At 72.0% G+C, this 57,671-nt stretch carries 50 protein-coding genes, 2 tRNA genes and 1 pseudogene (1 of these 53 running past the window's edge); 35 read left to right on the forward strand and 18 right to left on the reverse strand.

What is annotated here, in order from left to right; translation table 11 throughout:
• Positions 1–46: 46 nt before the first annotated feature.
• Positions 47–559 carry a CoA pyrophosphatase gene (locus tag BGP03_RS21815; RefSeq protein WP_296377788.1) on the reverse strand — a complete coding sequence of 171 codons (513 nt, stop codon included), beginning with the start codon at positions 557–559 and terminating at the stop codon, positions 47–49.
• A 493-nt stretch (positions 560–1,052) separates the two neighbouring features.
• Between BGP03_RS21815 and BGP03_RS21820 the strand changes: the two genes are divergently transcribed.
• Complete coding sequence (locus BGP03_RS21820; RefSeq protein WP_296377759.1) at positions 1,053–1,433, forward strand: DUF3052 domain-containing protein; 381 nt, start codon at positions 1,053–1,055, stop codon at positions 1,431–1,433.
• Here the strand turns inward: BGP03_RS21820 and BGP03_RS21825 are convergent.
• From BGP03_RS21825 to BGP03_RS21835, 3 genes are all read right to left on the reverse strand, one after another.
• Positions 1,411–2,868, reverse strand: coding sequence for a glycosyltransferase 87 family protein (locus BGP03_RS21825; protein WP_298796103.1), 1,458 nt, complete (start codon positions 2,866–2,868; stop codon positions 1,411–1,413). The genes BGP03_RS21820 and BGP03_RS21825 overlap by 23 nt on opposite strands.
• Before the next feature lie 62 nt (positions 2,869–2,930).
• A complete protein-coding gene (locus BGP03_RS21830; protein WP_298796104.1) occupies positions 2,931–5,222 on the reverse strand; it encodes a transglycosylase domain-containing protein in 2,292 nt (763 codons plus the stop codon).
• Positions 5,223–5,501: 279 nt separating this feature from the next.
• The gene (locus BGP03_RS21835; protein WP_298796105.1) at positions 5,502–5,921 is read right to left on the reverse strand and encodes a DUF5318 domain-containing protein; all 420 of its coding nucleotides are present in this window, start codon (positions 5,919–5,921) and stop codon (positions 5,502–5,504) included.
• Positions 5,922–6,062: 141 nt separating this feature from the next.
• Between BGP03_RS21835 and BGP03_RS21840 the strand changes: the two genes are divergently transcribed.
• The 4 genes and pseudogenes from BGP03_RS21840 (at position 6,063) to BGP03_RS21855 (ending at position 9,581) form a co-directional block, all read left to right on the forward strand.
• Positions 6,063–6,635 carry a PadR family transcriptional regulator gene (locus BGP03_RS21840; protein WP_296377763.1) on the forward strand — a complete coding sequence of 191 codons (573 nt, stop codon included), beginning with the start codon at positions 6,063–6,065 and terminating at the stop codon, positions 6,633–6,635.
• Positions 6,628–7,701 carry an inositol-3-phosphate synthase gene (locus BGP03_RS21845; protein WP_296377764.1) on the forward strand — a complete coding sequence of 358 codons (1,074 nt, stop codon included), beginning with the start codon at positions 6,628–6,630 and terminating at the stop codon, positions 7,699–7,701. The genes BGP03_RS21840 and BGP03_RS21845 overlap by 8 nt, the downstream gene beginning before the upstream one ends.
• A 727-nt stretch (positions 7,702–8,428) precedes the next feature.
• Positions 8,429–8,761: pseudogene (locus BGP03_RS21850) on the forward strand (C40 family peptidase); the annotation flags it as partial.
• A gap of 124 nt (positions 8,762–8,885) precedes the next feature.
• Complete coding sequence (locus tag BGP03_RS21855) at positions 8,886–9,581, forward strand: SDR family oxidoreductase (protein WP_296377765.1); 696 nt, start codon at positions 8,886–8,888, stop codon at positions 9,579–9,581.
• Here BGP03_RS21855 and BGP03_RS21860 read toward each other — a convergent pair.
• A complete protein-coding gene (locus BGP03_RS21860; RefSeq protein WP_296377766.1) occupies positions 9,482–10,810 on the reverse strand; it encodes an acyl-CoA dehydrogenase family protein in 1,329 nt (442 codons plus the stop codon). The two genes, BGP03_RS21855 and BGP03_RS21860, sit on opposite strands and share 100 nt — an antisense overlap.
• A 93-nt stretch (positions 10,811–10,903) precedes the next feature.
• Between BGP03_RS21860 and BGP03_RS21865 the strand changes: the two genes are divergently transcribed.
• The 4 genes from BGP03_RS21865 to BGP03_RS21880 all read left to right on the forward strand — a co-directional run bounded on the left by BGP03_RS21865 (position 10,904) and on the right by BGP03_RS21880 (position 14,145).
• A complete protein-coding gene (locus BGP03_RS21865) occupies positions 10,904–11,485 on the forward strand; it encodes a TetR/AcrR family transcriptional regulator (RefSeq protein ID WP_296377767.1) in 582 nt (193 codons plus the stop codon).
• Positions 11,482–12,801, forward strand: coding sequence for a phosphotransferase family protein (locus tag BGP03_RS21870; protein WP_298796106.1), 1,320 nt, complete (start codon positions 11,482–11,484; stop codon positions 12,799–12,801). The genes BGP03_RS21865 and BGP03_RS21870 overlap by 4 nt, the downstream gene beginning before the upstream one ends.
• A gap of 160 nt (positions 12,802–12,961) precedes the next feature.
• On the forward strand, positions 12,962–13,729 hold the full coding sequence (locus BGP03_RS21875; protein WP_296377769.1) for a UPF0158 family protein: 768 nt from the start codon (positions 12,962–12,964) through the stop codon (positions 13,727–13,729).
• Complete coding sequence (locus BGP03_RS21880; RefSeq protein ID WP_296377770.1) at positions 13,726–14,145, forward strand: hypothetical protein; 420 nt, start codon at positions 13,726–13,728, stop codon at positions 14,143–14,145. Before BGP03_RS21875 ends, BGP03_RS21880 begins: the two co-directional genes overlap by 4 nt.
• Positions 14,146–14,160: 15 nt before the next feature.
• Here BGP03_RS21880 and leuS read toward each other — a convergent pair whose 3' ends face one another.
• Positions 14,161–17,010, reverse strand: coding sequence for a leucine--tRNA ligase (leuS, locus tag BGP03_RS21885; protein ID WP_296377771.1), 2,850 nt, complete (start codon positions 17,008–17,010; stop codon positions 14,161–14,163).
• 179 nt (positions 17,011–17,189) lie between these two features.
• On the opposite strand from leuS, the gene BGP03_RS21890 reads away from it, so the two are divergent.
• On the forward strand, positions 17,190–17,657 hold the full coding sequence (locus tag BGP03_RS21890; protein ID WP_296377772.1) for an SdpI family protein: 468 nt from the start codon (positions 17,190–17,192) through the stop codon (positions 17,655–17,657).
• 169 nt (positions 17,658–17,826) lie between these two features.
• Here the strand turns inward: BGP03_RS21890 and BGP03_RS21895 are convergent, their stop codons facing one another.
• Complete coding sequence (locus BGP03_RS21895; protein WP_298796107.1) at positions 17,827–18,324, reverse strand: DUF427 domain-containing protein; 498 nt, start codon at positions 18,322–18,324, stop codon at positions 17,827–17,829.
• A gap of 65 nt (positions 18,325–18,389) precedes the next feature.
• On the reverse strand, positions 18,390–18,986 hold the full coding sequence (locus BGP03_RS21900) for a YqgE/AlgH family protein (RefSeq protein WP_296377789.1): 597 nt from the start codon (positions 18,984–18,986) through the stop codon (positions 18,390–18,392).
• A 58-nt stretch (positions 18,987–19,044) separates the two neighbouring features.
• On the opposite strand from BGP03_RS21900, the gene BGP03_RS21905 reads away from it, so the two are divergent.
• Positions 19,045–20,346, forward strand: coding sequence for an MFS transporter (locus tag BGP03_RS21905; protein WP_296377774.1), 1,302 nt, complete (start codon positions 19,045–19,047; stop codon positions 20,344–20,346).
• Positions 20,347–20,404: 58 nt separating this feature from the next.
• Here the strand turns inward: BGP03_RS21905 and BGP03_RS21910 are convergent, their stop codons facing one another.
• On the reverse strand, positions 20,405–21,856 hold the full coding sequence (locus BGP03_RS21910) for a CCA tRNA nucleotidyltransferase (RefSeq protein ID WP_298796108.1): 1,452 nt from the start codon (positions 21,854–21,856) through the stop codon (positions 20,405–20,407).
• A 107-nt stretch (positions 21,857–21,963) separates the two neighbouring features.
• Here BGP03_RS21910 and BGP03_RS21915 point away from each other — a divergent pair, with 107 nt between their 5' ends.
• The 9 genes from BGP03_RS21915 (at position 21,964) to BGP03_RS21955 (ending at position 32,853) form a co-directional block, all read left to right on the forward strand.
• A complete protein-coding gene (locus BGP03_RS21915; protein ID WP_296377776.1) occupies positions 21,964–22,458 on the forward strand; it encodes an NUDIX hydrolase in 495 nt (164 codons plus the stop codon).
• Positions 22,455–25,016 carry a DUF6049 family protein gene (locus BGP03_RS21920; RefSeq protein ID WP_298796109.1) on the forward strand — a complete coding sequence of 854 codons (2,562 nt, stop codon included), beginning with the start codon at positions 22,455–22,457 and terminating at the stop codon, positions 25,014–25,016. Before BGP03_RS21915 ends, BGP03_RS21920 begins: the two co-directional genes overlap by 4 nt.
• Positions 25,013–26,692, forward strand: coding sequence for a murein biosynthesis integral membrane protein MurJ (gene murJ, locus BGP03_RS21925; protein WP_296377778.1), 1,680 nt, complete (start codon positions 25,013–25,015; stop codon positions 26,690–26,692). Before BGP03_RS21920 ends, murJ begins: the two co-directional genes overlap by 4 nt.
• Before the next feature lie 60 nt (positions 26,693–26,752).
• Positions 26,753–28,456 (forward strand): protein kinase family protein, encoded by a 1,704-nt coding sequence (locus BGP03_RS21930; RefSeq protein WP_298796110.1) that lies wholly within the window; start codon positions 26,753–26,755, stop codon positions 28,454–28,456.
• Between the two features lie 60 nt (positions 28,457–28,516).
• On the forward strand, positions 28,517–29,062 hold the full coding sequence (gene sigM / locus BGP03_RS21935) for an RNA polymerase sigma factor SigM (RefSeq protein ID WP_296377780.1): 546 nt from the start codon (positions 28,517–28,519) through the stop codon (positions 29,060–29,062).
• Positions 29,059–30,015, forward strand: coding sequence for a hypothetical protein (locus BGP03_RS21940; protein ID WP_298796111.1), 957 nt, complete (start codon positions 29,059–29,061; stop codon positions 30,013–30,015). The genes sigM and BGP03_RS21940 overlap by 4 nt, the downstream gene beginning before the upstream one ends.
• Positions 30,016–30,114: 99 nt before the next feature.
• On the forward strand, positions 30,115–31,116 hold the full coding sequence (gene trxB, locus BGP03_RS21945) for a thioredoxin-disulfide reductase (RefSeq protein WP_296377782.1): 1,002 nt from the start codon (positions 30,115–30,117) through the stop codon (positions 31,114–31,116).
• Positions 31,117–31,151: 35 nt separating this feature from the next.
• Positions 31,152–31,481, forward strand: a complete 330-nt coding sequence (gene trxA, locus BGP03_RS21950) for a thioredoxin (RefSeq protein ID WP_296377783.1) — start codon at positions 31,152–31,154, stop codon at positions 31,479–31,481.
• A gap of 214 nt (positions 31,482–31,695) precedes the next feature.
• On the forward strand, positions 31,696–32,853 hold the full coding sequence (locus BGP03_RS21955) for an N-acetylmuramoyl-L-alanine amidase (protein WP_296377784.1): 1,158 nt from the start codon (positions 31,696–31,698) through the stop codon (positions 32,851–32,853).
• Positions 32,854–32,886: 33 nt separating this feature from the next.
• Here BGP03_RS21955 and BGP03_RS21960 read toward each other — a convergent pair whose 3' ends face one another.
• A complete protein-coding gene (locus tag BGP03_RS21960) occupies positions 32,887–33,564 on the reverse strand; it encodes a GNAT family N-acetyltransferase (RefSeq protein ID WP_296377785.1) in 678 nt (225 codons plus the stop codon).
• A 224-nt stretch (positions 33,565–33,788) separates the two neighbouring features.
• On the opposite strand from BGP03_RS21960, the gene BGP03_RS21965 reads away from it, so the two are divergent.
• Together BGP03_RS21965 and BGP03_RS21970 are read left to right on the forward strand one after the other, a co-directional pair.
• The gene (locus BGP03_RS21965) at positions 33,789–35,120 is read left to right on the forward strand and encodes a PLP-dependent aminotransferase family protein (protein ID WP_296377786.1); all 1,332 of its coding nucleotides are present in this window, start codon (positions 33,789–33,791) and stop codon (positions 35,118–35,120) included.
• Positions 35,121–35,144: 24 nt separating this feature from the next.
• A complete protein-coding gene (locus tag BGP03_RS21970; protein WP_298796112.1) occupies positions 35,145–36,092 on the forward strand; it encodes a D-alanine--D-alanine ligase in 948 nt (315 codons plus the stop codon).
• A 1,221-nt stretch (positions 36,093–37,313) separates the two neighbouring features.
• Here the strand turns inward: BGP03_RS21970 and BGP03_RS21975 are convergent.
• The 8 genes from BGP03_RS21975 to rpmH form a co-directional block, all read right to left on the reverse strand.
• Entirely contained in the window at positions 37,314–38,282 is a 969-nt protein-coding gene (locus BGP03_RS21975; protein WP_296375238.1) for a ParB/RepB/Spo0J family partition protein, read from the reverse strand.
• A gap of 5 nt (positions 38,283–38,287) precedes the next feature.
• Positions 38,288–39,202, reverse strand: a complete 915-nt coding sequence (locus BGP03_RS21980; RefSeq protein WP_296375240.1) for a ParA family protein — start codon at positions 39,200–39,202, stop codon at positions 38,288–38,290.
• Entirely contained in the window at positions 39,199–39,873 is a 675-nt protein-coding gene (gene rsmG / locus BGP03_RS21985) for a 16S rRNA (guanine(527)-N(7))-methyltransferase RsmG (protein WP_296375242.1), read from the reverse strand. The genes BGP03_RS21980 and rsmG overlap by 4 nt, the downstream gene beginning before the upstream one ends.
• On the reverse strand, positions 39,866–40,426 hold the full coding sequence (locus BGP03_RS21990) for a R3H domain-containing nucleic acid-binding protein (protein ID WP_298796113.1): 561 nt from the start codon (positions 40,424–40,426) through the stop codon (positions 39,866–39,868). Before BGP03_RS21990 ends, rsmG begins: the two co-directional genes overlap by 8 nt.
• Before the next feature lie 96 nt (positions 40,427–40,522).
• Positions 40,523–41,743, reverse strand: coding sequence for a membrane protein insertase YidC (gene yidC / locus BGP03_RS21995; RefSeq protein WP_299737304.1), 1,221 nt, complete (start codon positions 41,741–41,743; stop codon positions 40,523–40,525).
• The gene (gene yidD / locus BGP03_RS22000; RefSeq protein WP_296375249.1) at positions 41,737–42,006 is read right to left on the reverse strand and encodes a membrane protein insertion efficiency factor YidD; all 270 of its coding nucleotides are present in this window, start codon (positions 42,004–42,006) and stop codon (positions 41,737–41,739) included. Before yidD ends, yidC begins: the two co-directional genes overlap by 7 nt.
• Entirely contained in the window at positions 42,003–42,353 is a 351-nt protein-coding gene (rnpA, locus tag BGP03_RS22005) for a ribonuclease P protein component (RefSeq protein WP_296375251.1), read from the reverse strand. Before rnpA ends, yidD begins: the two co-directional genes overlap by 4 nt.
• A 13-nt stretch (positions 42,354–42,366) precedes the next feature.
• Positions 42,367–42,510 (reverse strand): 50S ribosomal protein L34, encoded by a 144-nt coding sequence (rpmH, locus tag BGP03_RS22010; protein WP_296375253.1) that lies wholly within the window; start codon positions 42,508–42,510, stop codon positions 42,367–42,369.
• Between the two features lie 368 nt (positions 42,511–42,878).
• On the opposite strand from rpmH, the gene dnaA reads away from it, so the two are divergent.
• The 13 genes from dnaA to BGP03_RS22075 form a co-directional block, all read left to right on the forward strand.
• On the forward strand, positions 42,879–44,522 hold the full coding sequence (dnaA, locus tag BGP03_RS22015) for a chromosomal replication initiator protein DnaA (RefSeq protein WP_296375255.1): 1,644 nt from the start codon (positions 42,879–42,881) through the stop codon (positions 44,520–44,522).
• Positions 44,523–45,643: 1,121 nt separating this feature from the next.
• Positions 45,644–46,810 carry a DNA polymerase III subunit beta gene (gene dnaN / locus BGP03_RS22020; protein ID WP_296375257.1) on the forward strand — a complete coding sequence of 389 codons (1,167 nt, stop codon included), beginning with the start codon at positions 45,644–45,646 and terminating at the stop codon, positions 46,808–46,810.
• 45 nt (positions 46,811–46,855) lie between these two features.
• The gene (gene gnd / locus BGP03_RS22025) at positions 46,856–47,803 is read left to right on the forward strand and encodes a phosphogluconate dehydrogenase (NAD(+)-dependent, decarboxylating) (protein ID WP_296375259.1); all 948 of its coding nucleotides are present in this window, start codon (positions 46,856–46,858) and stop codon (positions 47,801–47,803) included.
• Between the two features lie 9 nt (positions 47,804–47,812).
• On the forward strand, positions 47,813–48,934 hold the full coding sequence (gene recF, locus BGP03_RS22030) for a DNA replication/repair protein RecF (RefSeq protein WP_298796118.1): 1,122 nt from the start codon (positions 47,813–47,815) through the stop codon (positions 48,932–48,934).
• Positions 48,935–49,138: 204 nt separating this feature from the next.
• Positions 49,139–49,615, forward strand: coding sequence for a DciA family protein (locus tag BGP03_RS22035; RefSeq protein WP_298796120.1), 477 nt, complete (start codon positions 49,139–49,141; stop codon positions 49,613–49,615).
• A 333-nt stretch (positions 49,616–49,948) separates the two neighbouring features.
• A complete protein-coding gene (gene gyrB / locus BGP03_RS22040; protein WP_296375266.1) occupies positions 49,949–51,937 on the forward strand; it encodes a DNA topoisomerase (ATP-hydrolyzing) subunit B in 1,989 nt (662 codons plus the stop codon).
• 44 nt (positions 51,938–51,981) lie between these two features.
• A complete protein-coding gene (gyrA, locus tag BGP03_RS22045) occupies positions 51,982–54,510 on the forward strand; it encodes a DNA gyrase subunit A (protein ID WP_296375268.1) in 2,529 nt (842 codons plus the stop codon).
• 35 nt (positions 54,511–54,545) lie between these two features.
• Positions 54,546–55,550: a DUF3566 domain-containing protein gene (locus BGP03_RS22050; RefSeq protein ID WP_298796123.1), complete on the forward strand. Its 1,005-nt coding sequence runs from the start codon at positions 54,546–54,548 to the stop codon at positions 55,548–55,550.
• Between the two features lie 75 nt (positions 55,551–55,625).
• Positions 55,626–55,699: transfer RNA gene (locus tag BGP03_RS22055), tRNA-Ile, on the forward strand.
• Between the two features lie 33 nt (positions 55,700–55,732).
• The gene (locus tag BGP03_RS22060; protein ID WP_296375272.1) at positions 55,733–55,846 is read left to right on the forward strand and encodes a DLW-39 family protein; all 114 of its coding nucleotides are present in this window, start codon (positions 55,733–55,735) and stop codon (positions 55,844–55,846) included.
• 25 nt (positions 55,847–55,871) lie between these two features.
• A tRNA-Ala gene (locus BGP03_RS22065) sits at positions 55,872–55,947 on the forward strand.
• Between the two features lie 82 nt (positions 55,948–56,029).
• The gene (locus tag BGP03_RS22070) at positions 56,030–57,358 is read left to right on the forward strand and encodes a site-specific integrase (protein WP_298796125.1); all 1,329 of its coding nucleotides are present in this window, start codon (positions 56,030–56,032) and stop codon (positions 57,356–57,358) included.
• Between the two features lie 159 nt (positions 57,359–57,517).
• Positions 57,518–57,671, forward strand: partial view of a DUF5677 domain-containing protein gene (locus BGP03_RS22075; RefSeq protein WP_299737316.1) — the beginning only. The gene runs 641 nt beyond the window's last position; 154 of the gene's 795 nt are visible here — the first part of the coding sequence; it begins with the start codon at positions 57,518–57,520; its stop codon lies off the right edge, out of view.

The raw sequence follows: 57,671 nt of genomic DNA on the forward strand, positions 1-57,671 counted from the left end.
TCGACAGCGTCGCCAGCTACTGCGGGCGAATTACCGACTCAGGACACTAGCGCCAGGCGAACACCGGCTGCTCCATGTGCGCCACGCGCGTCGCCCGCCCGTGCAGCACGACCTCGGCGAACTGGTGCAGCACGGCGCCGGTGGGGGCGTGCACGAACCGGTCGAACAACGGCAGCTGGATCACCGGCTGGTCCGACTCCGGGATCGTCAGGAACCGCGGCGCGACGTCGAGCAGCGCCACCGGCACGCGGTGCAGCTCGCCCACCTCGTCGGGGTTCGGGACGAGCAGGGGCGACGGGCCGGCCCACAGCACCACCGGCGTGATGACGTAGCCCGAGCGCGTGGCGTAGTCGTCGAGCAGGCCGAGCTCGGCGTCGGGGCCGAGGGTCAGGCCGAGCTCCTCGGAGAGCTCGCGGCGGGCCGTCTCACCGGGCGACTCGCCGGGTTCGGCCCGGCCACCGGGCAGCGCCCACTGGCCGGGATGGCCGCGCAGCGTCGTGGCGCGGCGGGTGAGCAGGAAGATCAGCCCGTCGGGGTCGGGGACGAGCGTGATGCCCACGGCCGACCGTTTGAGGTCGGGCCGTTCGACGCCGCGCCGCTCGAACCGCCGCAGCGCCGCTGCGACCTCCGCCTCTGCCACCTGCCGGGAGTCCACCTCCCGATCGTGACACGGATCGTCAGATCAGGCTGAAGGGGGAGGAACCCCCGCCGGAGCACGAGGTTCACCGCGTCGAAGACCGCCACCGCGACCAGGCTCGCGACCACGGCCACCACGGCCTGGCCGCCCGACGGATCGCTGCAGGACGGGTCCGGGAGCGCCGACCCGGGCGGGACCAGCACGACGTTGCGGAGCGCGGTGGCCAGCCGGGCGAACGCCAGCGCGGCGTCGGCCCCGATGACGACTCGAGGACCACCGAGACCACCCGCCCCAGCGGGCGGGGCGGGCGTCCCGCTCGGCTGGAGGGCAGGGCATGCCGGACCCTAGGATCGGCGGTCGTTCCGTGCTGCGCCGAGCGGAGCCCGCTGGAGGTTCGCGTGCGGATCGGGGACCGATGACGACGGGTTACTCGGGGACGCCCCTGCCCCGCAAGCTCGGGATCACCCCGGCGAGCCGGGTGCTGCTGCTGGGGACGCCGACCGGCTTCGAGCTGGGGGCGCCGCACCACTGCCGGGCCGGTCGCGCCGGCTACGACGTGCAGCTGCTCTTCTGCCCCGACGTCGCGACCCTGCGCCGGTACTGGCCCGGCGCCGTGGAGCGCGGCACCGAGCGCGGCGCCGTCTGGGTCGCGTGGCCCAAGAAGGCCTCCGGCGTGCCCACCGACCTCGGCGAGAACGGGATCCGCGACCACGCCCTCCCGCTGGGCTGGGTGGACGTGAAGGTCTGCGCCGTGGACGCCACCTGGTCGGCCCTCAAGCTGGTGCGCCGCCTCTGACGGCAGCGGGCGCCGCCTCCGGCCAGTCCGCGTCGTGGTCGACGGGTGAGCCCGCCCGCACGAGGTCCTCCGCCGGCCGCAGCACCGACCGGACGACCAGCACCATCAGCAGCACGACCATCGCGTCGCGGGCGACGACGGCACCGAGGAACCAGTCCGGCGGGAGACCCTTGTCGGACGCGCCGACGTAGTAGAACATCCGCGGCACCCAGACCAGGGCGTCGACGACCATCCACGCGAACAGCAGCCGCCAGCGCGGCAGCGCCAGCACCGCCAGCGGCACCAGCCACAGCGAGTACTGCGGGCTCCACACCTTGTTGACCACCAGGAACGACGCCACCACCAGGAACGCGAGCGACGCGATGCGCGGGGTCTGCGGGGCCTTCCACGTGAGCACCGCGACGCCCAGGCAACAGGCGACGAACAGGCCCTCGGTGACGAGGTTCAGCACGGCCGGGGCCCGGCCGTCGGCGAGCGGGCCGTCGAACCCGGCCCAGCCGGTGAAGTAGCTGACGACGAAGTACAGCGAGTCGGGGTCGGCGGGGCGCGTCTGGTTGAGGCGGAAGAACTCCCACCAGCCCGTGGTCCAGGCCAGCGCGACGGGTAGGTTGATCAGCACGAAGCTCACCACACCGGCCGCGATGGTGCGCAGACCCCTGCCGTGCTCGCGCCGTCGCAACGCGATGAGCAGCACCGGCAGGAGCAGGAACAGCGGGAACAGCTTGAACGCCCCGCCGATGCCGAACAGGACCCCGGCGAGCACCGGGCGGCGCCGGGCGAAGGCCAGGAGACCACCGACGGCGCACGCGACGGCGAGCGTGTCGAAGTTGGTGAACGCGTGCACGATCACCAGCGGCGACAACGCCACCAGCGCCGCGTCCCACGGGCGGGTGCGGCGCAGCGAGCGCACCCCCCAGACCACCACGAGCCAGGCCATCGCCAGCCAGATCGCGGTGACCTCGAAGTAGACGACCACCGGCAGCGCGGAGGGCAGCGGCAGCCGCTGCGCCAGCCACAGCCACGCGTCGGCGATGCGGGCGTTCGCGTACTGGAAGAACCCGGTGAGCACCGGGTACTCCATGTAGCGGACCTTCTCGTCCGCCGTGCCGGCGCCCTCGATCCACGGGTCCCGGTAGGGCACCTTGCCGGCCGCCACGCCCTCGATGCCGTAGAGCGGCACGGTGTCCGAGTAGCACATCGAGATGTACTGGCGGTCGTTGCGCCAGTCCAGCTGGGGGCCGTCCGGGGTGGAGTACTGCTGCAGGCAGTTGGCCTTGCCCAGAAAGCCGAGCGCGAGCACCGCGGCCGCCAGCAGCAGCACGACGCGCAGCGGCGTCCAGAAACGGCTGCGACCGACCAGCGCGTGCTTGCCGAGCGGGCCACCGACCACCCGGCTGGCGGCGATCGCGAGCGGTTCGGTCCAGGTGGGAACCACACGCTCCGGAACGTCAGGACGTGCGGGTGGAGCTGCTGGGCCGGCCCCCCGACCGGGCCCGGTCACCCCCCGTTACCCCCGCCGCCGTTCCCGCCCCCGCCGTTTCCGCCGCCACCGTTCCCGCCGCCACCGCCACCGCCACCGTTGCCGTTGCCGTTGCCGTTGCCGTTGCCACCGTTGCCACCGCCACCGTTGCCACCGCCGGTGCCGCTGACCTCGCTTCCGTCGGGGTTGTAGCAGACGCCCGAGTTCGGATCGCAGTAGATGTTGCCGTTCTGACCGTTCTGGTTCTGGTCGGCGGGCGGCGCTTGGGTGTAGGTCGGCGTGGGCGCCGCGATGGGCGTGCCCATCGGCTCGCACGCGGAGAACGGCAGGTCGGTCTGCTTGGCGGCCTTGAGGTAGTCGCTCATGAAGTTCTGCCAGATCGGGCCGGCCAGGGTGCGACCGTAGGCCGGGGACCCCGACTTGGTCTGCACCGGATCGGAGTTGTCGCTGCCCACCCAGACGGCGGTGGACAACGTCGGGGTGTAGCCGACCGTCCAGGTGTCCTTGTTCTGGTTGTTGCTCCCCGTCAGCTGCACGGTGCCCGTCTTCGCCGCGACCTCCCCGATGCCGGGCGGGGAGATCCGCGAGCTGCTCGCGACGTCGGTCATCGAGTTCGTCACGTTGCATGCGACCTGCTGGGGCATCGCGTTCTGGCTGCCGGTGGGCGTGGTGGCCCGGTCGAACAGGACGCGGCCGTCGGAGGCGACCACCTTCGACACCAGGTAGGGATCCCTGTGCACCCCGTCGGCGGCGAAGGTGCCGTAGGCCGAGGCCATGTCGAGCGGGTGCACCTCCTGGTCACCCAGCGCGATACCGCCGCTGGCCGGGCGGGTCAGCTGAGACGCCGGGATACCTGCCTGGTGGGCCGCATCGATGACGTTCTGCGGACCGATGTCGACCGCCATGCGGTAGAAGACCGTGTTGATCGACTTGGTCATCGCCGTCTTGACGTTGCACATCGCGCAGCTGTCGCCGTCGGAGTTGACGATGGGCCGACTCAGCCCCGGGAACGTCTGACCGCTGGAACCGTCGTACATCGAGCCCAGGCCGATGCCCTTGTTGGCCTGCAGGGCGGCCGCGAGCACGAACGGCTTGAACGACGAGCCGGGCTGGCGCCCGATGTTGCCGTCGGCGTAGTCGGTGCCCAGTCCGTTCGACCCGCCGTAGTAGGCGACGATCGCGCCGGTGGTCGGGTCGACCGCAGTCAGCGCGGTGCGGAGGTTCGGCTTCTGCCCGTCCATGGTCTGGTTGACGGCGTCCACCGCCGCCTTCTGGTTCCTGGGGTCGATCGTGGTGGTGACCGTCAGACCCTCGGTGGTGATCTCGTCGTCGGTGATGCCGACGGCCTGCAGCTCCTGCTTGGCCTTCTCGTAGATGTGGTACCGGTCGTCTCCGGGAACACCACCCGTGGCCGCGGAAGCCTTCGTCAAGGTCGGATAGATCTGCTGCGCGCGCTGGGCCGGGGTGATCCAGCCGGCCTGCACCATCTGGTCGAGCACGTAGTTGAAGCGGGCCTGGGAGCGCGCGACGTCCGTGCTCGAGGGGGACTGGATGGTGCCGGCGAGGAACGCGCCCTGGGCGACGGTGAGGTCGCCCACGTTCTTGCCGAAGTACGCCTGCGATGCGGCCTGGATGCCGTAGGCGCCGCGGCCGAAGTAGATCGTGTTCAGGTAGTTCTCGAGGATCTGGTCCTTGGTCTGTTCCTTCGAGATCTTGACCGAGATCACGACCTCGCGGTACTTGCGCAGGAGCGTGGCCTGATTCTGGCCCGTGGCGTTCTTCACGTACTGCTGCGTGATGGTGGAGCCGCCACCGACGCCGCCGGTGAGCTGGTTGAACACCGCCCGCCCGATGCCGAGGATGTCGAACCCGGGGTTCGAGTAGAAGGTGCGGTCCTCCGCGGCCATCACGGCCTGGCGCACCGGCACGGGCACCTTGTCGAGCGTGACGATACTGCGGTTGATCGCGTTGCCGTTGGCGTCCTGCGGACGGATGACGGCGATCGGCGAGCCGTCCTTGAACGTGAACGTGGCCGTCTGGATGGCGGCGGTGCTGTCAGCGGCCGTCGGCACCGGGAAGATCAGCCAGCCGATCGCGAACGCCAGCAGCGGGCCGATGACGGCCAGGCCCAGCACGATCCACAACCAGCGGCGCACGCGTTTCCAGGGGGACTTGGGGGACTTCGCGCCGTCGGGCCCCTCCGGCGGGCCGCCCCCGGTAGGCGACGACGCCGGCCGGTCGGCCACCGCGACGGTCCGCGCGCGCGCCATCGAGGCGGCAGCAGTCTCGTCGTGGGTGAGCAGCGGCATGTCGCCCGACTGGTACGGAGCGCGCGGCGGGACCTGACCGCCGGGCGGGGAAGCGGCGGCCCGGGGAGCCTGACCGGGCCGGGGAGCCGGCTGCGGGGGGCGGGGAGGCTGGCCGAGCGGAGGCTGGACGGGGGGCTGGGCGCGGGGACCGGGCTGGGGACGGGGTCCGGGCTGGGGGTGCGGGGGGACGCGCGGACGTCCACCCGCATCAGGCCGAGAGTCGGTCACCGCACTCCTCCGCAGGCTTGTTCAGATCGGGGCATCGACGTGCTCGGGGCATCACTCGGCGGCCGTTCGCCGACGCTCGGGGCGGCGCCGGCCTCCCCCGTCGTTCTCGTGGTCGGTTCCCATGACGTACGACAGCACCAGATGGTTCCAGCTGCACGTGCGGCAGACCTCGACGACGTAGACGGAGAAGTCGGAGTGGAGGGCGGCGAGCTGATCGAGCTCCTCGGGTTTACGGGCCGAACCGGCCGCGTGCTTGAGACTCTCACCGAAGATCCATGAGACCAGGGTGAGGCGTTCCTTGCGGCAGACCGGGCAGGTCTGATCGCTGGCTTCGCCGTGGAACCGCGCCGCCCGGAGCAGGTACGGGCTGGCGTCGCAGACCTCGGCCACCCCGACCTTGCCCGAGTGGACGTCGGCGAGCAGCGACCTGCGCTGCAACGCGTAGTCGACCACCTGCCGCTGGGAACGCACGGGACAAGGGTACGCGGGCGCCGCCCGGCCGGAGATCGGGCGGAACCCGAACGGGGTGATCGGCGTCTCGCCGGCGAGCGCAGATGTATCGGATCGATATACTGGGTGAGCAGATCGCGACGATCCACCGAGGGAGGTCCTGTGCTGGAGCTGGCGATACTCGGTCTGCTCCACGAGGCCCCCGTCCACGGCTACGAGCTGCGCAAGCAGCTCGGCCTGCGGCTCGGTGGGCTGCGTCGAAGCGGTCTGGGCGTCTTCTCCTACGGCTCGCTCTACCCGGCCCTGCGCCGGCTGACGCGGGCCGGCCTCATCGTCGAGGAGCCCGAGGTGGTGACGGGAACCCGCTCGCGCCGCAGCAGGCGGGTCTACCGGATCACCGCGGAGGGCAAGGAGCGCTTCGCCGAGCTGCTGACCGATTCCGGACCGCAGGCGTGGGACGACGAGGGCTTCGGGGTGCACCTGGCCTTCTTCTCCCGCACTCCTGCGGAGGCCCGGATGCGCATCCTCGAGGGCCGCAGGCGGGCCGTCGAGGAACGGCGCGAGGGCCTGCGCTCCACGCTCGCCAAGGCTGGCGAGCAGATCGACCGCTACACCCGCGAGCTGCACCAGCTCGGGCTGGACACCAGCGAGCGCGAGGTGCGCTGGCTGAACGAGCTGATCGCGACCGAACAGGCCGAGCAGGCATCAGAGAATGAGGAAGGAACCCATGACTGAGGTTCGTGTTGCCATCGTCGGCGTCGGAAACTGCGCGTCGTCCCTGGTCCAGGGGGTCCAGTACTACGCGGACGCCGATCCCGCCGCCCGCGTGCCGGGGCTGATGCACGTCGACTTCGGCGGCTACCACGTCCGCGACATCACCTTCGTCGCCGCGTTCGACGTCGACGCGAAGAAGGTGGGCCAGGACCTCTCGGAGGCCATCGGCGCCAGCGAGAACAACACCATCAAGATCGCCGACGTGCCGCCGCTGGACGTCCCGGTGCGCCGCGGCCACACCCTCGACGGGCTGGGCCGCTTCTACCGCGAGACGATCACCGAGTCCGACGACGAGCCCGTGGACGTGGCGCAGGTGCTGCGCGACACCCGGGCCGACGTGCTCGTGTCCTACCTCCCGGTCGGCAGCGAGGCGGCCGACAAGTTCTACGCGCAGTGCGCCATCGACGCGAACGTCGCCTTCGTCAACGCGCTGCCCGTGTTCATCGCCTCCGACCCGGTGTGGGCCGAGAAGTTCCGTGCGGCCGGCGTGCCGATCGTCGGCGACGACATCAAGAGCCAGGTGGGCGCCACCATCACCCACCGTGTGCTGGCGAAGCTGTTCGAGGACCGCGGCGTACAGCTCGACCGCACGATGCAGCTCAACGTGGGCGGGAACATGGACTTCCTGAACATGAAGGAGCTGGAGCGCCTCGAGTCGAAGAAGATCTCGAAGACCCAGTCCGTCACCTCGCAGGTCGACCGCGACATGGGCAAGGACAACGTCCACATCGGCCCGTCGGACTACGTCGCGTGGCTCGACGACCGCAAGTGGGCCTACGTGCGCCTCGAGGGCCGCGCCTTCGGTGACGTGCCGCTGAGCCTGGAGTACAAGCTCGAGGTCTGGGACTCCCCCAACTCGGCCGGCATCATCATCGACGCCGTGCGCGCCGCGAAGATCGCGAAGGACCGCGGCATCGGCGGCCCGATCCTCTCCGCGTCGAGCTACTTCATGAAGTCGCCGCCCGAGCAGTACGGCGACGACGTGGCCCGCGACGCCGTGGAGGCCTTCATCCGCGGGGAGCAGTAACCGCTCGCACACGCACAGCAGCCCCGGTTCCGGCCCTCGCCGGAACCGGGGCTGCTGTCGTCGAGGGCTGAACTTCCTTCGTTTCTGCAACCTTTCCGGAATCCATTTTTCCTTCCGGACTGGAAGCTCTCTCACCCGTTGGACCCAATAACGACACGATCTCGACAATCCAGAGGCCCTGCTCACCCGCCTGCGCGTGATGCGGGCGCAACGCCCCCGAATACGCAGCATGTCATTCACCTTTCCGTGACCGGTACCCGGTGACGACGCTCACCATTTGTCGGTGCGAGTAATGAGACGTTGGTCATTCCTTCTACCGAAATGCGTTCGTAATGTGGCCGTCGGCCCAGCGACCACCGCTGCTCATCCGGAGCAGCGGGCGCCGGGTCACCGCCGTGTCGGGCGGGGAGTGGTGCGGCCGCACGTGGATCGACCAGCCGCACGTCGTCGCCCCCCGTCCCCGGCGTCCGGGTTCCCCAACCAGGACGCCCTCGACCGACGGTGCTCACCCTGAGGACCCTGAGTGCCCAAGCACCTCCCCGCTTTCGCGGTTCGCGCCGCGGTCGTGGCCACCGTCACCACCGCAGCGGCCTTCGCCGCCGTGCTTCCCGCCACCATCCCGGCGGCCGCACCGGCGGCGAGCATCCAGACCGCGACCATCCCGGTGGTCAGCGCACCCGTCGCCCGGGTCGCCGTCGCCGCACCGACCCGCGCCGCCGTCCGGCTCTCGGCGATGAACACCGCGCTGGCCAAGCTCGGCTCGCCGTACCGCTACGGCGCCGCCGGTCCCAACGCCTTCGACTGCTCCGGGCTCGTCAAGTGGTCCTTCGCCCAGGCCGGCATCGTCCTGCCGCGCACCAGCCTGGCCCAGTCCACGGTCGGGACGCCCGTGGCCAAGGCCGATCTGCAGCCCGGTGACCTGGTGTTCTTCTACACGCCGGTCAGCCACGTCGCCATCTACATCGGCGGCGGACAGGTCGTGCACGCCAGCACGTCGAGCAGCCCGGTGAAGATCTCGAACCTCAGCGGCATGCCGTTCCACAACGCACGTCGCGTCTGATCACGACGTCTGATCACGACGTCTGATCACCACGTCTGATCACCACGTCTGATTACTGCGCACCACCCGTGCCCGGTCTCCGTCCCACGACGGTGGCCGGGCACGACGCGTAGAGTTCCGCTGCGTGACCGAGCCTGATCTTCGTCCGCTCGCCCTGGTCACCGGGGCGTCCCGCGGCATCGGGGCCGCCGTGGCCCGTGCGCTCGCCCCGGGGTTCGACGTCCTGCTGGGCGGCCGCGACGCCGGAGCGCTCCAGGCGCTGGCCGACGAGCTGCCCGGCTCGCGGCCGTGGCCCGTCGAGCTCACCGACACCGCCGCCGTGGCCGAGGCCGTCGGCGGCATCGAACGGCTCGACGTGCTCGTCCACTCGGCGGGTGTCGGCCTGCTCGGCAGCGTCGCCGAGACCTCCGCCGGTACCTGGCGCCGGCAGTTCGACGTCAACGTCGTGGCCGTGGCCGAGCTGACCCGGCTGCTGCTGCCCGCCCTGCGGGCCGCGCGCGGCCGGGTCGTGCTCATCAACTCCGGATCGGGGCTCGTCGCCCGGCCCGGCTGGGCGTCGTACGCCGCGAGCAAGTTCGCGCTGCGCGCCTTCGCCGACGCGCTGCGCGCCGAGGAGGCACCACACGGGGTGCGGGTCACCTCGGTGCACCCCGGCCGCGTCGACACCGACATGCAGCGCGGGGTCGTCGCCCACGAGGGCGGGGCCTACAAGCCCGACGCCTACCTGCGTCCCGAGTCGGTGGCCGGCGCGGTGCTGCTGGCCGTCACCGCGCCGCCGGACGCGGAGCTCACCGAACTGGTGCTGCGCCCGGCCCCGTAGCCGAACAGCGCGCCCGCGACCCGGCGCATCTGGATCTCCTCGGAGCCCTCCGTGATGCGGTAGCGCCGGTGGTGGCGGTAGATGTGCTCGAAGGGCTGGTGGCGGCTGTAGCCGACGCCGCCGTGCACCTGCATGGCGCGGTCGGCGGCGTCGCAGACCAGCCGGTTGGCCCGGTAGTTGCACATCGAGACGCGGTCGGTGACCTCCATGTGCGGACGGTGGTCCAGCTCGTGCGCGGTGGCGCGGACGAGCATCCGCACCAGCTCGGCGTCGGTGTGCAGCTCCACCAGCGGGAACTGGATCGCCTGGCGCTCCGAGAGCGGTCGGCCGAACGTCACGCGTTCGCGGGCGTAGGCGACGCTGCGGTCGATGCAGAACTGCGCCGCCCCCAGGCTCGACGCGGCCTGCCGGATCCGGTTCTCGTGCACGAAGTGCTGCGCGACCGCCAGGGCCCGCCCCTCCTCGCCGAGCATCGTCGACGCGGGCACCCGGACGTCGCGGAGCTCGACCTCGCCGTGGTCGGTGGGCATGTTGAGGGTCCACCAGTAGAAGGGGACGGTGAAGCCGGGGGTGTCGGTGGGCACCAGGAAGGCGCTGATCCCGGTGGCCTTGCCCCCGTCGCCCGAGGTGCGGGCGAAGACCAGGTCGTGGGTGGCGCGGTGCACGCCGGTGTTCCAGCGCTTGCGCCCGTTGATCACCCAGTGGTCACCGTCGCGCACGGCGGTGGTCTCCATCCAGGTGGCGTCGCTGCCGTGGTCGGGCTCGGTGAGCCCGAAGGCGGCGCGCCGTTCGCCCGTGATCAGCGCCTCGCAGAACTCGGCCTTCTGCCCGTCGGTGCCGAACGTCCAGAGCAGCTGGAGCACCGGGAAGTTGCCGACGACCGACGACTCGTCCTGCAGGTCGTTGTGCAGCCCCAGGCCCTTGTGCGCCAGGTGTTCGCGCACCACCGCCATCGCCAGGTTGGACCCGTTGCGCCCGCCCAGCTCGGCCGGCAGCCCGAACCGCAGGAACCCGGCGGCGTCGGCGCGGCGGCGCATCTCGTCGAGCAGGTCCTCCCACTCACGGCGCGGCACCCCGTCGTGCTCGAAGTCGGTGCGGGCGTACTCGCGGCGGTGGTCGAAGAACCGCTCGTTGTCGTCCTGCGCCTGGAGCGGTGCGATCTCGTCGGCGATGAACGCGTCGAGGTCGGCGAGGAGGTCGGTGATCTCGGCGGGCAGGGTGCGGTCCACGGTGAGCCCTTCGTCGAACGATCGTTCAGTGAACGTACGATCGGCCACTGAGAACGTCAAGGGATGTGGTGAACGATCGTTTAAGGTGGGCTCATGTCCGACGACGAGCCGATGGCCGCGGCGCTCATCGCCGCCGCCGTCGAGGTGATGGCCGTGCACGGCTACCACGGCACGTCGGTACGCGACATCGCCGCGGCCGCGGGCTCGAGCACGGGCGTGCTCTACCACCACTTCGACTCCAAGCACGGCCTGCTGGTGACGATCCTCGACCGCGGCATGGACCGCCTCGTCCGGGCCACCGAGCAGGCGCTCTACGACGCGCCGGACGACCCGGTGCAGCGGCTGCGCGCGATCGTCGGCGTGCACGTGCGCGTGCACCTGGAGGCGCAGCGCGAGAGCCTGCTGGGCACCAGCGAGCTGCGCAGCCTGGAACCCGCGGCGCGCGCGCTGGTGGTGTCCAAACGCGATGCGCAGCAACGGATGTTCGACCGGGTGGTGCGCGACGGGGTGGCCCGCGGGGTGTTCGTCACCCCCTTCCCCGACGAGGCGGCGCGGGCCGTCACCACCGCGTGCACCGCCGTCGCCACCTGGTACCGGCCCGGGGGAGCGCTCCGCGGGGACGAGATCGTCGCCCGGTACCAGCGGATCGCGCTCGACACGGTGGGGCACCGGTGACCGCCCTCCGCGACGCCCTCACCGCCGTGCTCGGGGCCCCCGTCACGAACCTGGTGCGCGTCGCCGGCGGAGCGAGCCGGGAGACCTGGGCCTTCGACGCGGGCGGTGACGCGCTGGTGCTGCGACGCGATCCGCCGCACGACCCGCAGCCCGAGGGCATGGCCCGGGAGGCCGCGGCCTTCGTCGCCGCGGCGGCCGCGGGCGTGCCGGTGCCGCGGTTGCGCGCGCACGGCGACGGCTCCGACGGCATCGGCTCGCCGTACGTCGTCACCGCACACGTCGACGGCGAGACGATCCCGCGCCGGCTGCTGCGCGACGAGCGGTGGGCCGGCGTGCGCGCGGGGCTCGCCGGTGAGCTGGGTGGCGTGCTCGCCCGGATCCACGCGATCCCGGTCGGGTCGGTGCCGGGGCTTGCGATCGGCGACCGGCTGGCCGGGCTGCGCGCCGATCACGAGCGCTTCGGCGAACCGCGCCCCGCGCTGGAGCTGGTCTTGCGCCGCCTCGCCGAACAACAGCCGCCCGCCGTCACCCCGCGCGTGGTGCACGGCGACTTCCGCAACGGCAACCTGATCATCGGCGAGGACGGCGTGCGGGCCGTCCTCGACTGGGAGCTCGTACACGCGGGCGATCCCCTGGAGGACCTGGGCTGGCTCTGCGCCCGGGCGTGGCGGTTCGGCGCACCGCTGCCCGTCGGGGGGTTCGGGACGCGGGAGCAGCTGCTCGACGGGTACGCGGCGGTGGCCGGGTGGCGCCCCGATCCGGAGGTGCTGCGCTGGTGGGAGACGTTCGCCGCCGCGAGCTGGGCGGTGATCTGCCGCCGCCAGGCGGAGCGGCACCTCGGCGGCGCCGAGCAGTCGGTGGAGATGGCGGTGCTCGGGCGCCGCATCGCCGAGTCCGAGCACGACGCCCTGGTGTCGCTCGGGCTCACCGGGCCCGTCACCGTCACCGACCCGCTGACGCTCCCCGCCACCGCCGATGCGAGCCTGCACGACCGCCCGACCGTCGACGAGCTGCTGGCTGCGGTGGCCGGTTTCCTCACCGGCGAGCTCGGGGAGATCGACGACCCCCGGCTGCGGTTCTCCGCCCGGGTGGCCGCCAACGCCCTGAAGATCGCCCGCCGCGAGCTGCGGGTGGGCGACGCCCAGCGCGCGGACCACCGGTCGCGGCTGGCCGCGCTCGGCTGCGCCGACGACGCCGAGCTGGTGGCGGCCATCCGCACCGGCTCCTTCGACGACCGGGCCGACCAGGTGCTGGCCGTCGTACGGGAGGCCACGGTCGCCAAGCTGACGGTGGCCGACCCCCGGCACCTGTCCTGACCCGCCGTCCACCGTCCGGTGGACGGCGTGGTCGGTGCCACGGCCGATGCCCTCGGTGGCGGGGGTGTGGCGCTCGCGTTCGCGGCGGCCGGCGGTTGCGGGCGCCGTTCCCGATTCTGAGCATCGCTGCGGGACCCTTCTGGTGGGTAGGCTTCCAGCCATGCTCGATCCGGCGTCGGTGGACCTCGACGAGCTGTGCGTCGCCCTGGACGACCACACGGCCGGCGTCAGCTGGTGGATCAACCCGGCCACGGGGGAACTGCGCTCCCACCTGGCCGACGTCGGGGGGAAGAGCACCGACGAGCTGTTCGACGCGGGCTGGCGCAAGATCCGGCCCACCGAGTCGTACGAGAGCTACCGCGACATGGCCGAGTTCGTGGCCGCCGTGCACCACCGTCGCGCCGCCGACCTGCTCGACCGGGCCATCACCGGCCGCGGCGCGTTCCGCCGGTTCAAGGACACGCTGTTCGAGTTCCCCGAGCTGCGGGACCAGTGGTTCCGGTTCCGGGCGGCCCGCTCGCGGCGCCGGGCGCTCAACTGGCTGGCCGTCGAGGGACTGATCAGCCGCGAGGCCGCCGAGCAGGCCGCGGCCCAGCACCCCGACCCCACGCAGGAGGACGAGGACGTCCCCGCCGCCGTGGCCGTCGATCTCGGCATCCTCTTCGGCGACCGGCTGCAGCAGGTGCTGCTCTACGGGGCGTGGGCGCGCAACGAGACGCCCGGGGAGTTCGACCTCGAACTGCTCGTCGTCCTCGACGACATGCACTCGCCGTGGGAGGAGCTGCACCGGATGGACGAGGTGCTGTGGCGCCACACCGAGCGCTCCGGCCTGACCGTCACCGCGCTGCCCGTGAGCCGCGCCGAGCTCGCGAAGCCCACCACCCCGCACCTGGTCCGGGCCGCGGCCGAGGCGGTGCTGGTGGCATGAGCACCGGGATCGCACGGGCGCGCGAGGAGCTGTTCGCGGCCCACCTGCTGGGCACCACCGGGTTCGCCGCCCAGACCGTCGGGCTGGCCTTCCGGGCGGCGCTGGCCGCGGCCGAGGCCGCGCTCATGCTGCTCGACCGCCCCCCGGCCCACGAACCGGCCGAGGTCGTGGCCGAGTTCGTCCGGCACGTCGTCCGCGAGCGCGGGCTGGACCCGACCGCCGGCTCGAAGCTCCGCTCGCTCTACAACCGGCAGATCCAGGCCGGCGCCGACGGCGTGGTGCCCCAGGCCGAGGCCCCCCTCGCCCTCGCCGACGCCACGACGGTGATCGACGTGGTGGAGGAGTGGATCAAGACGAGCCACCGGGTGGCGGAGGAGCGGGGCCCCACCCGGGGCCGCCCCCCGCGCCGCCGCTGAGCCACCCGACCGACGTCAGAGGACCACGTTCACCAGGCGGCCGGGGACCACGATCAGCTTGCGCGGCTCCTTGCCGTCCAGCGCCGCCGCCACCTTCTCGTCGGCCAGGGCCGCGGCCTTGACCTCGTCCTGGGTCGCGTCGGCCGCCACGGTGATGCGGCTGCGGACCTTGCCGTTGACCTGGATCGGGTACTCGACCGTGTCGGCCACCAGGTACTGCTCGTCGGCCACCGGGAACGGGCCGTACGCCAGCGAGCCGTCGTGGCCCAGCTTCGCCCACAGCTCCTCGGCGATGTGCGGGGTCAGCGGCGCCATCATCAGCACCAGCGGCTCGGCCACCGAGCGCGGCACGCCGGCGCCGGCGTAGGCCTTGGTCAGGTGGTTGTTCAGCTCGATCAGCTTGGCCGCGGCCGTGTTGTAGTGCAGCGCCTCGAAGTCGGCGTGCACCCCGGCGATGGCCTTGTGCAGGGCGCGCAGCGTGTCGGCCTCGGGCTCCGCGTCGCTCACGCGGACCTCGCCGGTCCTCTCGTCGACCAGGTTGCGCCACACCCGCTGCAGGAACCGCTGCGAGCCGACGACGTCACGGGTGGACCACGGACGTGAGACGTCCATCGGGCCCGTCGACATCTCGTACAGGCGGAACGTGTCGGCGCCGTAGCGCTCGCACATCTCGTCGGGCGTCACCACGTTCTTCAGCGACTTGCCCATCTTCCCGTACTCACGCCTGACGGGGGCGTTGTTCCACGTGAAACCACTCGCCTCGTCGCCGGTGACCTCCTCGGCCGGTACGTACTGGCCGCGCGAGTCGGTGTAGGCGAAGGCCTGGATGTAGCCCTGGTTGAACAGCCGGCGGAACGGCTCCTCGGAGCTCACGTGGCCCAGGTCGTAGAGCACCTTGTGCCAGAAGCGGGAGTACAGCAGGTGCAGCACCGCGTGCTCGACGCCGCCGACGTACAGGTCGACGCCGCCGGGGTCGTTCGCCCGCGACGGGTCCTTGCCCAGCCAGTACTCCTCCACCTCGCGGTCGCAGAACCGTTCGGTGTTGGCGGGATCCAGGTAGCGCAGGTAGTACCAGCAGGAGCCGGCCCACTGCGGCATCGTGTTGGTCTCGCGGCGGTAGTGCTTCGGGCCGTCACCCAGGTCGAGCTCGACGTTCACCCAGTCCTCGTTGCGCGACAGCGGCGGCTCGGGCTCGCTGTTGGCGTCGTCGGGGTCGTGGGCGGTGGGGGCGTAGTCGTCGATCTCGGGCAGCTCGACGGGCAGCTGGTCGTCGGGCAGCGGCACCGGCATGCCGTCGGAGTCCCACACGACGGGGAACGGCTCGCCCCAGTAGCGCTGGCGGGAGAACAGCCAGTCGCGCAGCTTGTACTGGGTGACCGACTCGCCGTCGCCCTTCTCGACCAGCCAGGCGGTGATCGTGCGCTTGGCCTCGTCGACGCCCAGCCCGTTCAGGTCGATCTCGGCGTTGGCGGAGTTGATCGCCGGGCCGTCGCCGGTGAAGGCCTCGCCGTCGAACCCCTCGGTGGGCTGCACGGTGCGGATGACCGGCAGGCCGAACGCCGTCGCGAAGTCCCAGTCGCGCTGGTCCTGGCCGGGGACGGCCATGATCGCGCCGGTGCCGTAGCCCATCAGGACGTAGTCGGCGACGAAGACGGGGATCTGCTCACCGTTGACCGGGTTGGTGGCGTACGCGCCGGTGAAGACGCCGGTCTTGTCCTTGTTCTCCTGGCGGTCCAGCTCGGACTTCCGGGCGGCGGCGGCGCGGTAGGCGGTGACGGCGTCGGCGGGGGTGGCGGTGCCGTTCGTCCAGCGCTCGTCGGTGCCCGCGGGCCACGCGGCGGGCGCGATCACGTCGACCAGGGGGTGCTCGGGCGCCAGGACCATGTAGGTGGCGCCGAACAGGGTGTCGGGACGGGTGGTGAACACCTCGATCGCCGCGTCGCCGCACCCGAAGCGGACCTGCGCACCCTCGGAGCGGCCGACCCAGTTGCGCTGCATGGCCTTGACCGAGTCGGGCCAGTCCAGGCGGTCCAGGTCGGCGACCAGACGATCGGAGTACGCGGTGATCCGCATCATCCACTGCTTCAGGTTGCGGCGGAACACGGGGAAGTTGCCCCGGTCGCTTCGCCCGTCGGCCGTGACCTCCTCGTTGGCCAGCACCGTGCCCAGGCCCGGGCACCAGTTCACGGCGGCCTCGGAGATGTAGGCCAGGCGGTGGTCGTCGATCACCTGGCGCTGCTCGACGCGGCTCAGCTCCGCCCACGGGCCGCGCTTCCCGGCCGCGTACTCGGCCTCCAGCTCCGCGATGGGGCGGGCCTTCTGCAGCTGCGGATCGTACCAGGAGTTGTAGATCTGCAGGAAGATCCACTGGGTCCAGCGGTAGAACTCGACGTCGGTGGTGGCGAAGCTGCGGCGCTCGTCGTGGGCCAGCCCCAGCTGGCGCAGCTGCGCCTTGTAGCGCTGGATGTTGTCCTCGGTGGTCTTGCGCGGGTGCGTGCCCGTCTGCACGGCGTACTGCTCGGCGGGCAGCCCGAACGCGTCGAAGCCCATCGCGTGCAGCACGGTGCGACCGTTCATGCGCAGGTAGCGGCCCAGCACGTCGGTGCCGATGAAGCCCAGCGGGTGCCCGACGTGCAGCCCCGACCCGGACGGGTACGGGAACATGTCCATCAGGTAGACCTTGTCGCCGCCCAGGGCCTGCGGATCGGCCCACGGGCCGGACGGGTTGGGCGTGTGGAACGTGCCCTCGTCCTCCCAGCGGTCCTGCCAGCTGCGCTCGATCTGCGCGGCCAGGCCGGCGCCGTAGCGGAAGGGCAGCGCGTCGCCGTCGGGGGTGGCTGCTGGTGCCGTGGTGTCCGTGCTCATGTCCTACTCCTGCGAGGTATCGGCCCGACAAACGAAAAGACCCCCCTGCCGCTGGGCATGAGGGGTCGCCGCGCCGGTGTGGTTCGACCGGCGCGGCTACGCAAGAAGGTCGCGAGCCACGATCCCAGGGTAACGCCGCTGGCCGGGAGCCCGCGATCGGGTTCGCCTACCCTGGAGCCGTGCCACCGACCCTGCGCCTGGTCCTCGCCGTGCTGCTCGTGCTCGTCGGCGTCGTGTTCGTCGTCGTGGCGGTGCTCGGCGCCCGTTCGCGGCTGCGCCGCAACCGCTGGATCGGCGTCCGCACGCCCGCCACCCTCGCGTCCGAGCCCGCCTTCGGCGTGGGCAACGCCGCAGCGGCGGCGCCGGTCGGGGCCGCCGGCGCGATCGCGGTGGTCGGCGGGGCGGTGCTGTTGAGCGGGGCCGACGGCGTGCTGGGCTGGGTGGTGCTCGGCGTGAGCCTGGTGGGCACCGTCGTGCTCGCCGGCGTCGGCGGGCTGGTGGGCGACCGCGCCGCCGCCGCGGTGGTGCCCCCGTCCCCGTTCTCCGCGGCCTGCGCGGGCACCTGCGCCGGCTGCGACCTGGTGGCCGGCTGCCGTCCGCCCGCCACCGAGCAGGCGGATGCGCCGGCGGCGGCCGAGCAGGGCTGATCACCGGCTCGGGACGGGGTGCCGCGCCGAACGCGGTGGCGGGTCCCCAGACGTCGATCACGGACAGCATGATCACCGAACCGGGGCGGGGGGCCGCCGAGCACACGGTTTCCCGTCTCGAACCGTCGATCATGGCCGGGGCATTTTTCGTCGACTGGACGAGAAGCAGCTACCAGCCCCAGGAGCCCGGGCCGCCCTTGAACGGGCCCACCACGTCCTTCGTCACCCAGCCGCCGTAGAAGCCGCCGGGCTGGGGTTCCATCACCTCCCCGTCGAGGGTGATCTCGTCGAACGGGCCCGCGTAGACGGCGACCCGGTCGGTGACCTCGGGATAGCGGCGGTCGGGCTCCGGGTACCACCAGCCCACCTCGCGCAGCGGCGCCGCGCCGGGCACCACCACGTCGACGTAGCGGGCCACGCCCTTCCACTCGCAGAACGTGGTCTTGTCCACCGGGGTGAGGAAGTCACCGAAGGCGCTGCGCGGGAGGTAGTAGGTGGGCGGGTGGCTGGTCTCGAGCACGCGGACGAGGTCGTCGGTGTCCGCCACCACCACCCCGCCGTAGCGGAGCACCGCTCGCTTGGAGAGACGCTCGGCGCGGGGCGGGCGGGGGTAGTCCCAGACGGACTCCTGCCCGGGTCCGGGCTGGTCAGGGCGAGGTCGTGGCACGGGTCCCATCCTCGTCCCGGCCGGCACGAACCGCGACCCGGAGTTCGCGGCGGCTCGACGAGAAGTCAGTTGTGCCGCACGTCGGACGGGTAGGTGGCCAGCAGCGACAGCGGCATGCCCTGCCGCCGCAGCACCCGGCCCCACAGGTTGCCCTCCTGGCCGGTGAGGACGTCGTCGGGCAGGGCGGGCACGACGATCCAGTCCCCGCGACCGATCTCGCCGGCGAGCTGGCCGGCGTCCCAGCCCGAGTACCCGGCGAACACGCGCAGCCCGCGCAGGCGGGGGGCGAGCGGCTCCGGGTCGGTGTCGAGGTCCACCAGCGCCACCGGCCCGCGCACCGTGATGAGCCCACCGAGCGTGGCGGGGTCGTGGCCGGTGCGCACGGCGGCGAGGCACAGCGCCGTCTCGCTCTCCACCGGCCCCCCGACGAACACGGCGTGCGGCAGCGACGCCAGCGGCGCCCACGAGGGCAGGACGTCGCGCACGGCGACCTCGCTCGGCCGGTTGAGGATCACCCCGAGGCTGCCGCCGCTGCGGTGCTCGATGACGAAGACGACGGTGCGCCGGAAATGGGGATCGTTGAGCCCCGGTGCTGCCACGAGAAGGCTTCCGGGGGTGACCCCGGACGCGTCACCGGATCGTGCCCCGGAGCGGTCGTCCACCACGCCCCCATCGTTGCACCCGTGCCGTCGGGTGCGGAGCCCCGCGTAGCCTCGCCGCGTGCCGACTTCGGGCGAACCCGACCCCACCGAGCGTCTCGGGTTCGCCCGCATGGTGCGCACCCCCGGCTACGGACGGTTGCTGGCGGCCCGGTTCTCGACGCAGTGGGGCGACGGGCTGTTCCAGGCCGCACTCGGCGGGGCCGTGCTGTTCAACCCGGAACGCCAGGCCGACCCCCTCGCCGTCGCTGCGGGGCTGGCGGTGCTGCTGCTGCCGTACTCGGTGATCGGACCGTTCGCGGGCGCCCTGCTGGACCGCTGGGACCGTCGTCGCGTCCTGGTGCTCGCGGGCCTGCTGCGGGCCACGCTGATCGTGGTGGTGGCCGCCAGCGTCCACTCCGGGCTCGCCGGCGCGCCGCTCTACGTGGGGGCGCTGGCGGCGGCGGGGGTCAACCGGTTCCTGCTGTCGGGGCTGTCGGTCTCCCTGCCGCACGTCGTGAAGCGGGAGAACCTGGTCGAGGCCAACGTGCTCGCGGTGACGGCGGGGGCCGCGGTCTCCGCGCTGGGGGCGGCGTCGGCGATCGGGTTGCGGGCGCTGTTCGGCAGCGGTGACGCAGGGTCGGCCGAGACGGTGCTGTTCGCCGCGGTCGGTGCGGTCGGCGCCTCGGCCGTCGCCGCCGGCTTCCGGCGCGGCAGCCTCGGACCCGACCGCACCGCAGGCCCCGCCCGCACCGTCTCGGCCGTCCTGCACGGCTTCGCCGACGGCGCCCGCGCCACGGCCGCCACGCCGTCGATCAGCGCGTCGTTCGCCGCGCTGGGAGCACACCGGCTCGCGTTCGGGATCACGACGCTGCTGACGCTGCTGCTGTTCCGCTACGCGTTCACCGACTCCGGATTCCTGCGCGCCGGGCTGCCCGGGATCGGCGAGGCCGTGGTGGTGGCGGCGGCCGGGCTCGGGCTGGCCGCGCTCGTGACGCCCTGGCTGGTGCGGCGCTGGGGCCGGCCGCGGACGGTGCGGGTGGCGCTCGTCGTGGCCGCGGCCACGCAGATCGTGCTGGCTGTCCTGCTGAGCCTGTGGGCCGTGATGGTGGCCGCGTTCGTGCTCGGCCTGACCGGCCAGGTCGTCAAGCTCTGCACGGACGCCGCCGTGCAGAGCGAGGCCGACGACGAGGTGCTGGGCCGCGTCTTCGCCCTCTACGACGTGGTGTTCAACGTGGGCTACGTGATCGCCGTGGGCGCGGCGGCCTTCCTCAGCCCACCCGACGGGAGAGCCCCGGGGCTGCTGGGGGCGGCGGCAGCCCTCTACGTAGGGGGCTTCGTGGTGCACGACCAGCAACTCCGCCGGCGCCGGCTGGTCTCGTGAGGTTCAGGAAAGCCACTTTGCTGTCGTGTGGCGTCCTGAACGTGGCTTTCCTGAACCTTCAGAGGTTCTCCGCCGCCCACGCCCGGAGCTCCGCTTCGGCCTCCTCGCGGGTCAGCGGGCCCTTCTCCATCCTTACCGCCAGCAGGTGCTTGTAGGCCTTGCCCACCAGCGGTCCCGGCTTCATGCCCAGCAGCTCCATGATCGCGTTGCCGTCGAGGTCGGGGCGGATCGAGTCCAGCTCCTCCTGCTCGCGCAGGGCCGCGATCCGCGCCTCCAGGCCGTCGTAGCTGCGCTGCAGGGCGGCGGCACGACGCTTGTTGCGCGTGGTGGAGTCCGAGCGCACGAGCTTGTGCAGCCGCTCCAGCAGCGGCCCCGCGTCGGTGACGTAGCGACGCACGGCGGAGTCGGTCCACTCCCCGTTGCCGTAGCCGTGGAAGCGCAGGTGCAGGAAGACCAGCTGCGACACCTCGTCGATGACCGCCTTGGAGTAGCGCAGCTCGCGCAGCCGCTTGCGCGTCATCTTCGCGCCCACCACCTCGTGGTGGTGGAAGCTGACCTTGCCGTCCGCCTCCTTGCGACGGGTGGCGGGCTTGCCGATGTCGTGCAGGAGGGCGGCGAGGCGCAGCACCAGGTCGGGGCCGTCGGTCTCGCGGTCGATCGCCTGCTCCATCACGACGAGCGAGTGCACGTAGACGTCCTTGTGCTGCATGTGCTCGTCGACGGCGAGACGCATCGCGGGCACCTCGGGCAGCACGAGCTCGGCGAGTCCGGTGTCGACCATCTGCTCGATGCCCCGCCGGGGGTACCGGCCGAGGATCAGCTTGGACAGCTCGGTCTGCACGCGCTCGCGGGTGATCCGCGACAGCTCGCCCGCCATCGCCGTCATCGCCTCGACGACGCGCGGGGTGGGCGTCAGCCCCAGCTGCGAGACGAACCGGGCGGCGCGCATCATCCGCAGCGGGTCGTCGGCGAAGGACGCCTCGGGGGCCGCCGGGGTGTCGAGGACGCCCGCGGCCAGTGCGGCGAGCCCGCCGCGGGGGTCGACGAAGCGCCGCTCGGAGCCGGTCAGCTGCACGGCCATCGCGTTGACGGTGAAGTCGCGGCGCACGAGGTCGTCGTCGATGGTGTGCCCGAACGCCACGATCGGGTTGCGCGTGACGCGGTCGTAGGCGTCGGCGCGGAACGTGGTGATCTCGACGGTCTCACCGTGGCGGCGAGCACCCACGGTGCCGAACGCGATCCCGGTGTCCCAGACGGCCTCGGCCCAGCCCTCGAGCAGGGCGAGCACCGCCTCGGGGCGGGCGTCGGTGGTGAAGTCCAGATCGCTGACGTCGCGGCCGAGCAGGGCGTCGCGGACGCTGCCTCCCACCAGGTAGAGCGTGTGCCCCGCCGCGGTGAAGCGCGCCGCGAGGTCGTCGGCGACCTCGGGTACCCGCAACATGTCGAGCACCGCAGCCTCCTGGGCGCGCACAAGATCGGTAGGGACTGTGGAGGCTACTGCGGCGGACACGACGAACCAGTCTAGACGGAGGTGTCCTGCCAGCCCGACCCAGTTCACAGCACGGCGCGCTCGGCGCGGCCCGGCGCCGAACGGCCACTCCTCGTTACCATCGGTCCATGTCCACCTCCCGCGGCCGCTCGGGCGGGCGCCGCGCGGGGCGTCCCCTCGACCGCCGACGGCGCCTGCGCACCGTCGACGAGACGTCGGCGGGCGGGCTGGTGGTGGACCACGCCGCCGGTACGGCGGCCGTCATCGGCCGGCTCGACCGCCGCGGACGGCTGCTGTGGTCGCTGCCCAAGGGACACATCGAGGAGGGCGAGACCGCGGAACAGGCGGCGGTGCGCGAGGTCGAGGAGGAGACCGGCATCATCGGACGCGTGGTCGCACCCCTGGGCACCATCGACTTCTGGTTCGTGGCCGAGGACCGCCGCGTGCACAAGACCGTGCACCACTTCCTCCTGCGGGCCCTCGGCGGCGAACTGTCCGACGAGGACGTCGAGGTCTCGGAGGTGGCATGGGTCCCGCTGGCCGAGCTCGAGTCGCGGCTGGCCTACGCCGACGAACGGCGGTTGATCCGCCGGGCCACCGAACTGCTGGAGGAGACGGCGTGACACGGATCGCGACCCTGGTCGCGATTCCCGTCGCCGTCCTCACGCTCGTCGTGATGGCGGCGCTGACGTTCGCGCCCGGGTCCGCCTCCGCCGCACCGGCGGCCCCCGCCACCGCACCGCTCCGGCTGGACCTCACCACCATGTCACCGCGGGTGGTCACCGCGTCCGGGCCGGGTGTCCTCACCGTCACGGGCACCCTGACCAACACCGGCACCGTGCCGTTCGACCAGGTCGTGGTGCGGATCCAGCGCAGCGACCCGCTCGCCACCGAGGGCCAGGTGCGCGACGCGCTCGACGGCAACGCGGGCACCGACGCCGTCACCCCCCAGTTCACCCCGGTCGCCGACGAGCTCGCGCCGGGTCAGCAGGTGCCCGTGTCGCTGACGGTGCCGCTGCGCGGGGCCGCCACGACCAGCCTCGCGCTGAACAGCGCCGGCGTGCACGAGCTGCTGGTGAACGTCAACGGGGCACCACGCGACGCCGACCGGGCCCGCCTGGCGGCCGTGCGCCTGCTGCTGCCGGTGCTGTCGCTGCCCGACGGTCCCGGGCCCGGTGCTTCCGGGGCCGGCCCGGACGCCCCGAGCCCTGTGCCGTTCTCGATGATCTACCCGATCGCCGACACCCCGCACCGGCTCCCCACCCTCCCGGGCGGCCGGGCCCTGCTCACCGACGACAGCCTCGCCGCGTCGTTCGCCCCGGATGGGCGGCTCGGCGGGCTCGTCGCCGCGCTGGCCCAGCAGGCCCCGGTCGGGTCGCGGGTGCGCACCGCCACCTGCGTCGCCGTGGACCCGGACCTGCTGGAGACGGCACAGGCCATGCAGAACGGCTACGACGTGAGGGGCACCGACGGGGCGATCGTGCCCGGCAACGGCGGGGGAGTGGCCGGTCAGTGGCTCGCGCAGCTCACCGCGGCCACCCGGGGCGGCTGCCTGATCGCCCTGCCCTACGCCGACGCCGACCTCGTGGCGCTGACCCGCGGCGGGGAGTCCGGCCTCGCTGCGGCCGCGATCAAGGACGGCCGCCAGGTGGTGGCCGCGGTCCTGGGCACGCCGGTGACCGGTGACGTGACCTGGCCGGCGGGCGGTGTCGTCGACGAGCCGACGCTGGCCACGATCGGCGGCGCCGGCGGCAAGGCCCTGCTGCTGTCCGCGGACGGGATCGACGCCGGCCGCAGCCGCCCCGGTACCGGGGTCGTGCCGGTCGCGGGCACGTCGCAGTTCGCGGTGCTGACCGATCCGCTGCTGGCGGAGGCCGCCGGCGGGGCCGCACGGTCGAGGCTCTCCGATCCCGGACCGGGTGGGGCCGCCGTCACCAGCTCGCCGGCCGGCACCGTCAGCCCCCTGTCCACGCAGGACGCGATCGGCACCCTGGCGTTCCGGGCCCAGGCGGGGGCGGACCGCGGGGCCACCGGTCCGCTCGTGCTCGCTCCGCCGCACCACTGGGCCGCGGACGGCGACGGGGCCCGCGCGCTGCTGCAGGCCGCCGACCAGCTCATCGGGGCGGACGAGCTCATCCCCGACGCCCCGGCGGCCGTCCTGTCCGCGGGCCCCGCCCCGGGCACGCCCGCCCGCCCCGCGGTGTACCCGCTGGCGTCCGGGGCGCAGGAGATCGCGGGCTCCGTCGTCGCCTCGATCCGGTCCACCGCCGTCGACCTGACCGACCTGCGCTCCGCCGTGGTGGCGGGCTCCGGGGTCGGGGTCGGCGTCGACGAGGTGTTCACCCCGCTGCAGCGCGGCCTCGTCCGTCCGGCGTCGGCCAGCCTGCGGCACGATCCCGCCGCCGCGACGGCGGCGGCCGCGGCCGGGGCCGGGCGGATCCGTGACATCCGCTCCACCGTCCGGGTACTGGAGCCGCCGAGCCCGTACTCGCTCGGCACCTCGGACGCGCCGCTCCCGTTGACGGTGGTGAACGGCCTGCCCGTCACCGTGCAGGTGCGGATCCAGATCGCGAGCACCTCGGGTCTGCGGGTGGCGCCGATCGCGCCGGTACAGATCCCGCCGCTGGGCCGCCGGCAGGTGTCGGTGAACGCTCAGGTCACCCGGTCGGGCAACTTCACGGTGGAGGCCACGGTCCTCACCCCGAACGGCAGCGTGCTCGGCCCGGCGAGCCGCCTGAACGTCCGCTCCACCGTCTACGGCACCATCACGGTGTGGCTGACGGTGGGCGCGGGAGTGCTGCTCGTGGTGCTGGTGGCCCGCCGGATCGTTCGTCGGATCCGGGGCGGGTCGGGCTCCCGCGCGGCCCCGGACGCCCGGACGGACCCCGCGCCGCCGCCCACGACCCCGGTGCCCCCGGTGCCCCCGGTGCTCACCAGCCCGTCCGGCCCGGCCCCGGACCGCCTGCTCCCGGCCCGGCCCCCGATCCCGCGGCCCGTGCATCCGGAGCACGGACCACGGCCCCGGACGGGGACCCCGGTCCCCGTGGCCGACCGCGGCCCGGCCCCGGACGGCCCGGTGCCGCTTGTCCCCGCCCCGGAGGACCTGTCGGCCACGGACCGCTTCCCGGCCCGCCCCCCGCGCCGACCGGAGCCACCGCACGCACCGAGCCCACGCCCGTGACCGGGCCGGTGCCGGACGCCCCGACCGAGGTGATCCCGGTCGTGAGGCAGGAGTCGCTGGGCCGCTCCACCAGCCTGGTGGCCGTCGCGAGCCTGGCCAGCCGCCTGACGGGCTTCGTGCGGCAGCTCGCGGTGGTCGGGGTGCTCGGCTTCGCGATCCTCAACGACTCGTACACGATCTCGAACACGCTGCCCAACATCGTCTACGAGCTGCTGCTCGGCGGCGTGCTGACCAGCGTCATGATCCCGCTGCTGGTGCGGGCCCAGACCGAGGACCCCGACGGTGGCGAGGCCTACACGCGGCGGCTGCTCACGCTCACCGTCGTCGCCCTGCTCGTGGCCACGGTCGTCGCGATGCTCGCCGCGCCGCTGCTCACCCAGGTCTACCTGGGCAGCCAGACCTCCAGCACCGCCGATCCACGGCTGGCCACGGCTCTGGCCTACCTGCTGCTGCCGCAGATCTTCTTCTACGGCCTGGGCGCACTGCTGGGCGCCGTGCTCAACAGCCGCGGCGGGTTCGGGGCGTTCGCGTGGGCGCCGGTGCTCAACAACGTCGTGGTGCTGGTGGTGCTCGGCGTCTACGCGCTGATGCCGGGGGACATCAGCCTCGACCCGGTGCGGATGGGCGACCCGAAGCTGCTGGTCCTGGGCCTGGGCACCACGCTCGGCATCGCGGCGCAGGCCCTCGTGCTGCTGCCCGCCGTACGACGGGCGGGCTTCCGCTACCGCCCCCTGTGGGGCTGGGACCCCCGCCTGACGAAGGCCGGCGGCCTGGTGGCCTGGGTGGTCGCGTACGTGCTGATCGGGCAGGCCGGTTACATCATCACCAGCCGCGTCGCCACGTCGTCGCAGGCGGGCTCGTTCGCCATCTACTCGAACACCTGGCTGCTGCTGCAAGTGCCGTACGGCGTGCTCGGTGTCTCGCTGCTCACGGCGTTGATGCCGCGGATGAGCCGCGCCGCCGCCGAGGGCCGCACGGCCGACGTGGTGGCCGACCTCTCCCTGGGCAGCCGCCTGTCCGCGGTGTTCCTCGTGCCGATCTCGGTGCTGCTCACGGTGTTCGGCACGCCCGTCGGCGTCGCGCTGTTCGGCCTGCGGGCGAGCAACCTCGACGGGGCCGCCCAGCTGGGCACCGCGCTGGCCTTCTCGGCGTTCGGGCTGCTGCCCTACGCCATCACGATGCTGCAGCTGCGGGTGTTCTACACGCTCACCGACAGCCGCACGCCGACGGTGATCCAGCTGTTCACGGTCGTCGTGAAGATCCCGTTGCTGCTGCTGTGCCCGGTGCTGCTGGCCCCGGCCGACGTCGTGCTGGGGCTCGCCGCCGCCAACAGCGTGTCCTTCGTGGCCGGGGCCGTCCTGGGTCAGGTGCTGCTGCGCCGCCGGCTCGGTCGCGTGCCGACCGGCGAGGTGCTCTCCACGGTGGGCCGGACGCTCGTCGCGTCCCTCGTCGCGGTGTTCGCGGCCTACGGGATCGTGACGCTTCTCACCGGCCTGCTCGACGGACTGTCACCACTGGGGCGGGCCTGGGCCACGTTGGCGGTAACGCTGGTGGTCGCTCTACCGCTATGCATGGTGGGGCTACGACTGGTCCGGGTCCGCGAGCTCGATCCGCTGATCCACAGACTCGAACGGCTCGTCGACCGGGTCGATCCCAGGCGTGGCACCTCCCGCTGACGTAGGGTTGTGCCCGGCGGGGGCCGGAAGTCGGCACGTCGTGGGGGAGGTCGGGGAACGGTGAGCGAGCTGGCGAGCGCGCCGTCGGGGGCGGCGCAGCGGTCCACGAAGCCGGCCGGGGCCGGCCTCGAGGATCCCGCCGTGCCCGAGCAGCCCGGTCCCGAGGACGCCGCCACCGTGCGCGTCACCGCGTCGAGGCCGTCCCCGCGCCCGGGTCCACCGCCGCCCACCACGGCCGGATCCATCCTTGTCGGGCGCTACCGCCTCCGCACCCGCGTGGGCTCCGACACCGCCGCGGGCGCCGAGTTCTGGCGCGCGGAGGACACCGTCCTGCAGCGCGACGTCGCCCTCACCCTCCTGCGCAGGCTCGCCCCCGAGGCGGGCGCCATCGGCGGTGACGACGACCCCACGGGCACCGCACGCGCCGGCGAGATGGTCGTCCGCGCACTGCGCTCGGGCAGCTTCGAGCACGGCGGGTGCGCCCGGCTGCTCGACGTGCTGGCCCCGGGCGCCTCCGGCATGCCCGACGACGTCCTGGGCGCGGCCGTCACGGAGTGGGTTCCCGGCCGCAGCCTCGCCGAGACCGTGGCCGACGGGCTGCTCAAGCCGCTGGCCGCCGCCCGCGCGGTGGCCCCGCTGGCCGCCGCGGCCGAGGCGGCCCACCGCCACGGCCTGGTGCTGGGCTGCGACCACCCGCAGCGCGTCCGCATCACCCCCGACGGGCGCGCGCAGCTGTGCTTCGCGCTGCCCCGGCCCGACATCACCCCCACCGACGACGTCCGAGGGCTCGGTGCGGTCCTCTACACGCTGCTGACCTCGCGCTGGCCGCTGTCGGGGGCCGACGCCGCGCGCGCCGGGCTCGCCGCGGCCGACCGCGCCGCCGACGGCGTCCCGGTCGCCCCGTCCTCGCAGCGTCCCGGGGTGCCCGTCGAGCTCGACGCGCTCGCGCTGGGCACGCTGAGCCCGGTCGGCGCGGCCGGCCACGTCCACACCGCGGCGGCCGTGCACCGGCTGCTCACCGAGGTGGTGGCGGAGGACGACCGCGTCGCACTGTTCCCACCTGCACACGACGGCGTGCCGTCGTCGCCCGGGGACGTGTGGCAGGACGGGCACCGCGTCGTGCACCGCACCGACCCCCGCCGCCGCCGGAAGCTCATGATCGGTCTCGCCGCGCTGGCCGCGGCCGTGCTGGTCGTGCTGGGCTACGTGGGCGTGCAGGTCGCGTCGATGTTCTCCGACGGGGGCGCCCCCGTGATCGTGGTCGGCAGCGATCCCCTCTCGGCTGCCAACCCGCCCGTGCAGAGCAGCGCCGCCGGTGCCGGCGACGTCGCGGCGGTGGCCAACGTCGACGTCTACGACAAGAGCGGCGACAGCGACAACTCCGGGCGCGTCTCCCGCGTCATCGATGGCAACCCCGACTCCAACTGGCGCACCTACCAGTACAAACAGCAGTTCCCCGCGCTCAAGCCCGGCGTCGGGATCATGGTCTCGTTCGCCTCGGCCGTGCAGCTGTCGTCGCTGACCATCACCTCGCCCAGCGCCGGGTCGGTCGTGCAGGTGCGCTCCGCGGCCACCCCCGACGCCGCGTTCAACGACACCACGCAGATCACCGAGATCACGCTGCAGAACGGCACCACGCCGGTGTCGCTGGCGGGGAGCCAGCCGGTCACGCACGTGCTGCTGTGGATCAGCAAGCTCGCGCCGGGCGACGGCGGCTTCCTCACCCAGATCAACGAGCTGCAGTTCCGCCGCGCCGGCGGCTGAGCTCAGCGGAGTTTCCGCAAACGCCCACGGGGAGCGGGGGCCGCGACCTACGGTCCGCCCGTGGGCCAGCCGACCGACGCCGAGCTGCTCGCCGCCCACCGGGCCGGCGACGCGGAGGCGTTCGGGCGGCTCGTCGGCCGGCACACCGACCGGATGTGGGGGGTGGCGGTGCGCACCCTCGGGCACCGCGACGACGCCGCGGACGCCGTGCAGGAGGCCCTGCTGGCCGCCCTGCGCGGGGCCGGTTCCTTCCGCGGTGAGGCGTCGGTGCGCACCTGGCTCAACCGCATCGTCGTCAACACCTGCATCGACCGCATGCGCCACGAACGCGTCCGGCCCACGGTGCCGCTGCCGCCCTGGGAGCTGCCGGACCGCGGCGCCGACCCGGCCACGCGGCTGGCCACCCGGATGGAGGTCACCGACGCGCTGGCCCTGCTGCCGCCCGAGCAACGGCTGGCGGTGGTGCTGGTCGACATGGAAGGTTGGGCGCTCAGCGAGGTGGCCGAGGCCACGGAGGCACCGGTGGGCACCGTGAAGAGCCGCTGTGCGCGGGGCCGCGCCCGGCTCGCGGTGCTGCTGGGGCACCTGAGGGAGGAGGTCCGATGAACGACCGACCCGATCCGCTCCCCGACGTGCTCACCGAACTGCTCGCCGACCACGACGCGGGCCTGCCCGTCGACCCCTCGGTGCTCACCGGTCCCCAGGCCCGCAGCGTCCTGCACGCGCTCGCCACCACCCGGGTCGAGCTCGCCGCCGTTCGGCGGGAGCCGGTGCCGCCGGAGTTCGCGGGCCGCTGGAACGCGGTCCTGGCCGAGGCCGCGCGGCCGGGCGTTCCACGGTCCGGGCCGGACCGGGCGGGCGAGGCCGGACGATCGGGCCAACCCGCCCGGCCACCCTGTTCGCAGCCACCCGACGCGCGATCTGTGGCGTCCGCCCCGGCCCCGCGGGCAGCCGGGCCCGACGCCGGAGGCCCGGCCGGCACCGACGGTCGGAGGCCCACCGCGGGCCTGGACGTCGACCCGTCGCGCCCCGGACCGGGTACCGCGAGCCCGGCCGGAGCCGAGGGCCGCAACCCCACGCCCGGCCCGGTGCACCCCGGGCCACCCGTGCGTCCAGCGGGTCGGCCCGGGGCCGGCCTGCCACGCCCCGGTCGCGGTGCCCGGCCGGGCGACCCGAGCCGTCCGGGGCGGATGCCGCGCCCCGCCGTCCTCGCCGGGCTGGTGCTGGTCGTCGTGCTCGTCGTGGCGGGGGTGGTGGGGGTGCGCCGCGATCCACCGTCGGTCACGGCCGCCCAGCTCGGCGGTGTCGCCCGGGCCGCCGTCGGCGTCCAGGAGGCGGGGCCGCTCACCGATCCCGTCCGTCGCGAGGCGTGCCTGCGTGCCGTCGCCGCGCCCGGCCTCGCCCCCGACGCGCCACTGGCCGGCGGCCGGTCGGTGGTGTTCGAGGGGCGTCCGGGGATCCTCCTGCTGCTGATCACCGGTCGGCTCGCTACCTTCCGCGTCGTCGTCGTGACCCCCGGCTGCGACTCCCTGCTGGCCGACACCGTCGTCGGCCCGTGAGCCACGTCACCAGGCAGGTCACGCCCGGTGACAGGCGGAATGTCGGTCCCTGAGATCGTGTTGAGCAGCATGGAACGCGATCGAGAGGACGGGGTATCGGTGACCACCGACGAGGTGCGTGAGCTGATCATCATCGGGTCCGGACCGGCGGGCTACACGGCCGCCGTGTACGCGGCCCGGGCCCAGCTGAAGCCGCTGGTGTTCGAGGGCACCCAGTTCGGTGGTGCCCTGATGACCACCACGGAGGTGGAGAACTACCCCGGCTTCACCGACGGCATCATGGGCCCCGAGCTCATGGAGCAGATGCGCGGGCAGGCCACCCGGTTCGGCGCCGAGCTGCGGGCGGAGGACGTCGAGGAGGTGTCGCTCGAGGGCCCCGTCAAGACGGTGCTGGCCAACGGCGTCACCTACCGCGCCCGGGCCGTCATCCTCGCGATGGGAGCCGCCGCGCGGTACCTGAACGTCCCCGGGGAGCAGACGCTGCTCGGCCGTGGCGTCAGCTCCTGCGCCACGTGTGACGGGTTCTTCTTCCGGGAGCACGACATCGCCGTGATCGGCGGGGGCGATTCCGCGATGGAGGAGGCCACCTTCCTCACGAAGTTCGCGCAGACGGTCACGATCGTCCACCGTCGCGACGAGTTCCGGGCCTCCCGGATCATGCTGGAGCGCGCGCAGAACGACCCGAAGATCCGCTGGGTCACCAACGCCGACGTCACCGAGGTGCTCGGCGAGGGCAGCGTCACGGGTTTGCGGCTCCGTGACACGAAGACCGGCGAGGAGCGCACCCTCGACGTCACGGCCATGTTCGTCGCCATCGGCCACGATCCCCGCAGCGGGCTCGTGAAGGGCCAGGTGGAGCTGGACGACGCCGGCTACGTCAGGGTCCAGTCGCCCTCCACCCACACCGGTATCGACGGGGTCTTCGCCTGCGGCGACCTCGTGGACCACACCTACCGCCAGGCCATCACCGCGGCCGGGTCGGGCTGCTCCGCCGCGATCGACGCCGAGCGCTGGCTCGCCGAGGGCCCGGTGGACGCCGAGCTCGCCGGCGGTGGCTACGGCTCCGGCGCCGAGCAGACCGCCGAACCCGTCACCGCCTGAACCACCTCAGAACTTCCACGAAAGGGAGATCCACCATGGGCAACAACACCGTGGACGTCACCGACGCCACCTTCGACGCCGACGTCCTCAAGAGCGGCAAGACCGTCGTGGTCGACTTCTGGGCCACCTGGTGCGGCCCGTGCAAGATGGTCGCCCCCGTCCTCGACGAGATCGCGGGCGAGCACAAGGAGAAGCTGACCGTCGCGAAGCTCGACATCGACGCCAACCCGGAGACGGCCCGCAACTTCCAGGTCATGTCGATCCCCACCATGATCGTCTTCCAGGACGGCAAGCCGGTCAAGCAGATCGTCGGCGCCAAGCCGAAGGCCGCGCTGCTGTCCGATCTGGCCGACTACATCGGCTGATCACGGCCCGTTGACCCCACCTGTGCCCTGCTCCCGGATCCGGGGGCGGGGCACGGTGATATCACGACGCGGACACGCCCGGACACGGCCCGCTGTCCCCCGGTCGGGGAACGGCAGGGCACAATGGCGGCCTGCCGGCACGATCCGGTGCCAGGTCCGCCCGTCCCCAACGCGAGCGGCGACATGACTCGAGCGAGACACGAGCGAGGGGTGCATGCAGCTGCTGCGCCGAGGTGACAGCGGTCCGGCGGTCGTCGAGGTCCGGGCCATGCTGGCGACGTTCGGCCTGCTGGCCGCCGCCGCGGGCACGCCCGACGACGAGGTGTTCGACGCCCACGTCGAACACGCGGTCCGGTCATTCCAGCAACAGCGGGGTCTCATCACCGACGGGGTCGTCGGCCCGTCCACCTACCGCGCGCTCCGCGACGCCGGGTGGACGCTCGGCGACCGCATGCTCGCACTGATGATCTCCGCGCCGATGACCGGTGACGACGTCGCGATGCTGCAGGAGCGCCTCTCGGAGCTCGGGTACAACCCGGGTCGCCCGGGCGGCGTCTTCGACGAGCAGACCGAACGCGCGCTGCGGCGCTTCCAGCGCGAGTACGGCCTCGTGTCCGACGGGCTGTGCGGGCCCGCCACGCTCCGCTCGCTCAAGCAGCTGGGCCGCAAGGTCACCGGCGGCCGCCCGCACCTCATGCGCGAGCAGGAGCTGCTGCGCCAGGCCGGCCCCCGGCTGCGCGGCAAGCGGATCGTCGTCGACCCCGGCCACGGCGGCATGGACCGCGGTGTGGTGGCCGCGGGAGTGGCCGAGGCCGACCTGATGTGGGACCTCGCCCGCCGGCTCGTCGGCCGGATGACGGCCACCGGGATGGACGCGATGCTGTCGCGGCAGGAGAACACCTGCCCCACCGACCCCGAACGCGCCGCGTTCGCCAACACCGCCGGCGCCGACCTCGTGCTCTCCCTGCACACCGACGCCAACCACAGCGTGCACGCACAGGGCCTCGCCACGTTCCACTTCGGCAACGGCACCGGCTCGACGTCCACGGTAGGGGAGGCGCTCGCCGGGCTGATCCAGCGTGAGCTGCTCACCCGCACGGCGATGGTCGACTGCTGGAGCCAGGCCCGTACGTGGGAGCTGCTCCGGCTGACCAGGATGCCCACCGTCCGCATCGAGGTGGGCTACCTCAGCCACATCGGCGACCGCACCCGGATGATGAGCAGCGAGTTCCGTGACGTCGTGGCCGAGGGCATCCTCGTGGCCGTCAAGCGGCTCTATCTGCTCGGCCAGGACGACCAACCGACCGGAACGTTCACTTTCGGCGATGTACTCGCCCGAGAGCTCGAGCGGGGCGGCGCGCAGGCCATCTGACGCCAGCGCGCTGCGAGGCCTGCAGCGGGCGTCTCAGAGCGCCCTGAGACGCCCGCAGGACGACGACAACGCCCGGCTCGGCACCTGCTGCTCGACCGGCGCGGTGGCCTGCATCGGAATGGTGATCGTGCCGAGCAGCTGCTCGAGCGCCGCCTCCACGTCCTCCTTCCACGTCAGCCCGGAGCGCAGTTCCATGCGCAGCCGCGGCCAACGCGGGTGGGGGCGGATGGTCTTGAACCCGACACCGCGCAGGAAGTCGGCCGGCACGAGACAGCCCGGCTCGGTGGGGCGCTGGTCGCCGAACACCTCGATGGCCTTGACCCCGCGTCGGGTGAGGTCCTTGACGACCGCCTGGGCGAGCATGCGCCCCAACCCTTCGCCGGAGAACTCCGGCATCACCTGCATGGTGGTGAGGAGGACGGCGTCAGCGCTCACCGGGCCCGTGGGCATCTCCGCGGCGCGCGGCGAGGCCGAGGGCGGCGCGTACATGACGTAGCCGGCGGGCACGCCGTCCATGTGCGCGACGCGGCCGCACGAGCCCCACTCGAGCAGGACCTCGGAGACCCAGGCCTCCTTCTCCAGCTCGGTGGAGCCGAAGTCGAGGGCCTGCTTACCGAGATGCTCGGAGAGCTCCCAGAAGACGCACCGTCTGCACCGTTTGGGCAGATCATCAAGATTGTCCAGAGTGAGCGGCGCCACGTGCCAGGACAAGTGCAACCTCCGGCAGCCGTTTAAGGAGTGGGCGCCCCTGCGCCGACCCCCAGACCATAGATCGATCCAGCTCCGATTCCCACCCCACCTGCTGCGACCGGCACCTCATCGACGACGAAGGGCAGGGGGTTCGTCCATCCCGGTTACACTCGATCGGATCGAGTGACCGTTCGGCTCGTCCGAACGGTCCGTGATCACCGCCCGTCGACCGCCAGGAGAGCGCCGTGTCCGAGCCGCAGCAGCCCGTCGTCCCCACCGCGCCCGCCGCGGTCGCGGCAACGGAGCGGTTCGCGGCCCGCACGGCGGGGATGACCGCCTCGGAGATCCGGGCGCTGTTCGCGGTGGCCAGCCGGCCGGAGGTCGTGTCGCTCGCGGGCGGCATGCCCAACCTGGCCGCGCTGCCGCTGGAGTCCCTCGCCGTCGAGGTGGCCGATCTGGTGTCCCGCGAGGGGCAGATCGCGCTGCAGTACGGCTCCGCCCAGGGCGTCCCCGCACTGCGTGAGCAGATCTGCGAGGTCATGGCGCTCGAGGGCATCAAGGCCGATCCCGACGACGTGGTCGTCACCGTCGGCTCCCAGATGGCGCTCGACCTCGTCACCCGCATCTACTGCGACCCGGGCGACGTCGTGCTCGCCGAGGGGCCGTCCTACGTCGGCGCGCTGGGCAGCTTCGCCGCGTACCAGGCCCGCGTCGTCCACGTCGCGATGGACGAGCACGGCCTCGTGCCGGAACTGCTGCGTCAGGCTCTGCACACACTGGCGCTACAGGGGATCACGCCGAAGTTCCTCTACACGATCCCGAACTTCCACAACCCCGCCGGCGTCACGCTCGCCGTGGAGCGGCGGGCCGAGGTTCTCGAGATCTGCGCCGGCTACGGGGTCGCCGTGGTCGAGGACAACCCGTACGGCCTCCTGGGCTTCAGCGGCACCGTCTACCCGGCGCTGCGCTCGATGGACCGCGACGTCGTGTACCTCGGGTCGTTCTCCAAGACGTTCGCGTCGGGGCTGCGCGTGGGCTGGGCCCTCGTGCCGCCCGCCGTGCGCGATCGGCTGGTGCTCGCCGCCGAGTCCGCCACCCTCTGCCCGCCGAGCTTCAACCAGATGCTCGTGTCGCGCTACCTCGCCGCCCACGACTGGCACAGCCAGATCAAGACGTTCACCGAGGCCTACCGCGATCGCCGCGACGCCATGCTGCGCGCCCTCGAGACCTACCTTCCCGAGGGGTGCACGTGGAACGTGCCCGACGGCGGCTTCTACGTCTGGCTCACCGTGCCCGAGGGCGTCGACACCAAGGCGATGCTGCCCCGCGCCGTCACCGCGCGCGTCGCGTACGCGTCGGGCACCGGCTTCTACGCCGACGGTTTCGGCAGCCGCCAACTGCGGCTGTCCTACTGCTACCCGACACCGGAGCGCATCACCGAGGGCGTGCGGAGGCTGGCCGCCGTACTGGAGGCCGAGCTCGACGTGATGCACACGTTCGGCACCACGAGCCGCCCCGCCCTGGGCCCCACGCCGCAGCGCAACGGCCCGCAGGCCCCCTCGCCGCACACCCCGTGATCGGCTGTGGCGGAGAATGCCACGGTGAACGAACGAACGGTGGCCGTGCTGGCCGGGGGACTGTCCCACGAGCGTGAGGTGTCCCTGCGATCCGGACGACGGCTGGCGGCCGCCCTGCGCGACGCCGGCCTCGACGTCCGGGAGTGGGACATGGACGCGTCGCTGATCGAACGGCTGCGCACCGACCCACCCGACGCCGTCGCCATCGCACTGCACGGGGGCGAGGGCGAGAACGGCTCGGTGCAGGCCGTACTGGAGCTGCTCGGCGTCCCGTTCGTCGGCACGTCGGCCCCCGCGTGCCGCCGCGCCTGGGACAAGCCGACGGCCAAGGCCGAGCTGTCCCGCGCCGGCCTCGGCACGCCGGACTGGGTCGCGCTGCCGCACACCACGTTCCGCGCACTGGGCGCGCAGGCGGTGCTCGACGCGATGGTCGACCGCCTCGGCCTGCCCCTGATGCTCAAGCCGGACCAGGGCGGCTCCGCGCTGGGTGCCCAGGTGGTGCGCGAGCGGTCCGACCTCCCCGCGGCGATGGTCAGCTGCCTGGCCTACGGCGACACCGTGCTCGCGGAGCGGTTCGTCGTCGGCACCGAGGTCGCGGTGTCCGTCGTCGAGGACGGAGGGGACGCACACGCCCTGCCCGCCGTCGAGGTCGACGCGGTGGGTGGCTTCTACGACTACACCGCCCGCTACACGCCCGGCGCGGCCACGTTCCACTGCCCGGCGCGGCTCGACGCCACGGTGCTCGCGGATCTGGAGGAGGCGGCCCTTGCCGCCCACCACCTGCTGGGCCTGCGCGACGTGTCCCGCATGGACGCGGTCGTGGACGCGGACGGGCGCGTGCAGATCCTCGAGGTGAACGTCTCGCCGGGCCTCACCGACACCTCCCTGCTGCCGATCGCCGCCCGCACGTCCGGTCTGGATCTGGGCACCCTGTACGCCGCACTCGTCGAGCAGGCGGTCGCACGGGCCTGATCGCGGCGGTGTTTCACGTGAAACAGTGAGCGCTGCGTGCCCGAGCGATGAGGGGGTCGCACGAGACGGGCACGCTCCCGGCCGGGGTGCGGCCCGACCCCGCTCCGGAGTAACCGGCGGCCGATCGAGCATTCACGCCTCGTCGGGCCTCACCGAATGGTCCTCTCGTACCGCTCCCCGCTGCGACGACCGCATCGCGCGGCGGTGCTGTTTGACGTGAAACAGCAGGGGACCGCCACCGCGTCGTCCGCACGCGAGGGCGAAGACAGACGAACCGAACCCGCCCGGTCCTGGACTGCCCAACACCGGAATCGACTCACTCACTCCTCGTGGGCCGGCCACTTATGACAGCAGGACAGTGACTCCGGCATACGGACGGGTGGGGGAGAAGAAACACCTCCGACCCACCCCTGAGATGCCCCTACGCCTGATGACCGTCCGCCACCTCGACAACGGGACCGCCGCCCGGCTCGTGACATCCATCCCCGGCGTTTCACGTGAAACACGGGTGCCGGTCGCCGACATCGTGCGGACGCACCTGTCGATCGGCCGGGCATTCCCCTTCCGGAGAGCGTGTCCGGACTCCGCCACCTGTCGATCTCGATCTGGTTCGGGACTACTACGACCGGACCCCCGACGACCATGTGGACAGGATGGCCACAACAGCCGTAGTTGCTGCGGCGATGGAACCGACCGGCGAACTGCGCCAGCACTCCGTCAGATGCGAGACCCCACGGGCCCACCGGCCGATCGAGGTGTGGGAGTGTCCGGCGTGGAGCTGTCTCCCACATGGTCGAGGACACACGTCGGCTCCACCCGAGGTACGGATTCAACGCCGAGTCGTCCGCCGACCTCGGTCCGACCACCGTGCTGCAGGGTTGGTCCGCACAGTGCTCCCGCCCGTACTCTCGTCGTTCGCCCGGGCACTGCCGCTCGACCGGGATGAGAGGTTGCCCGTCCGGTGGACGACCTACCGGTGGCAACCCGACGCCCTCGAGGCACAGACCGTGCAGGCCGGACGTCCCGCAGGGACCGATCAGACCGCTCGTGGTCTCCTGCCGGTTCGACGCTCGTGGATCCACCTGCCGCTCGAACAGCACGCGCGAGGTAGTTTGCCGAGGCCCGGGCGAGCTTCACTCGGCCGAGTCCTTCGAGCGACGGTCTCGTCGCCGTCGAGTGGTCGACCGACGATGCTGCGCCCGGAACCCCGAACGGAACCGGTCAGGCGTCGCCGGCCGGACCCTCGGGGGAGCGGCGCATCAGGTCGGCGATGCGCTCGAGGTCCTCGACCGACCCGAACTCGACGACGATCCGCCCCTTGCGCTGCCCGAGCTCGACCTTCACCCGCGTGTCGAACGCATCCGACAGCGACGCGGCGAGCTCCTGGAGGCCCGGGGCCTGGATGGGCTTGCGCCGCGCCGGCTTCTCCTTGGCGGGGGCCTCACGCCGCAGCAGCACCACGGCCTCCTCGGTGGCCCGCACGGACATGCCCTCGGCGACGATGCGCGCGGCGAGCTCCTCCTGCCGGGCCGGATCCTCGATGCCCAGCAGTGCGCGGGCGTGTCCGGCCGAGAGCACCCCGGCGGCCACCCGGCGCTGCACCGAGACCGGCAGCTTCAGCAGCCGGATCGTGTTCGTGACGACGGGCCGGCTGCGGCCGAGACGGTCGGCCAGCTCCGTGTGCGTGACGCCGAACTCGACGAGCAGCTGCTCGTAGGCGGCGGCCTCGTCGAGCGGGTTGAGCTGGACGCGGTGAATGTTCTCCAGCAGCGCGTCGCGCAGCATGGCGTCGTCGGTGGTCTGCCGGACGATCGCGGGCAGCCGCTGCAGACCGGCCCGCTGCGCCGCGCGCCACCGCCGCTCGCCCATGACGAGCTCGTAGCGGCCGGGGGAGGACTCCCGTACGACGATCGGCTGCAGCAGCCCGAACTCGCGGATCGAGTGCTCCAGCTCCGCGAGTGCTTCATCGTCGAACGTGGTGCGCGGCTGCCGAGCGTTGGGATGGACGGCCGAGAGGTCGATCTCCCGGTAGACCGCGCCGGGGGTGGCCACCGGCTCGGGCGACGGAGGAGACGCAGGTTGGGCCGGACGGTCCCACGGCCTGGGCACACCGAGCTCGAGAGCTTCCGGGCCCGTCGGGATCAGGGCCGCCAGCCCGCGTCCGAGGCCGCCCCTGCGCTGCTCGGCCACCGGGATCACCGCCCACCCGGAACGGCCATGGTGACGCCGCGGTCGGCGATCTCACGGGCGGCGTCGACGTAGCTCATGGCACCACGGGATCCCGGGTCGTAGGCGAGGACGGTCTGGCTGTAGCCAGGCGCCTCGGACACCTTGACACTGCGCGGGATCACGGTGCGGAGCACCGTGGGACCGAAGTGGCTACGAACCTCGTTGGTGACCTGGTCCGCGAGCTTCGTTCTGCCGTCGTACATGGTCAGCAGGATCGTGGAGACGTGCAGCGCCGTGTTCAGGTGCGAACGCACGAGGTCGATGTTGCTCAGCAGCTGGCCGAGCCCCTCCAGCGCGTAGTACTCGCACTGGATCGGGATCAGCACCTCCTGCGCCGCCACGAGTGCGTTGACCGTGAGCAGGCCGAGCGAGGGCGGGCAGTCGACGAAGACGTAGTCGACGCCGAGCTCGTCGAGAGCCTCGGGCGACAGCGCCTGCTTGAGGCGGTTCTCCCGGGCGACCATGCTGACGAGCTCGATCTCGGCGCCGGCCAGGTCGATGGTGGCCGGGATGCACAGCAGGTCGGGTGACGCGGTGCTGGGCACCGCCGCCTCGGCCAGGGAGATCTCCCCGAGAAGCGCCTCGTAGACCGACGGCGTGCCCAACCGGTGCTCGACGCCGAGCGCGGTGCTGGCGTTGCCCTGGGGGTCGAGGTCGATCACCAGGACCCGCACGCCGTGCATCGACAGCGCCGCGGCGAGGTTGACGGTGCTGGTGGTCTTGCCGACCCCGCCCTTCTGGTTGGCCACCGTCAGGACCCGCCGATGCGACGGGCGCGGCATCCGGTGCCGGTCGGGGTGCAACACCCGGGCCGCCCGCTCCGCCTCCTCGGCGATGGGCGTCCAGCCGGGTGTTTCACGTGAAACATCGGGCACCGTCACGCCTGTCCTCTCCTGCGCCGCGGACGGTCAACCCGCTCCACGACGACCACTGTGCTCGGCGGATCCACGATCCCCGCGCCGCACCTCTCGACGCGCGGTGCGCCTCCGCCCAACCTGCGCACCGCGGCCTCGTCCCGTTCGATCTCCTCGGGCGCCGATGCCCCCTTCACCGCCAGCATCGTGCCACCCGGACGTAACAGCGGAAGACACCAGCCCGCGAGGCGGTGCAGGGGTGCGACGGCGCGGGACGTGACCACGTCGGCTCCCTCCCATTGCCGTCGGACGGTGTTCTCCTCGGCCCGACCGCGCTCGACCTCGATGCTGAGGCCGAGATCGCCGATGATCTCGAGGAGCCACTCGACCCTGCGGGCGAGCGGCTCGACGAGGACCATGCCGAGATCGGGGCGGGCCAGTGCCAACGGTATCCCGGGAAGACCCGCCCCCGAGCCCACATCCACCACTCGGGCGCCGTCCGGTACGAGCTCGGCGACCACGGCGCAGTTGAGGATATGGCGGTCCCAGATGCGCGGTGCCTCCCGCGGGCCGATCAGGCCGCGCTCGACACCGGACGTGGCGAGGTGCTCGGCGAAGCGGAGGGCCAGCGGCAGGCGCTCGCCGAAGAGCTTCTCCACCGCCGGAGCCAGCGGCTCCGCGAACCCGTCGTCAGGCACCGCGGAAGACGACGACCTGCCGACGCGGCTCCTCGCCCTCGCTCTCGCTGGACACGCCCTTCACCCGGGCGACGGCGTCGTGCACGACCTTGCGCTCGAAGGGCGTCATCGGGCGCATGCGGGCCGACTCCCCGGACTCGAGCACCTCCTTGGCCGTGCGCAGGCCCATCTCGGTGAGCTCGTCGCGACGTCCCTGGCGCCAACCGGCGATGTCGAGCATCAGCCGGCTGCGGTTGCCCGAGGTCTGCTGGACGGCGAGGCGCGTCAGCTCCTGGAGGGCCTCCAGGACGTTGCCCCGGTCACCGACGAGCTTCTCGAGGTCGGTGCCACCGTCGATGCTGACGATGGCGCGGCCCGCCTCCACGTCGAGGTCGATGTCCCCGTCGTAGTCGAGGACGTCGAGGAGCCGTTCCAGGTAGTCACCGGCGATGTCGCCCTCGCGGACCAGCTGGTCCTCTCCGGTGGACACCGCGGGTCGCGGCGAGCCCTTCTCGGTGGGTGTCGCGGTCGCCTCGGCGTCCTGCGGGGCCCCGTCCTGCACGGTCTTCGGCACGGTGCGTCTCCTCTCCCTGCGATGGTGCGGTGGCGCGGATGGAGAACGCGCCCCGCGGCGACCGCCGACGCAGGCGGCCGCAGGTGGAACGTGGGCTCAGCGGCGCTTGCGGGGCTTGCGCGCGGGCGGGCGGGATCCGCCGCCGCTGCGGGCGCCGGCGCCGGCCGAGCCGTTGGTGCTGGTGGAGCCGTTCGTGCCCGAGCCGTTCGTGTCCAAGCCGTTCGTGTCCAAGCCGTTCGTGTCCGAGCCGTTCGTGTCCGAGCCGTTCGTGTCCGAGCCGTTCGTGTCCGAGCCGTTCGTGTCCGAGCCGTTCGTCGACCCGTTGCCCGCGGCGCCACCCTTGACCATGTTGGGCTTGCGGGCGACCGGCTTCGCTCCAGGCCGCTTCACAGGGGGTGGTTCGGCGTCGACGACCGTCTCGGGCCGCACCGGCTTCTGTCCCGGCTTCGGGGCGAGCGACTGGCGGCTCGCGGCCGCCGTCTCGCGCTTGATCGTCTGCTCCTGGTCGATCTTCTTGTAGACGACGTACTGCTGGCCCAGCGTCCACAGGTTGTTGGAGACCCAGTACAGGAGCACGGCCAGCGGCAGGAACGGCGCACCGACGACGACGCCGATCGGGAAGACGTAGAGCATCAGCTTGTTCATGATCGCGGTCTGCGGGTTGTCGCCCTGGGCCGCGGTCTGGCGGGCCACCGAGTGCCGGGCCGTGATGTGCGTGAAGATGCCCGCCGCGATCATCAGCGGGATCATGACGATCAGCATCGCGGAGATCGAGGTGCCCGCCGCGTTCAGCGCGGCCTCACCCTTGGTGACCCACTCACCGAGCTTCGCGCCGAAGAGGCTCGCGTTGTTGAACGACAGCACACCCGACTGGTCGAAGGCGTAGTTCTCCGTACGGATCGAGCCGTCGTTGTTGATCGGGACGCCCTGCGCGTTGACGGGCCCGAACGTGCGCAGCACGTGGAACAGGCCGATGAAGACCGGGCCCTGGATCAGGACGGGGAGACAGCCGGCCACCGGGTTGACGCCGTGCTCCTTCTGGAGCTTCTGCATCTCCGCAGCCTGCTTCTGCTTGTCGTTCGCGTACTTCTTGCGAACCTTCTGCAGCTCGGGCTGGAACTCCTGCATCTTGCGCATCGAGCGCACCTGGCCGACGAACGGCTTGTACAGGATGGCCCGCAGGGTGAAGACGAGGAAGATGACGCTCAGCGCCCACGCGATGCCGCCCTTCAACCCGTCACCGGGCAGCAGGAAGCTGAACACGTCGTGCCAGATCCTCAGGATCCAGGAGACCGGGTAGTAGATGAAGTTCAGCACGGCGCTTGCTCCTCGTGGTGGTCCTGGACCGGACGGTGTCGGACGTCGCGGACCGGTGGCACCGGATCGATACCTCCAGGGTGCCATGGCGCGCATTTCAACAGGCGCCAGAGCGTGAGACCCGTGCCGCGGACGACGCCGTGGACCTCGAGGGCCTCGGCGGCGTACGCGCTGCAGGACGGGTAGAACCGGCAGCTCGGGGGCAGCGCCGGTGAGACGTAGGTCTGGTAACCGCGGATCAGCCGGAGGAGAAGGCGCTTCACGGTCGGGCCAGTTTGCGGACGGCCGAGCGCAGCCCGGCGTCGAGGTCGGCGGCCAGTTCGGCGGACGACGCGTCGGCGGCGGGCGGGAGGGCCCGTACGACGAGGAGCGAGCCCGGCGGGAGCCCGTCGAGACGCGCACCGACGAGATGACGGAGCCGCCGGGCGACGCGGTGTCGCACCACGGAACCTCCTACCGCCTTGCTCACGACGAAGCCGGCGCGGGGAGCGCCGGTCCCGTCGGCACCGTGCAGGTGCACGACGAGCCGGGATCTGCCCCCGCGCCGGCCACGCCTGACAGCGGTGCTGAAATCGTCCCGGTGCGTGAGCCGGGAACCGGCCGGCAACATCGGGACGGCCGGATCAGGCCGTGAGCTTCTCGCGGCCCTTGCCACGACGGGCGGCGACGATGGCGCGCCCGGCCCGGGTGCGCATGCGCAGCCGGAACCCGTGCGTGCGCGCGCGGCGGCGGTTGTTCGGCTGGAAGGTGCGCTTGCCCTTGCTCACGGTCGGCTCTCCTGGGTCGACGGCGGGCGTACCGACCGTCGGGGAAGTGTGCTGTACAGGGTGGCGCCCCACGTTGCCGTTGAGGGCACAGCGCGGGACACGCTTGGTTAGAGGGTACGCAGCCCGGAGAAGGAGGGTCAAACCACCCCGGGGTGGGCCGGTCTTGTGGTGAGCGGCCTCTGTTGTTAGCGTGCCTCCCCACCGCTCGATCCGGGGGGATCGTCGCCAGGACCACACGGGCCGCACGAGATCACTCGGTGTGTCCGCGTACGGTCTTGCGCACAGGTGTGGACAAGTCTGGGGATGATCGGGCCCGATCGGGGTACCGGGGCTACCCGTGGGCGACGACCGGAGGGGGCAGCCGACCGGTGGCCGACCAAGCAGGAGACCTCGGGCAGGTCTGGAACCGCGTGATCGCCGACCTCTCGGGGGCGTCGGCCGGGTCCGGGGCACAGACGCTGTCCCCGCAGCAGCGCGCCTTCCTCCGGCTCACCCGCCCGCTCGGGCTGATCGACGGCACCGCGTTGCTCGCCGCACCGAGCGAGTTCGCCAAGGACGCCATCGAGCGGATCCTGCGCCGGCCCATCAGCGAGGCCCTGGGCCGCCACCTCGGCGTGGCCGTCAACCTCGCGGTCGTCGTCGACGCGTCGGCGGCGTCCGGCGGCACGGAGGTGCCCGACCCTCCCGGACGCGGTCCGTCCGTCGGCGCGGCGCCGATCCCGCGGCCCGAACGTGTCGACGTCCCGGTCACGCAACAGCACCCGTCCGACGGCGGGCAGCACGGCTCCGACGGTGCCTCCATGCCCACCACCGGGCCACTCGGCGTCACCAGCGCCACCGACCACTCCACCGACGATCCCACCGACGTCGACGGCGGCATCCGCAACGGTGGCCCCACCGGACCGGGCCCGCGGGGTGGCGAGGTGTGGCCCACCTACGCCGGCCCGTCGGCCGGGGAGCAGGTGCAGCCGCGCTCGCAGACGCGCCTCAACGAGAAGTACACGTTCGACACGTTCGTCATCGGCGCGTCCAACCGGTTCAGCCACGCCGCCGCGGTCGCGGTCTCCGAGGCGCCGGCGCGGGCGTACAACCCGCTGTTCATCTGGGGTGAGTCCGGGCTGGGCAAGACCCACCTGCTGCACGCCGTCGGCCACTACGCGCAGCGGCTGTTCCCCGGCATGCGCGTGCGGTACGTGAGCACCGAGGAGTTCACGAACGACTTCATCAACTCGCTGCGCGACGACCGCAAGGTGGCGTTCCAGCGCCGCTACCGCGATGTCGACGTGCTGCTGGTGGACGACATCCAGTTCCTGGAGGGCAAGGAAGGAACGCAGGAGGAGTTCTTCCACACCTTCAACACGCTGCACAACGCGAACAAGCAGATCGTCGTCTCCTCCGACCGCCCGCCCAAACGCCTCGAGACCCTCGAGGACCGGATGCGCACGCGGTTCGAGTGGGGCCTCATCACCGACATCCAGCCGCCGGAGCTGGAGACGCGCATCGCGATCCTCCGCAAGAAGGCCGCGCAGGACCGGCTCGCCGTTCCCGGGGACGTGCTGGAGTTCATCGCCGAGCGCATCGAGCGCAACATCCGCGAACTCGAGGGCGCGCTGATCCGGGTCACCGCGTTCGCGTCGCTCAACCGCCAGCCCGTCGACACCCAGCTCGCCGAGATCGTGCTGCGCGACCTCATCCCCGACTCCGGGGCGTCGGAGATCACCGCACCGACGATCATGGCGGTCACGGCGGACTTCTTCGGCATCACCATGGACGAGATGTGCGGGCCGGGTAAGACCAAGGCGCTGGCCCAGTCGCGCCAGATCGCCATGTACCTGTGCCGCGAGCTCACGGACCTGTCGCTGCCCAAGATCGGCCAGATCTTCGGCGGCCGCGACCACACCACCGTCATGCACGCGGACAAGAAGATCCGCAACGAGATCGCCCAGCGCCGCAAGACCTTCGAACAGGTGCAGGAGCTCACCGCGCGCGTCAAGCAGCGCGCGCGCCACTGATCCTCGGGAGATCACGGGCTCGGGGCGCGCAGGCGTCGGTACCGCGGCCGGCGGTCCCGAACCGGCGATCATCGAACGGGACCGGTCCCCGTCGCCCGACCGCCGAGTGGTGGCCGTCCCCGGACGACGATCACCGGGCCCACCCGGTGGCACTCTCCCGGACCTCGACGGACATCTCCCGTCACGATCACCGCCGTGGTGCTCGTGGGCGTCGGCGCCCTCGACGACCGTCGCCGGGCTGCCCGGGAGCACCACGATCCCCCCGTCGTCACGGCGGCGGCATTCACCCGCGTAACCGGGACGCCTCTCCGGACCACGATCACCACCGCGACCGCGAGCGGCCCCGCTGCGCCCACGTCCCCATGCAGCCGGCCGGGCCCGCTACGCCGCCCACGCCCTCGGCCGTTTCGCGGACACCCGTACGTCGATCATCCGACGGAGAGCCCGCCTTTCGCCGTATCCAGGACGACCGATCCCGACCACTCGTCGTCCATCTCGCGGTGTTCGTCGCTCCGTGTGATCAACTGCTGACCGACCCGTCACCGGATCCGGTCACGGAGCGTTCTGCTCCATGTGCCGTGAGGGACTTCTGTGAGTTCCCGGGCCCGTCCGCGACGCGCGATCACCAGGAAAACCGGTCGCGCTGCGTTTCCGCGCGACCACTCTTCACCCACATCTGGGGATAACTCTGTGGACGGGCACCCGTCCACCCGTGGACGGATCGGGCTCCGACGGTGGACAACCGGTGTTCATCCCGGGGACAGATCGACATGATCGCGTTCCATCCACCGCCGCCGCGAGGTGTGCACCGACCGTCCCAGGGCTCGCTCCACATCGCGCCACACCCTGCGACCTGCGGGAACGTGCTCCGTCCACACTGTGCACAGGTGTTAGTACTACTGCTTCATCTCTCTTCTAGATGAACTACAAGAAGAACAACGGTGTGGACCGGTGAACGAGCGCCTCCCCGATCGGGGAGCATCCGAGCCGGGATGACACCCGCCGCCCGGAGGCTCTACGGTGAGCGCCCGGCCCCGGCACGGTTATCACCGCCTCGGGGGCCGGTCCGGCGTATCGAGACGTCCGGTTCCCGACACCGCCAGTGCGAGAGGTCCCACGCCATGAAGTTCCGGGTCGAACGCGACGTCCTGGCCGACGCGGCAGCGTGGGTCGCCCGCAGCCTTCCGGCGCGTCCGCCGGTGCCGGTTCTCGGTGGCGTGCTCATCGAGGCGACGACGGGGCCGGACGGCGACCGCCTGACGGTCTCCGGTTTCGACTACGAGACCTCGGCGCGCGTCGAGATGGACGCCACGATCGGCGATCCCGGCCGCGTGCTCGTCTCGGGCCGGCTGCTGGCCGACATCACCCGCGCCCTGCCGTCCAAGCCGGTGGATCTCGTCGTCGACGGCTCGCGTGCCACGATCAACTGCGGCAACAGCCGGTTCAGCCTCCCGACGATGCCGGTCGAGGACTACCCGCAGCTGCCGTCCATGCCGCAGCTCGCCGGCACCGTCGCCGCGGGCGAGCTGGCCCAGGCCGTCTCGCAGGTGGCCGTGGCCGCCGGCCGCGACGACACCCTCCCGATGCTCACGGGCATCCGCATGGAGATCGAGGGCTCGCGGCTGACGCTGGCCGCCACCGACCGGTTCCGGCTCGCCGTCCGCGAGATCGACTGGACGCCGGAGGACACCGGCCAGTCCAGCGCCGTGCTGATCCCCGCCCGCACCCTCGCCGACGTCGCGAAGGCGCTCGCCGGCGCGGGCACCGTCGAGCTCGCGCTCTCGGCGGGTGACGGCATGCTCGGCGTCACCGGCGGTGGCCGCCGCGCCACCACCCGGCTGCTCGACGCGGAGTTCCCGCGGTTCCGCCAGCTGATCCCGGCCGAGCACACGAGCGCCGCGATCGTCGAGGTGGCCGGGCTGGTCGAGGCGATCAAGCGCGTCGCCCTCGTCACCGACCGCGTGGCCCAGGTGCGCATGGAGTTCGGCGAGGACGGGCTGCGGCTCGCCGCCGGCGGCGACGACGTCGGCAGCGCCGAGGAGGAGCTCCCGTGCGAGCTCGACGGCGGTGCCATCACCATCGCGTTCAACCCCACCTACCTGCTGGACTCGCTGGGCGCGCTGCACACCGACCGCGCGCAGCTGACGTTCACCACGCCCAACCGGCCCGCGCTGGTGCGCCCGGTGCCGGCGCCGCCCGCCGAGAGCGACGAAGCGCCCGCATCGGACACGCCCGAGCCGCTGCCCGGCTACCTGCACCTGCTGATGCCCGTCCGCCTGCCCGGTTGATCCATACTGGCCCGCGGACGACCCCCCGACTTCAGGAGTGACACCGTGCAACTCGGCCTCATCGGTCTGGGCAAGATGGGTGGCAACATGCGAGACCGCCTGCGGGCGGCCGGCCATGAGGTGATCGGGTTCGACCCCCGTCCTGAGGTCACCGACGTCGACTCGCTCGCGGCGCTCGCCGGGGCGCTCACGGCTCCGCGCGTGGTCTGGGTGATGGTCCCCTCGGGCGACCCGACGCGCAGCACCGTCAAGGAGCTCGCGAAGGTCCTGGAGCCCGGCGACCTCGTCATCGACGGCGGCAACTCCCGCTACACCGACGACGGCCCCAACGCCGCGCTGCTCGACGCGGTCGGTGTCGGCTACATCGACTGCGGCGTCTCCGGCGGCATCTGGGGCAAGGACAACGGCTACGGCCTGATGGCCGGTGGCGACACGAAGCACGTCGATCTCGCCATGCCGATCTTCGACGCCCTGCGCCCCGAGGGACCCCGCGAGGAGGGTTTCGCGCACGCCGGCCCCGTCGGCGCCGGCCACTTCTCGAAGATGGTCCACAACGGCATCGAGTACGGCCTCATGCAGGCCTACGCCGAGGGCTTCGAGCTGCTGGAGGCCGCGGAGCTCGTCGAGAACGTGCCGGCCGTGCTGCAGGCGTGGTCGCGCGGCACCGTCGTGCGCTCCTGGCTGCTGGACCTGCTCGTGCTGGCGCTCAAGGACGACCCGACGCTGGAGAAGCTCGAGAGCTACGTCGACGACTCGGGCGAGGGCCGCTGGACCATCGAGGAGGCCATCACGCACGCCGTGCCGCTCCCGGTGATCTCCGCGGCGCTGTTCGCGCGGTTCTCCTCGCGGCAGAAGGAGTCGCCGGCGATGAAGGCCGTCGCGGCGCTGCGCCACCAGTTCGGCGGGCACGCGGTGAAGTCCGCGGCCGGCCCGTCCGGCACGCCCGGCGAGCACGCGGGTCCGAGCTCGGGCACGGGCTCGACCCAGAGCTAGCCTGCCGGTATGCACCTGCGACGCCTCGCCGTCGCCGACTTCCGGTCGTGGGAGAAGGCCGAGCTGGACCTCGAACCCGGGGTCACGGTGCTGGTCGGGCCCAACGGGGTGGGCAAGACCAACCTCGTCGAGGCCGCCGGCTACATCGCCACGCTCGGCTCCCACCGCGTCGCCACCGACGCCCCGCTGATCCGCCGCGGCGCCGAGCACGCCGTGGTGCGCGGCCTGGTCGTGCACCACGGGCGCGAGCTGGGCGTCGAGCTGGAGATCACCGCGGGGCGCGCCAACCGGGCCCGGCTCAACCGGGCGGCCGCCAAGCCGCGCGACCTGCTCGGTGTCCTGCGCACCGTGCTGTTCGCGCCCGAGGACCTCGCGCTCGTGCGCGGCGACCCGGGTGAGCGCCGCCGCTTCATGGACGACACGCTCGTCTCCCGCTACCCCCGCTACGCAGGAGTCCGCGCCGACTACGACCGCGTGCTGCGGCAGCGCTCGGCCCTGCTGAAGACCGCCCGCAACGGGCGCGGCGACCTCTCCACCCTCGACGTCTGGGACGGTCACCTCGCCGCCCACGGCGCCGCTCTGCTCGCCGGCCGTCTCGACCTCGTCGCAGCCGTCGCGCCGCGCGCGGTCGAGGCGTTCGCGGAGGTCGCGCCGTCGTCGGAGCCCATCGCGGTGGGCTACCGCAGCGGGCTCGGGGACGACCTCCCGCCCGACCGGCCGGCTCTGGAGGCCCTGCTGCTCGACGCGCTGGCCCGGGTCCGCCGCCAGGAGGTGGAGCGCGGCGTCTGCCTGGTCGGGCCGCACCGCGACGACCTGGAGCTCAGCCTCGGCGAGGGCCCCGCGAAGGGCTACGCCAGCCACGGTGAGTCATGGGCCCTCGCGCTCGCCCTGCGGCTGGCGTCCTACCGGCTGCTGCGCGACGACGACGTGGAGCCCGTGCTGATCCTCGACGACGTGTTCGCCGAACTGGACGCGCGTCGCCGCCGGGCGCTCGTCGACGTCGCCCGGCGCGCCGAACAGGTGCTGATCACTGCGGCGGTGGCCGAGGACGTCCCCGACGGCCTCGCGGGTGCCCGCTTCGCGGTGGGCGGCGGCGTCGTGGAGCTGCTGCCGGAAGAGTCCACGTCATGACGACGGCTGTGATCCAGGACACCTGGGGACAAGGTTGTGGATACTGTGGATAACTCGGGCCGCACTGGTGATGACCGGCACAAACAACCGTCCAGCGACGGCCGTCGACCGTCCGTCGTGCCCGATTCGCGCCCTGTTGTCCCCAACCCTGGGGACGGAGGTGAGCCGACCTCTCGTCGCGGGGCGGACATCGCGAGGGACGCGTTGCGCGCCGCGAGGGAAGCGTCCGCGCAGCGTTCGGCGGAACGTGCGGCGCAGCGGGGCGGGGCCAAGCCGGCGTCCAACCGGGGGAGGCGGCGGCGCTGGTCGGGCGCGGGCCCCGACGAGCGCGACCCGCAGCCGTTCGGCCGGCTGGTCGCCCGGGTGTCGCTGGACCGCGGCTGGTCGCCGCGCCTCACCGACGCCACGGTGCTCGGTCGCTGGCCCCAGCTCGTCGGCCCCGACATCGCCGACCACTGCACGCCGCTGTCGCTGCGCGACGGGGAACTGGTGCTGCAGGCGGAGTCCACGGCCTGGGCCACGCAGCTGCGCCAGCTGCAGCGCCAGCTGCTGACGCGGCTCGCCGCGAGCGTCGGGCGGGACGTGGTGAAGCGGATCCGCGTGGTGGCTCCGAGCGGCCCGACCTGGAAACACGGCCCGCGTACCGTCCGTGGCCGCGGCCCGCGTGACACCTACGGCTGACGCCGGAACCCCGCGAGTCGCCGCTCCCGTCACGGTGAGTTGGCCGATCCCGTACCACGACGCCGTCGATCGGGGGCGGCCACCGGCCACTGAGGGCGACGTGACGGGCCCGCAGCCCGTTTCGACCCCCCGCTCGGCCGTCGCCACCCGCCCGATGTCGCGTTCGTCGGTCTGTGACGCTCCTGGACGTGTCCCAACGCCGTTTCTGCCGGGGTGGACCGGTATGATGGGAGGCATGTTCCGGGCGCATCCCCGTAGGCCCGGTCGAGCAGGTTCCACACAGCGGCGTCGCCGCACCGTGTGGATTCTTCATGGCGAGGAGACAGTCAGCCCGTGGCGGAGAAGAAGAACGGCTACAGCGCGTCGTCGATCACCGTTCTCGAGGGGCTGGAGGCGGTCCGCAAGCGCCCCGGCATGTACATCGGTTCCACCGGTCCGCGCGGCCTGCACCACCTGATCTGGGAGGTCGTGGACAACGCGGTCGACGAGGCCATGGCCGGCTTCGCCACGCGTGTGCAGGTCACGCTGCGGGAGGACGGCGGCATCACGGTCGTCGACGACGGCCGCGGGATCCCGGTCGGCATGCACCCGGTGGAGAAGAAGCCCGCCGTCGAGATGGTCATGACCATGCTGCACGCGGGCGGCAAGTTCGACAGCGACTCCTACGCGGTGTCGGGCGGCCTGCACGGCGTCGGCATCTCGGTCGTCAACGCGCTGTCCACCGCGCTGGACGTCGAGATCAACACCGACGGGTTCGAGTGGCGCCAGCACTACACGCGCTCGGTGCCCGGTCCCCTGCACAAGGGCGCGGCCACCACGAGGACGGGCACCACCGTCACGTACTGGGCCGACCCGGAGATCTTCGAGAGCACCGAGTACGACCTCGAGACCATCCGCCGCCGTCTGCAGGAGATGGCCTTCCTCAACAAGGGCCTCACCATCGTCCTGCGCGACGAGCGCGACGGCGTCTCCCGTGAGGACGACGAGGCGGAGGTGCCCGACGCCGAGGGTTTCGTCGCCAAGGTCAAGGAGCACGTCTTCCACTACCCCAACGGGTTGGAGGACTTCGTCGCCTACCTCAACAAGTCGAAGGACCCGATCCACAAGAAGCTCGTGTCGTTCTCCGGTGAGGAGTCCGGCCACGCGCTCGAGGTGGCGATGCAGTGGAACAACGGCTACACCGAGTCGGTCTACACGTTCGCCAACACGATCAACACGCACGAGGGCGGCACCCACGAGGAGGGTTTCCGCTCGGCGCTCACCTCCACGGTCAACCGCTACGCGCGCAACGGCAAGTTCCTCAAGGAGAAGGAGCCGGCGCTCTCCGGTGACGACATCCGTGAGGGACTGGCCGCCATCGTCTCGGTCAAGGTGAAGGAGCCCCAGTTCGAGGGGCAGACCAAGACCAAGCTCGGCAACACCGAGGTCAAGTCGTTCGTGCAGCGCGTGAGCAACGAGTGGCTGGCCGACTGGTTCGAGCGCAACCCCGCCGAGGCGAAGATCATCGTCAACAAGGCGGTGCAGTCGGCGCAGGCCCGCGCGGCCGCCCGTAAGGCCCGCGAGCTGGTGCGCCGCAAGAGCGCCGGCGACATCGGCGGCCTGCCCGGCAAGCTCGCCGACTGCCGTTCCACGGACCCGTCGAAGTCCGAGGTCTACATCGTGGAGGGCGACTCCGCGGGCGGCTCGGCCAAGTCCGGCCGCGACTCGATGTACCAGGCGATCCTGCCCATCCGCGGCAAGATCATCAACGTCGAGAAGGCCCGCATCGACCGCGTCCTCAAGAACACCGAGGTCCAGGCGATCATCACGGCGCTCGGCACCGGCATCCACGACGAGTTCGACGTCAGCAAGCTGCGCTACCACAAGGTCGTGCTGATGGCCGACGCCGACGTCGACGGCCAGCACATCCGCACGCTGCTGCTCACGCTGCTGTTCCGGTTCATGCGCCCGCTGATCGAGGAGGGCCACGTCTACCTCGCGCAGCCACCGCTCTACAAGATCAAGTGGGGTGGCCGCGGCGCCGAGCCGGAGTTCGCCTACACCGACCGCGAGCTCGAGGGCCTGCTGGCCGCTGGTCGCGAGGCGGGCAAGAAGATCCCCAAGGACGAGGGCATCCAGCGCTACAAGGGTCTCGGCGAGATGAACGCCAAGGAGCTGTGGGAGACGACGATGGACCCCGCCAACCGGGTGCTCCTGCAGGTCACCCTCGACGACGCCGCCACCGCCGACGAGCTGTTCTCGGTGCTGATGGGCGAGGACGTCGAGTCCCGCCGGTCGTTCATCACGCGCAACGCCAAGGACGTGCGCTTTCTTGATGTGTAAGAGCCTGGACGTCTCCGCACCCGCCTACGCAGAAGGACCCGCTCGTGACTGACACGCTCGACCCCACGCTGCCCCCCGCCGGTGGCGGAGGCGACCGCACCGAGCCGGTCGACATCCAGCAGGAGATGCAGCGCTCGTACATCGACTACGCGATGAGCGTCATCGTCGGCCGCGCGCTGCCGCTGGTCGAGGACGGCCTCAAGCCGGTGCACCGGCGCGTCCTGTACTCGATGGGGGAGAACAACTTCCGCCCCGACCGCAGCTACGTGAAGTGCGCACGCGTCGTCGGCGAGGTGATGGGCAACTACCACCCCCACGGCGACAGCTCGATCTACGACGCACTCGTGCGGCTGGCCCAGCCGTGGTCGATGCGCTACCCGCTGATCGACGGCCAGGGCAACTTCGGCTCCCGGGGCAACGACCCGGCCGCCGCCATGCGCTACACCGAGTGCCGCCTCTCGCCGCTGGCGATGGCGATGCTGCAGGACATCGAAGAAGACACCGTCGACTTCTCCGACAACTACGACGGCAAGGCGCAGGAGCCCGACGTCCTGCCGTCGCGGGTGCCGAACCTGCTCATCAACGGCAGCTCCGGCATCGCCGTCGGCATGGCCACCAACATCCCGCCGCACAACCTGCGCGAGGTCGGCGCCGGTGTCGTGTGGGCGCTGGACAACTGGGAAGCCACCGACGACGAGCTCCTCACGGCCCTGATGGAGCACATCAAGGGCCCGGACTTCCCGACCGCCGGCCTCATCGTCGGCCGCGACGGCATCGAGCAGGCCTACCGCACCGGGCGTGGCTCCATCCGGATGCGCGCGGTCGTCGAGGTCGAGGAGGACGCCAAGGGGCGCACCATCCTCGTCTGCACCGAGCTGCCCTACCAGGTCAACCCGGACAACCTCATCGAGTCGATCGCGAGCCAGCACCGCGACGGCAAGCTGCAGGGCATCGCCGAGATCAACGACGAGTCGTCCGACCGCGTGGGCATGCGCATCGTCATCACGCTCAAGCGCGACGCGGTGGCGAAGGTGGTGCTGAACAACCTCTACAAGCACACCCAGCTGCAGTACGGCTTCGGCGTCAACATGCTGGCGATCGTCGACGGCGTGCCCCGCACGCTGCGCCTGGACCAGGTGGTGCGCAACTACATCCGCCACCAGATCGAGGTCATCGTCCGGCGCACGCGCTACCGGCTGCGCAAGGCCGAGGAGCGGGCCCACATCCTGCGTGGCTACGTCAAGGCGCTCGACGCGCTCGACGAGGTCATCGCCCTGATCCGCGCGTCGGCCACGGTCGACGTCGCGAAGACGGGCCTGATGGAGCTCCTGGACGTCGACGACATCCAGGCGCAGGCCATCCTCGACATGCAGCTGCGGCGCCTCGCCGCCCTCGAGCGTCAGAAGATCATCGACGAGCTGGCCGAGATCGAGCTCGAGATCGCCGACTACCAGGACATCCTGGCCCGCCCGGAGCGGCAGCGGCAGATCGTGCGCGACGAGCTCACCGAGATCGTCGAGAAGCACGGCGACGAGCGCCGCACGCGGATCGTGGCCGACGACGGCGACGTCACCAACGAAGACCTCATCGCGGTCGAAGATGTCGTTGTGACGATAACCCAGACCGGCTACGCGAAGCGCACCAAGACCGACCTCTACCGGGCGCAGAAGCGCGGCGGCAAGGGCGTGCAGGGCGCGGCGCTGAAGCAGGACGACATCGTCGCCCACTTCTTCGTCTGCTCCACGCACGACTGGATGCTGTTCTTCACCAACAAGGGCCGGGTCTACCGGCTCAAGGCCTACGAGCTGCCCGAGGCCAACCGCAGCGCGCGCGGCCAGCACGTGGCCAACCTGCTCGCGTTCCAGCCGGACGAGCACATCGCGCAGGTCATGCAGATCAAGGACTACCAGGCCGCGCCGTATCTCGTCCTGGCGACGAGAACCGGTCTGGTGAAGAAGTCGAGGCTCACCGACTTCGACTCGCCCCGGTCCGGCGGCCTCATCGGCATCAACCTGCGTGAGGACGACGAGCTCGTCGGCGCCGTCCTGGCCTCGGCCGAGGACGACCTGCTGCTCGTCTCGGCGGAGGGCCAGTCCATCCGGTTCACCGCCAGCGACGAGGTGCTGCGCCCGATGGGGCGGGCCACGTCCGGCGTGCTCGGGATGCGGTTCAACACCGGCGACCGGCTGCTGTCGCTCGCCGTCGTCCAGCCCGACACGTTCGTGCTGGTCGCCACGGACGGCGGCTTCGCCAAGCGCACGCCGATCGAGGACTACCCGGTGCAGGGCCGCGGGGGTAAGGGTGTTCTGACCCTCCAGTACGACCGCCGCCGTGGCACCCTGGTCGGTGCGCTCATCGTCGGCATCGACGACGAGCTGTACGCGATCACCTCCACCGGCGGGGTGATCCGGACATCGGCCCGGCAGGTGCGCAAGGCCGGCCGGCAGACGAAGGGGGTACGCCTGATGAACCTGGGCGAAACCGCCACGTTGCTGGCGGTGGCACGTAATGCCGAGGACGATGCCGACGACACCGCGCTGACCGGTACCGAGCCCGAGGGCGAGGACAGCTGAGCAGCGGGCCACCCAACGGAGGAGATTCCTCTCTCGTGAACGACGCGACGAGTACACCGGACGACCCCGACCGCACCGACCAGGACGGCCGGGGTGCGGTGGCCACGGGAGAGCAGGCCGCTGTCACCCCGGCCACCGGGGCCGGCACCGCGGGTACGCCCTCGGCGTCCCCGCGGCCCTCACCCACGCCGGCGGCCGAGCCGGTCGCCGAGGAGCCGGACGTGCCGGTCGCCCCGACCACGGAGAAGCCGGTCGCGAACGGCGGCACGCCGTCGCTGGACAAGCGGGCCGCCGCCTCCGCGGCGGTCGCCGCCGAGGCCCCCACCGCCCACCTGCGGGTGCCCGCCCCGTCGAACGGTGCGCATCCCGCGCCGGCCGACGACGACGTGACCCGTCCCGTCGGGCCGGGAGAGCTCCCGGCCACGGGTCCGGTGCCCGGCCCCGGACCGGCCGCGGCCGCGCCGCCCCCGTGGCAGCGCGTGCCGGGTCGGGAGGCCCAGATCCCGGCGCAGTCCGGGCCACCGCCGGCTCCACGGCCGGCAGGTGGGCTGCTCGAGGACGAGGGCCCCACCGCGTTCCTCGAGGCTCCGGCCCGGGCCGACGAGGCGGCGGGTGCCGACGGTCAGCCGGCGGAGAAGGGCGGCACGTGGGGCTCGGTGCGCGCGGTGCGCAACCGTCCGCCGCGCCAGGCCGCCCTGCAGCTCAAGCGGCTCGACCCGTGGTCGGTGCTCAAGCTGGCCCTGGTGCTCGCGGTGGTGCTGTTCTTCATCTGGCTGGTGGCCGTCGGGGTGCTCTACGGCGTCCTGGGCGGCATGGGGGTGTGGGACCGCCTCAACGGCACCTACGCCGACCTCGTCTCCGGAGAGGCCCCCACCGGCAGTCCGCTGATCAGCGCGGGCCGCGTCTTCGGCCTGGCCGCGGTGGTCGGGGCGATCAACAGCCTGCTGTTCGCCGTGGCCATCACCGTCGGGGCGTTCGTCTACAACGTGTCGGCCGACCTCGTCGGCGGCATCGAGGTCACGCTCTCGGAGCGCGACTGAGCTGGGATGTGTGTGGGGGGGGTATCCCCCTGCAGGCGGCCGGAGGCGCTGGGGTAACCTCGTCTCCGCCGCAGGGGGCCTATAGCTCAGTTGGTTAGAGCGCATCGCTGATAACGATGAGGTCGGTGGTTCAAATCCACCTAGGCCCACTCTGTATCCCCTCGGGACAGGCAGGACGTTCAATGAAGAAGATTCTCGCCGTCATCGTCGCACTCGCGGCCGGGGCCCTCGTGTTCTCGAAGGTCCGCTCCTCCCGCGAGGACAACGACCTGTGGCACGAGGCCACCACGAGCTGAGCAGGTATCGTCTCCTGCTCAGCACGGGGACGTAGCTCAATTGGCAGAGCACCGCCTTTGCAAGGCGGGGGTTAGGGGTTCGATTCCCCTCGTCTCCACCACGTCTGACCTGCGCGTACAGTGCATGTGGGCCTCGGACATTTGATCACTGGCATCCACGATGGCATCCACTAGCGTCGTGACGTGGCCAAACGAGCTGCTCAGCGGCGCGATCGGGGGATGATCCGCCAACGCGGTAACTCGTTCCAGGTCGTCGTGTTCGCTGGCCGCGATCCGCTGACGAAGCGGAAGCTCTACCTCCGTGAGTCGACCACCGACGAGCGCGAGGCGGAGAAGATCCGGACCCGGCTCCTGGCCCAGGTCGACGCGCATAGGCACTCGAAGACCCGTGCGACGTTCCGGGTCGCGATGGACAAGTGGCTGCGAACGCACGACGTCGAGGAGACGACCCGCGCGAGCTACGAGCAGTACGCCCGCGTGCACCTGTACCCGGCGTTCGGGGACCAGCCGGTGGGTCGGGTGACCACGCAGCTGCTGGAGGAGTTCTACGCCGAGCTGAGGCGCTGCAGCGCTCGCTGCGCCGGGCGGGCTGTCGTCAAGCACCGCACAAGCGATCCGCACGAGTGCCGCGTCGTGCAGCACAAGCGACCGCCGGGCCGGCCTCCTGTCAACGGCTACCCGTCACATGATTGCGCCGAGAAGGGCTGCAGGGTCATCGAGTGTCGGCCCCACGCGTGCGTACCACTGTCGCCGGCCACGATCCGCCGCATCCACTTCGCGATCCGCGGCGTGCTGGGCGCAACGGTGCGCTGGGGCTGGATCACCGACAACCCGGCCGTGATCGCCCGCAAGCCGCGCGTCCCGACGCCGCAGCCCGATCCGCCGACGGTGGCCCAGGCCGCGCGGATCATCGACGCGGCGTGGGCTCAGGACGACGACTGGGGCACGCTCGTCTGGCTGGTGATGGTTACCGGGATGCGGCGTGCCGAGCTGCTCGCGCTGCGCTGGTCCGACGTCGACCTCGATGCCGCTGTGCTGACGGTCCGGCGCAACTACGTGCGCGTGGGCCGGCGCTCGATCGAGAAGGACACCAAGACCCACCAGATGCGCCGTCTCGCCCTCGATCCCGCCACGATCGACGTGATGACCGAGCACCGTGACCGGTACGCCAAGAAGTGCCGACAGGCCGCTGTTCCGGCTCTGGACATGGCCTACCTGTTCTCTTACCGGCCCCTGAACGACCGCCCGTGCGATCCCAGCGGCGTGACCCACCGCTATGGCCGAATGTGCGCTGAGCTGGGCATCAGCAGCCATCTGCACGCCCTCCGGCATTACTCCGCCACTGAACTGCTCTCGGCTGGCATCGACCTGCGCACCGTCGCCGGCCGACTCGGCCATGTCGGAGGTGGTGCGACCACTTTGCGCGTTTACGCGGCATGGGTTGGGGAGTCCGACCGTCGTGCGGCCGAGTTGCTTGGCGGTCGGATGCGCCGACCCACCCGAGGTGGCTAAGACGCAGTAGGTTGAGCTCCTACCGTTGTAGGCAGAAATCAAGGGAGGGGAATCTTGGACCAGGACAACGCACCTCAGACTAGTGGGGACTCAGCCACACTTAGAAATCGAATCGCAGCGACTGAGGACTTTGTTGATATAGCCGAGCGTCTGACTGCAGTGGGCGATCTGGAGTGGGTGGCCGTAGAGTCAGATTTCCGACTGCTCGCAGTAAATACTTCGCTCCGGCGGCAACTCGAGAGCATTCAAGCAGCAGTCATGCTCTGTCAGCAAGGGCTTGGACATCTGGCCGTTGCATTCGTTCGGGCGTCCC

The organism is Pseudonocardia sp. 73-21 (assembly GCF_001899645.1).
Lineage (GTDB): Bacteria > Actinomycetota > Actinomycetes > Mycobacteriales > Pseudonocardiaceae > Pseudonocardia.

Excerpts from the sequence above, each read along its gene's own strand:
- BGP03_RS21915 (WP_296377776.1), top strand. The coding sequence starts at position 21,964 with ATGTCCACCTCCCGCGGCCGCTCGGGCGGGCGCCGCGCGGGGCGTCCC.
- BGP03_RS22060 (WP_296375272.1), top strand. The coding sequence starts at position 55,733 with ATGAAGAAGATTCTCGCCGTCATCGTCGCACTCGCGGCCGGGGCCCTC.
- rnpA (WP_296375251.1), bottom strand. The coding sequence starts at position 42,353 with ATGTTGCCGGCCGGTTCCCGGCTCACGCACCGGGACGATTTCAGCACC.
- trxA (WP_296377783.1), top strand. The coding sequence starts at position 31,152 with ATGGGCAACAACACCGTGGACGTCACCGACGCCACCTTCGACGCCGAC.
- BGP03_RS21940 (WP_298796111.1), top strand. The coding sequence starts at position 29,059 with ATGAACGACCGACCCGATCCGCTCCCCGACGTGCTCACCGAACTGCTC.
- BGP03_RS21865 (WP_296377767.1), top strand. The coding sequence starts at position 10,904 with ATGTCCGACGACGAGCCGATGGCCGCGGCGCTCATCGCCGCCGCCGTC.
- BGP03_RS21875 (WP_296377769.1), top strand. The coding sequence starts at position 12,962 with ATGCTCGATCCGGCGTCGGTGGACCTCGACGAGCTGTGCGTCGCCCTG.
- leuS (WP_296377771.1), bottom strand. The coding sequence starts at position 17,010 with ATGAGCACGGACACCACGGCACCAGCAGCCACCCCCGACGGCGACGCG.
- BGP03_RS21830 (WP_298796104.1), bottom strand. The coding sequence starts at position 5,222 with ATGCCGCTGCTCACCCACGACGAGACTGCTGCCGCCTCGATGGCGCGC.
- BGP03_RS21820 (WP_296377759.1), top strand. The coding sequence starts at position 1,053 with ATGACGACGGGTTACTCGGGGACGCCCCTGCCCCGCAAGCTCGGGATC.
- dnaN (WP_296375257.1), top strand. The coding sequence starts at position 45,644 with ATGAAGTTCCGGGTCGAACGCGACGTCCTGGCCGACGCGGCAGCGTGG.
- BGP03_RS21880 (WP_296377770.1), top strand. The coding sequence starts at position 13,726 with ATGAGCACCGGGATCGCACGGGCGCGCGAGGAGCTGTTCGCGGCCCAC.
- BGP03_RS21845 (WP_296377764.1), top strand. The coding sequence starts at position 6,628 with ATGACTGAGGTTCGTGTTGCCATCGTCGGCGTCGGAAACTGCGCGTCG.
- BGP03_RS21955 (WP_296377784.1), top strand. The coding sequence starts at position 31,696 with ATGCAGCTGCTGCGCCGAGGTGACAGCGGTCCGGCGGTCGTCGAGGTC.
- recF (WP_298796118.1), top strand. The coding sequence starts at position 47,813 with ATGCACCTGCGACGCCTCGCCGTCGCCGACTTCCGGTCGTGGGAGAAG.